The following is a 57488-nucleotide window of genomic DNA, read 5'->3' on the forward strand; positions in this document are numbered from 1 at the left end:
TGCCTGAGACGCGACGGTGCGTTTCTTTTTCATCGGCATATCCATGACCTTGATCCCTCATGATATGCCCCGCCCACGAAATTACGGATAGGTCCTGGGAAATGACGGGACGAAAACAGCTGCGCGCAAAAAAAACCGAGCACTCTGGCAAGCTGCCCATGCGGGAATCCGTCCACGACTCATTGAACACTTGGCATCGAAACGACCGAGGTTTTGCAGAACGACCGCGACGGCGCGCGCAGCGCCGCCGGAAGAATGAGCGCCTTGTCACGAACGCGGAAGGCGCGAGGGCATGGATTCCAGATGCGCCACTACCTCCTCCAAGCCAGAAGACCCGCTTACAGGCTGGCGGTGTGAAGCCGCTTTCTTTGCTTCCTTTCTTTGCGGCCGGCAAAGAAAGGAAGTGCCGCCCCGCACAGGGGCAACCCCAATAAACCACAAAGATTTCAAGGAAAGGCCCACATCGCAAGCAAACCAGACCTTGGTAACAGCAAGAAAAGCCCAACACCCCCCAAAAAAACAACCCACCGTGTAAAAGCAAAAAAGACAAAAAAACCTACAACCTAACAGCCTCCCCGCTCAACAAAGACTCCCGCAACGCCACCCCAATCCGCGTAGCCTCCAACGCATCAGCGAGTGAAGCCCCAGCCTGCGCAGCAGAAGACCCCACCCCATCCCGCACAGCCATAACAAACGCCCGCGCCTCAAACAAAAACGCATCCTCGAACCGGTCAAAAAAATTCGGCGTGCACTCATTCCGAATCCCGGTGGCGTCGTAAATCTCAACCCGATTCGCCCGCGGATTACGCCCGATAACCAGCGCTCCAGCCGTGCCAATCACCTCGCTATGCGTATCATTACCATGCGCCTGCGTCCGCGACGCATAAAACATCGCCAGCTTCCCGCCCTCGAACTCGCAGATCGCGACACCGTTATCCACATCGCCGAACTCACGCAAGCCTTCATGCATCACCGCCGCCCCCGCCGCGAACACGCGCTTCGCACGCGGCTTGCCGAGTAGCCACCGCGCGACATCGATATCGTGCACCGTGCAATCCAGAAAGATCCCGCCAGAGGTCGCTGCAAAACGCACGAAAAAACCATCGCTGTCGTTCTGATCCGCGGTCTGCGAGCGCACCAGAAACGGCCGGCCGATCTTGCCCGCTTCGATCTTGTCGAACGCGTCCTTATAGCTCGGGTCGAAGCGCCGCATGAACCCGATGGTGGCCTGCAAGTGCGGATAACGCGCGGCCTCCGCCAGCACCCTTTCGCACTCGGCGACATCCAGCGACAACGGCTTCTCGCAGAACACATGCTTGCCGGCCCTCAACGCATCGACAATCTGTTGCGCGTGCAACGAAGACGGCGTGACGAGCCACACCGCATCCACCTCACGGTCAGCCAGCAGTTCCGCATAATCCTCGTACAGACGCGGCGCGGGCAACGCTTCACGCGCCCAGGCCCGCTCTTCTTCCACCGGACTGCAGGCGGCCACGAGCGACGCGCGCGGCACGCGATACGCCAGATTCTCCGCGTGCCGCTTGCCAAGACGCCCGAGGCCGACTACGCCCACACGAACCCGCGCCGCCGCGGCCGTCATCACGACGCCTCACCGAGCTTGACCGCGCGCCCCTCGCGCCACGAACGGGCCGCGGCGTCGGCGAGTTCGAGCGCCTTCAAACCGTCGGCGACGGTCGTGCGAACCGGCTTGCCATGCGTCACCGCATCGAAGAAATGCGCGATTTCGTGAGCGTAAGCCGCGCGGTAGCGTTCGAGGAAAAACGCTTCGGGCACGTCGCTCGACACCTCGGTTTTCGAATAAGCCGTGACTTCCGTGGGACGCACATTGCCCGCTTGCAACATGCCGTGGCTGCCCAGTACTTCGAAACGCTGGTCGTAACCGTACGCGGCGCGACGCGCGGTATTGATCTGGCACAGGCGGCCGCGCTTCGTGCGGATCGTGACCGCGGTCGAATCGATATCGCCCGCCTCCGCGATCGAGGGGTCGCTCAAACAACTGCCGGTGGCGTGCAGCGTGTCGGCTTCGTCGTCGAGAATCCAGCGGAAGATGTCAAAGTCGTGAATCAGCATGTCCTTGAAAATACCGCCGGAATGCTTGATGTACTCGACCGGCGGCGCGCCCGGATCGCGACTCGTCACGACCAGCATTTCCGGCGTGCCGATCTCGCCGGCATCGAGTCGCGCTTTCAACGCGGAGAAGGTCGGATCGAAGCGGCGCTGAAAGCCGATCATGCACACCACGCCCGCGCGCTCCACCGCGGCCGCGCAGGCACGCGCACGCTCCAGCGTCAAATCGACCGGCTTCTCGCAGAACACATGCTTGTTCTGCGCGGCGGATTGCATGATCAGATCGGCATGCGTGTCGGTGCTCGAACAGATCACCGTCGCGCCGATCGACGCGTCGCCCATCGCGCCGTCGATATCGGCGACCTGCGCGCCGTGCTCCGCGGCGAGTGCCGCGGCGGCTTCACGATTCACGTCGACCACGTATTTGAGTCGCACGCCCGGCTGCCGCGCGAGATTCGCCGCATGAATCTTGCCGATGCGCCCCGCGCCAAACACCGCTACGTCGATCGTCTTTGCCCCATCAGTCATCGTATCCTCCAGTGTCTTTGGATTCTTCAACATTCAATTCGAGCTTGTACGCAAGCGCGATAAACAACGCCTGGCACAAACAGATCGTGCTGGTCAGCGAGCGGAACGCGAACGCGCTGCCCTCTTTCACATACAGTTGCGTGCTGGCATAACGCGCGAGCGGAGATAGTTGGCTATCCGTAATAACCAGCGTTTTGGCCTGGTGATGATGCGCGACCCGCAAGCAATACTGCGTCTCTTTGCCGTAGGGCGCGAAGCTGATCGCGATCACCACATCGCCCTTTTTCACACTGCGAATCTGTTCGCGATACATGCCGCCGAAACCGGACACGAGATGCACGCGCTTGGGCGTGTGCTGCAGCGCGTAGACGATATAGCTCGCCACCGGGAACGAGCGCCGCACGCCGATCACGTAGATGTTGTCGGCTTGCTGCAGCATCTTCACCGCGGCGTCGAACTCCTTGTCGTCGAGGCCCGCCTCCAGTTCTTCCAGCCCGCCGCGCGAGGCCGCGATGAATTCGCGCGCCACCGAACCGCCGGACAGCGCACCCGGCTTCTCGTCGATCAGCTTGCGAATGCGCTGCTGATAACTCGGCGACGAACTGCCCTGCCCCGTGTAAGCCTGCCGAAAAACCGCCTGCAGGTCGGAGAAGCCGGAAAAGCCGAAGCGCTGCGCGAAACGCACCACCGCGGATGGATGCACGCCGCAACTCGCGGCAATGTCGCTGGTGCGGTCCACCATCACGCTGGAGCGATGCTGCTCGATATACGTCGCGACGTTCTTCAACTGACGCGGCAATGCGTCGTAGTTTTCCGCGATGCGCTGCATCAATTCTTCGACGCTGGGCAATTCCTCGGTGCTCTCTTCCGCCATGGCTCTCTCTCGGGTGCTTTATTGCAGTGCCGCAGCGGCTTCCAACGCCCGCCACACGGCCTCCTGACGCTGCCGATTATAGGCAGCAGGCCAATCAAATGGAACGTATTTTCTATTTTTATTTTCAATGAAATTTTCATTGCAACACCTTGGAAGATCGCCTAATCTTGGTCGTGAGCGATGGTGCGTGGGTGGCTACTCCGGGTTTGTACGCGGATGGAACGCCGCCGCCAGACGCTCCCTTCAAAAACGACATACCGAGAAAGGTGGAGACAATGAGACTTTGCAAGGGCAAGGCTACGCTCAGGATTCTGGTGACGGCATTGACGTTGGCGACGGGATTCGGCGCGGCCTCGGCCGCCCGCGCGGCTGACGCGCACTTCGTGCTGATCAGCCACGCGCCGGATTCGGATTCGTGGTGGAACACCATCAAGAACGCCATCAAACAGGCCGACGAGGACTTCAACGTCGAGACCGACTACCGCAATCCGCCGAACGGCGACATCGCCGACATGTCGCGTCTGATCGAACAGGCGGCCGCTCGCAACTACGACGGCGTGATCGTCACCATCGCCGACTTCGACGTGCTGAAAAGCTCGATCAACAAAGTGACCGCGAAGAAGATTCCGCTCGTCACGATCAATTCCGGCACCGAGGAACAGAGCGCGCAACTCGGCGCGATCATGCATGTGGGTCAACCGGAATACGTCGCGGGCAAAGCGGCCGGCGAGAAGGCCAAGGCTGCGGGCGTGAAGTCGTTCCTGTGCGTGAACCACATTGCCACCAACACGGTGTCGTTCGACCGTTGCCGTGGTTTCGCCGAAGCGCTCGGCGTCGACTACAAGGCATCCACGATCGACTCCGGCCAGGACCCGACCGAAATCCAGTCGAAGGTCAGCGCGTATCTGCGCAACCATCCGAACACCGGCGCGATCCTGACGCTCGGACCGACCCCGGCTTCGGCCACGCTGAAAGCGGTCACGCAAATGGGTCTGGCCGGCAAGATCTATTTCTGCACGTTCGACTTCTCCGACGACATCGCCAAGGCGATCCAGAACGGCACGATCCAGTTCGCGATCGACCAGCAGCCGTACCTGCAGGGCTACATCCCTGTGGCCGTGCTGGCGATCGTGAAGAAAGAGCACACCACCGATCCCGCGAAGATCCGCCAGATTCTCGAAGCCAATCCGAAGTTCAAGGAACGGCTTGCAACCTATGGCCTCGCACCGTCGTACGGGCCGAAGAACATTCGCTCGGGCCCGGGTTTCATCACCAAGGAAAACCTCGACAAGGTCATCAAGTACGCAGGGCAGTATCGCTGATTCTTTTCTCTAGCTAGTCACGCGCACGGCGGGCACCGCTTCGATTCGGAGCGGGCCGCCCGCCGCCACCGCGCATTTCACCGGCTGTCGTTCTCGCCACGCATCCTCGCGTGCGAGCTGCACACGGCCGGGCTCCAAGGAGACATCATGGGTGTAGCCGGCAAGCACTTCCCACCGCACGTCAAGACGAATACCGGCGAGGCCGCGCCCTCGCTGCCCGATTCGGATGAACGGCTGCGCAAGGAATCCCGATTTGGCCACGTGCTGAATCGCCCCGAATTCGCCGCGATTTCCGGCGCGGTGCTGGTGTTTCTCGTTTTCGCGCTGACGGCCGGCGGTTCCGGCATGTTCAACCTCGACGGCGTGATGAACTGGTCGCAGGTCTCCGCATATCTCGGCATTCTCGCCGTGGGCGCCTGTCTGTTGATGATCGCCGGCGAGTTCGATCTGTCCATCGGCTCGATGATCGGTTTCGCCGGCATGATGGTCGCGATTCCCTCGGTGTATTTCCACTGGCCGATTTCGCTGGCCATTCTCTTCGCGTTCGCCGGCTCCATGCTGCTCGGCGCGCTGAACGGCTATCTGGTGATGCGCACGCGCCTGCCGTCGTTCATCGTCACGCTCGCGTTTCTGTTCATCCTGCGTGGCCTCACGCTCGCGCTCTCGATCATGTTCGCGGACCGCACGATCGTCTCCGGTGTCGGCGACCTCGCGCAGAACGACTGGTTCGCGAATACGCTGTTTCACGGGGTCGCGCTGAACGGTCTATTCACGATGCTTGCGCGCCACGGCATCGGCACCATGCTCGATAACGGCCACGCGCTCGTGCCTGGCATCCCGAAGGTAATTCTGTGGTGGCTCGGCCTCGCGGCGGTATGCGCGTTCGTGCTGGCAAAAACGCGCGCGGGCAACTGGATTCTCGCTGTGGGCGGCGACGCCAACGCGGCCAAGAACGTGGGGGTGCCGGTGCGTCGCGTGAAGATTTCGCTGTTCGTGCTGACCGCGTTCTGCTCGTGCCTGTTCGCTGTACTGCAAGTGTGCGACATCGGCTCGGCCGCGGCCGACCGCGGTCTGCAAAAGGAATTCGAAGCGATCATCGCCGCGGTGATCGGCGGCACGTTGCTGACGGGTGGTTACGGTTCGGTGGTCGGCGCGTGTTTCGGTGCGTTGATCTTCGGCGTGGTGCAGATCGGCATTACCTACACCAACGTCAGTTCCGACTGGTTCCGCGTGTTCCTCGGCGTGATGCTTTTGATCGCCGTGCTGTTCAATCACTATGTGCGCCGCCGCGTTTCGCAGGCGTAAAGAGGAGACGAACATGTCCGATATGAATACCGCGGCAAACGCCTTGCCTGAATCGAACGCAAACGCAAACGCGACCGCAGCCACGCCGCACGAAGACGTGATCCTCGCATTGGAAAACGTCAACAAATACTTCGGCAAGGTGATCGCATTGAGCGGCGTGACGTTGCGCCTGAAACGCGGCGAAGTGCACTGCCTGCTCGGCGACAACGGCGCGGGCAAGTCGACGCTGATCAAGACCCTCGCCGGCGTGCATCAGCCCTCTTCCGGCCAGTATCTGGTGGACGGCAAACCCGTGCTGTTCGAGTCGCCGAAAGATGCGCTCGATCTCGGCATCGCCACCGTGTATCAGGATCTCGCGCTGGTGCCGCTGCTCTCCGTGGCGCGCAACTTCTTCATGGGACGTGAGCCGCAAAAGAAACTGTTCGGCTTCCTGAGCGTGATGGACCTCGAAACCAGCGCCGCCACCGCGCGCGAGAAGCTCGCCGAAATGGGCATCAACGTGCGCGACGCGCATCAGCCGATCGGCACCATGTCCGGCGGCGAGAAACAGTGTCTCGCGATCGCGCGGGCGATTCACTTCGGCGCACGCGTGCTGATTCTCGACGAACCGACCGCCGCGCTCGGCGTGAAGCAGAGTTTCAACGTGCTGAAGCTGATTCACAAGGCGCGCGCCAAAGGCATTTCGGTGATCTTCATCACGCACAACGTGCACCACGCGTATCCGATCGGCGATTCGTTCACGGTGCTCAATCGGGGCAAATCGCTCGGTACGTTCACCAAGGAAACCATCAGCAAGGACGAGGTGCTCGACATGATGGCCGGCGGCGCCGAGATGCAGAAGATGATCGGCGAACTCGAAGGCGCGACGATCTGATTCATTCGCGCGATGGTTCGGCGCAGTCGCGCCGGCCGCCGCGCCCAGCTACTCAGGAAACTTCATGGATCATTCCAGCACATCCAGCGGCATCACGTCCGCTCCGGCGCCGGCCACCGGCAGCCGCTTTGCGCCGGGCCGCAGCCGCGATATTGTCTGCCTCGGTCGCCTCGCTGTCGATCTCTACGCGCAGCAAGTCGGCGCGCGGCTCGAAGACGTGTCGAGCTTCGCGAAGTATCTTGGCGGCTCGTCGGCCAATATTGCCTTCGGCTGCGCGCGGCTCGGCCTCGCGTCGTCGATGCTGGCGCGCGTCGGCAACGATCACATGGGCCGTTTTCTCACCGAGACGCTCACCAAGGAAGGCTGCGACGTCAGCCACGTGCGCATCGATCAGGAGCGCCTGACCGCTCTCGTGCTGCTCGGCCTCAAAGACCGCGATACTTTTCCGCTGATTTTCTATCGCGAGAACTGCGCGGACATGGCAGTCGACGAAGCGGATTTCGACGAGGCCTACATTGCGTCGTCGAAAGCGCTGTTGATTACCGGCACGCACTTCTCCACCGAGCAGGTGAACCGCACGAGCCGCCGCGCGCTGGACTATGCGCGCCGCAACCAGGTGCGCACCGTGCTCGATATCGACTATCGCCCTGTGCTGTGGGGCCTCACCGGCAAAGCAGACGGCGAAACCCGCTTCGTCGCGAGCGAGGGCGTCACCGCGCATTTGCAGCGCATTCTGCCGCTGTTCGATCTGGTGATCGGCACCGAAGAGGAATTCCGCATTGCCGGCGGCAAGACCGAGCTGGTCGACGCACTCGCGATGGTGCGCGCCGTCACGCCGGCCACGCTGGTGCTGAAACGCGGACCAATGGGCTGCCAGATCATCGACGGCGCGGTGCCCGCCTCGCTCGACGATCTGCCGATTCACGGCGGCGTGGAAGTCGAAGTGCTCAACGTGCTCGGCGCGGGCGATGCGTTCGCCTCGGGTTTTCTCTCCGGGTGGCTGCGCGATCAGCCGCTGGAAGCCTGCGCGCGCATCGCGAACGCGAGCGGCGCGCTGGTCGTCTCGCGTCACGGCTGCGCGCCGGCCATGCCAACGCCCGCCGAACTCGACTACTTCCTGCGCGAAGCGAAAGCCGATCCGCAGCGCATGCGCCGCCCGGATCGCGACGCAACGCTCGCACGGCTGCATCGCGTCTCGCCGGCCCGCAAACAATGGGACGAAGTGCTTGGTTTCGCCTTCGACCATCGCAACCAGTTCTTCGAACTCGCGCAGCAAACGCGCGCCGACGAAGCGCGCATCGCGCGTCTGAAGGGCCTGTTCGTCGAAGCCGTCGCGCAAACCGAAAGCGCGCTGGGGTTGCAGAACCACATTGGCGTGCTGATCGACGACCGTTATGGCCAGGACGCGCTGAACGCGGCCACCGGCCGCGGCTGGTGGATCGGCCGCCCGGTGGAATTGCCGGGCTCGGTGCCGCTCGTGTTCGATCATGGCCGTTCGATCGGCACCACGCTGATTCCGTGGCCGCAGGAACATATCGCCAAGTGCCTCGTGCAGTTCCATCCGGACGAGCCCATCGAGCAGCGTCTCGAACAGGAAGCGCAACTGCGCGCGCTCTTTGACGCGACGCAAGCAAGCGGCCATGAATTGCTGCTCGAAGTAATTCCGCCGAAACACGCGCAACTGCCGCAAGCGCCCGACACCGTGTATCGCGCGCTGAAGCGCCTGTACAACATCGGCATCTATCCCGAGTGGTGGAAGCTCGAACCCATGGACGCCGCGCAGTGGCGCAACGTCGACGCGTTGATCGCCGAGCGCGATCCGTATTGCCGCGGCGTGGTGCTGCTCGGTTTGTCGGCGGCCGTCGAGCAGTTGGACGAAGGCTTCCGCGCGGCCGCGCAATCGGCGACGTGCCGTGGCTTCACGGTCGGACGCACGATCTTCCACGAGCCGAGTCATGCGTGGCTCGCCGGAGAAATCGGCGACGACGAGTTGATCGCGCGTGTACGCCGCACCTTCGAAACACTGATTGCTTCGTGGCGTGCAACGCGTGGCGCATGCGCCGCGCAGCCCAGCGCGCCGAACCCTGTCCAACAGGAGCAAGCCGCATGAATCAGCGCGTATTGCATCACGACGCGGCGTCCGCCAACGATGCCAGCCACGCTGGCACGCGGCCAGGTGGCACGGTGCGCCTGACGACCGCGCAGGCCTTGGTCCGCTATCTCGCCGCGCAACGCGTCGCGACTGAAGACGGCGAAGGCACCGAACCGCTGTTCGGCGGCGTGTTCGCGATCTTCGGCCATGGCAACGTGGCGGGGATCGGCGAGGCGCTGTATCAGCACCGCGACGAACTGCCGACCCTGCGCGCCCACAACGAACAGGCGATGGCGCACAGCGCGATCGCCTATGCGAAGGCGCATTTCCGCCGCCGCATGATGGCCGTCACGACGTCGATCGGACCGGGCGCCACCAACCTCGTGACCGCGGCTGCCCTCGCTCATGTGAACCGTTTGCCGGTGCTGCTGTTGCCCGGCGACATCTTCATCTCGCGCGCGCCCGATCCGGTCTTGCAGCAGGTCGAAGACTTCCACGACGGCGGCGTCTCCGCCAATGACGCGCTCAAGCCCGTGTCGCGCTACTTCGACCGCATCGTGCATCCCGCGCAATTGCTGAATGCGTTGCCGCGCGCGCTGCGCGTGCTGACCGACGCCGCCTTGTGCGGGCCTGTGACGCTCGCGTTGCCGCAAGACGTGCAGGCGCAGGCATGGGATTTCCCGGTCGACTTCTTCAAGCCGCGCGTCGTCACGTTTTATTCGCCCGCACCGCGTGTCGATGAAATCGAAGCCGCTATCGCGCGTCTGCGTCATGCCAAGCGGCCGCTGATCGTCGCGGGCGGCGGCGTGCTCTATGGCCGCGCAAGCGACGCGCTGCACCGCTTCGCGACCGCGCACGGCGTTCCAGTAGCGGAAACCCAGGCTGGCAAAGGCTCGCTTGCGTGGAACGATCCGCTGAACGCGGGCGCGCTGGGCGTGACGGGCTCGCCCGCCGCGAACGCGCTCGCGCACGACGCCGATTGCGTGCTGGCCATCGGCACGCGCTTGCAGGACTTCACCACCGGCTCGAACACCTTGTTCACGCAAGCCGACGTGATCGCCATCAACGCCAATGCGTTCGACGGTCTCAAGCATCGCGCGCAAGTGGTCGAAGCCGACGCGCGTCTCGCGCTCGAAGCGCTCGTCGAACCGCTGCAAGGCTGGCACGCTGACCGCGCGTGGACCGCGCGCGCGCACAAACTCGCGGCAAGCTGGCGCGATACGGTGAGCACGATCACGCATGCGCCGCAGCGCGATACCGTGCTGCCTTACGAGGGCGATGTGATCGGCGCCGTGCAGCGTTCGAGCGCCAGTTCACCCGCGAACGATATCGTCGTCTGCGCGGCCGGCACCCTGCCCGCCGAATTGCACAAGCTGTGGCGCGCCGGCAAACCGGGCGCATATCACGTCGAGTACGGCTACTCGTGCATGGGCTACGAGATTGCCGGCGGACTCGGCGTGAAGCTCGCGCGGCCCGCGCGTGAAGTGATCGTGATGGTCGGCGACGGCAGCTATCTGATGATGAACAGCGAGATCGCCACCTCAGTGATGATCGGCGCGAAGCTGATCGTCGTAGTGCTCGACAATCGCGGCTATGGCTGCATCAACCGCTTGCAGCAGGCGTGCGGCGGTGCGCCGTTCAACAACCTGCTCGAGAACTGCATGCAAGGCCCGCTCGGCGCGCCGCAGATCGATTTCGCCGCGCATGCGCGTGCGCTCGGCGCGCAGGCCGAACATGCGGCGAATGTCGCTGAACTCGAAGCTGCTTTGGTACGCGCCCGCGCGGCGGATCGCACCTACGTCATCAGCATCGATACCGATCCCGCTCGCACCACCGACGACGGCGGCTGGTGGTGGGAAGTGGCCGTGCCGGAGGTCTCGCCGCGCCCGGCCGTGCGCGACGCGCGCGCGAAATACGAAACGCAACTCGCGGCCCGCGCCGAACCGGCCGGCTCCGCGCAAAACACCGGCTCCGCCGACAACGAATGAGGATGCCCGCATGACTGCTTTCGACGTACGTATCGGCATTAATCCGCTTTCGTGGATGAACGACGATCTGCCTTCGCTCGGCGGCGAAACGCCGCTCGAAGTGGCGCTGACGGAAGGCCGCCAGATCGGCTATCAAGGCTTCGAACTCGGCAACAAGTTTCCGCGCGAGCCTCAGGCGTTGAAGACGCTGCTTGCGCAGTACGATCTCGCGCTGGTTTCCGGCTGGTATTCCGGACGCCTCGCGCGACGCAGCGTCGAGGAAGAAATCGCGGAGGTCGGCCCGCATCTGGAATTGCTCGCGCAAAACGGCGCAACGGCGATGGTGTATGGCGAGGTCGCCGATTCGATTCAGGGCGCAGCGCGACCACTTTACCAACGCCCGCGTTTTTTCAGCGAGAATCAATGGGCCGAATATGCGGCCCGTGTCGATGAATTCGCACGTTATACACTGAGCCGCGGCGTGCGGCTCGCCTACCATCACCACATGGGCGCTTATGTCGAAACGCCGGCCGACGTCGATCAACTGATGGCACGCACCAGCGACGCTGTCGGCCTGCTGTTCGACGCGGGACACATCACGTTTGCCGGAGGCGATCCGCTCGCCGTGCTCGACAAACATATCGGGCGCGTTTGCCACGTGCACTGCAAGGACGTGCGCCCCGCCGTCATGAAGCTCGCGCGCAATCGCAACTGGAGTTTTCTGGACGCGGTCATCGCCGGCGCCTTCACGGTGCCGGGCGACGGCGCGGTGAATTTCCCCGCGATCATCGAGCGCCTGAAGCGGCACGGTTATTGCGGCTGGCTGGTGGTGGAAGCCGAACAGGATCCGGTCGTGGCGCCATCGTTCGACTACGCGCAGAAAGGCTACAAGACATTGCGCGCGCTGGTCGATGCGCCGCTCGACGGCACACAGCAGGAGGCAGCATGAGTTTATTGGTGAAGGCGCAGCGCGAAGGCCAGACTATCGCGCGAGTAACACCGGAGTCGGCGTGCTGGCGCTATGTCGGTTTTGCCGCTTACCGGCTGGGCGAGAACGAAGTCGTGCACGTGTTCGAACCGTCGCGTGAAGTGTGCATCGTCGTGCTCACGGGCGCAGTGGATATCGAAACCGCGGACACCAAATGGAGTTCGCTGGGTTCGCGCGACAGCGTGTTCGAAGACGCCGCGCCGTATGCGGTCTATTTGCCGCCGAATGTGCGGGTCACGGTACGCGCTTGCCGCGATGCCGAGATCGGCGTGGCGAGCGCACCGGCCAAAGGCGAATTACCGGCGCGGCTGATCGAGCCGGGTTCGATGAAACGCTCGACACGCGGCAAAGGGCTGAATACGCGATACGTATGCGACATTCTTCCGCAGACCGAGCCGGCGGAGTCGCTGCTGGTGGTGGAAGTCAGGACGCCTGGCGGACACGCTTCGAGCTACCCGCCGCACAAGCACGACACCGACAATGTCCCACACGAGAGCTCACTTGAAGAGACTTACTATCACCGGCTCGATCCGCCGCAAGGGTTTGCGTTTCAACGCGTGTACACCGACATGCGCGATATCGACGAGTCCATGGCCGTCGAAAATCACGACGTCGTGATGGTGCCGCGTGGCTATCATCCGGTGATCGTGCCGTACGGGTACGACTCGTACTATCTGAACGTGATGGCGGGCGGACAGCGAGTCTGGCATTTCCGCAACGACCCGGCGCACGAATGGATCATCAATAAGGACGCTTGACGTACAAGCCCGCGCGGCGCTTTCAAAAGCACCACGCGGGTTATTTTCTAATGGCCAGATCGACGTCCAGGCCGCCGTCTTCGCCCATCTTCACTGTTCCCTTCGACACGTCCTTGCGATAAGCGTACAGATCGAACTTCATCACGCCGGGGTTCGAACTGTCCTTGATGAAGGTGCGCGTATTCGTCACCAGCGAGTTGAACATCTTCACGTCGCCGGATTCGATCCAGACGAAGCTCTTGCCCGCGCCCGCAGGCGGCCTCGCGGCGGCGACGTTGCCGTCGCGCTTGAACTTCAGCACGAGACCTTCGTCGTTGACCGTCGCGCTGGCGAGACGCCCTTGCAAAACCGGCGGCGGAAACACGGTGTACTGATCGAACACCAGCTCGTTGCCCTTCAGCGCGACGCCCTTGCGCGTGAACGGCGTAAGCGAGGCGAGCGGAATATCCAACGCGCGCAGCAAGCCGGCCTGCGGCACGCCGAGCACCTTCACTGACGTCGGCTCATACACAAGATGCCGCTCATCTCTGGCGACAATCGTGCCGCTCATCGTGGTCGGCAGCCAGACACCGGGAAAGTGATTCCATAACTTGATGCCGCCGCTCACTTCCAGCTTGCCGTCCACCGGTTTCAACTGCAAATCGTTGAGCGAGCGCGGCTCGTAGTCGAGCAGATAGTCGTTGAAAAGCGCCGCCATCGCGGGCCACGGCTCCACGACCTCGCCGCCGATGATACGGATATCGTACTGATCGGGATCGTCCAGATCGACCGGTTGTCCTGGTTTTTTCGGCACCATCTGCGCGTCCAGCGTGCGCACGTGAAAACCGATGCGCCCCGACACGTAGAAGTCGACATTCTCGATGTGAATCAGCGGTGCGGGCCCCGACGAATGACGCTCGTCGCTCAAAGCCGAACCCGGTGTCGCCAGGCTCTGCCCCGCGAATGCCGCGCGCGTGCCGACCGGAATCGCGCGCGCCACCGACGCGGTCCGCACCGTCTGCGGCGCGTGTTGCCACACGAGCCGCGCCTGCGCGAGCGCGGCCTGCTGCGCGCGAATGAAGCTGTCGTTAAAGCGTGCGCTCGCGCTGCCTGTTTGCAGAGGCGTGTCTTTGTCCGCGCCGGCTAGCGTTGCATATGACGGCAGATGCACATTCAGTGCGCCCGCTTCGTCGAAGGTGAAATAGCCGGCCGCCATCTGCTCGCGATAGTGGTACAGGTCCAGCACGAACGGCGCTTTGCCGTCGACCGGCGTGAGCGCCATGTCGATGTTCATCGGCATGGCGCGCATGAATTTTACGTCGCCGCCCTGCACCAGCATGCCGCGTGCGGGCATCGTCGCGGGCCAGACGATGCCCCGCACGGTACGGTCGTCGAGCGTGAAGCGTACGCCTGCAGCACTCGTTTCAATCTGCGTGATCGTCATACGCAACGCGGGCGGCGGCGTCAGTCTGGCCACCTGCATCACGACGTCGTCGCCGTCCAGACGCGCGATCGGCGTGTCCACTTTCAGCAGGTCGGCCATCTTCACGTGCGCGGCCTGCATCAGCTTGTCGGCGCCGACACCGGCCACTTCGACGTGATCGGCGTGAAAGACGAGTTCGTCGGCATCGCGCATGGACAGCGATCCGCTCAGCACGATCGGCACCCACGTCTCACGATGCATCTCGCCGGTAATGCGCAGATTGCCGCCGTCCTGCGGCACGACGCGCATGTTGCGCAGCGGCGAGCCCTGATACTGGAACAGGTAACGGTTGAAGATTGCCGTGAGCTTCGCCGTGTCGAGCGTTACATGGCCGCGGTGGACGTTGATCGTCACGCTGGTCGGATCGTCGAATACGATCGGCTGGCCGGGCCGCGCCGGGCTCAGCGTCGCCGCCATGTCGTGAATCATGAAGCCGATATCGCCGGTCACGCGAAAGTCGACGTCGCGCGCGAACATCAGCGAGCCGTCGATGCCGGAATCGCGCAGCGTTAGCGGACGGCAGCGTTTCTCGCTCATCCCGCTCGCCGAGGGCACGCGCGCGGCGACGCTTTGCTCCGCGGCCAGTTGCCTGGCCTTGGCGAGTTCGAGTGCGGGGCGCGTCGACGAGGCAGGTCGAGCGGCGAGCGCGGCGTCCGGCGCTGCGGCGGCACTCGCGCTGCGGCCGGTGGTTCCGGCTTCGTTGCTCGACGCACCGGCTGTCGTGTTCGCGGGATTCGGCGTTGCGGAGGCCGCGTCGCCGGTTGTCGAGCTCGCGTCGGCGCAGGCGGACATCAGTAGCGCGGCCGTCAACAACGCCGTGCCCGCGCAGATCGGCGTATACCACCGCGCGTGCTTCGACTTCAGATCCTGCAGCGAGCACGTGGACTTCTGCGGATCGTTCGCCGACGCCACATGCAATGCGCGTCTCCGTCTCATGATGTCTCCTCCTGAAGCCGCGATGCGCCTCGCGCGCGCCGGGCACAACATGGTTCGTCGCGCATACAGTGGCTTTAAACAGCAAGCCGCCGTCACGCGTCTTTTACCCCATTGTCTTTATTTGTCGGCGCGCTGCCGACAAGATTTCTGGAGGACGCTCACCAAACGATCAAGCGTTTGAATCGCTGCGGCGGCCGAGCGGAGAACCGCGTGCACGTGGCGTGAGCGGCGTGTGGACAAATAGGATTCAAACGGCACGATTGGCGCGATCCGAGCGCTCTGCGCGGATCGCACGATTCGTTCGACGTGAGAGGCATTCGGCAAGGACAGCGCAACGGTCACTCATCACGGTGCGGCGCCGCAATAAAGCGCCGTCAGCGGACGTGGATCCATCAACCGACGCCGAGCCATTCCCGCATCACGTCCGCCCGCTGCAAGAACGACGCGAGCGCGCCGTCGAACACGATTTCGCCGTGCCCCATCACCGCGACGCGGCTGGCGATGTCCTGCGCAATCACGAGACGCTGCTCGATCAGCAGCATCGCCACGCCGCGATCACGCAAGGTCCGCAAGCATTGCGCGACCTGTTCCATCACGAGGCTCGCGAGACCCTCGCCGGGTTCGTCGATGACGAGCAAATCGGGGTCGCCGAGCAGCGCGCGGGCCAGCGTCAGCATCTGCTGCTCGCCGCCCGAGAGCGCGCCCGCGCGCGCGCGCTTTCGTTCGCGCAGCACGGGGAAAAGCGCGTAAGCGTCGTCGAAGGTGAAGCGCGGCGCGCGGCCGCGATCCCGTGGCGCGACGCCGAGTTGCAGATTCTCGTGCACGCTCAGCGTCGGGAAAACGTCACGATGTTCCGGTACGTAACCGAGCCCGAGACGCGCGATCTCGAAGGTGCGCAGACCGCCGAGCGGTCGGCCCGCGAAACGCAACTCGCCTTCGCTGCGCACGAGGCCCATGATCGCGCGTGCAAGCGTCGAGCGGCCCGAGCCGTTACGGCCGACCAGCGCCAACACTTCGCCCGCTTCAATGCTGAGCGTGACGCCGTGCAGCGCCTGGCTCGCGCCGTACCACGCGTTCAGCGCGCGAATCTCGAGCAAGGCGCTCATGTGCCGAACCCTTCGCCGAGATAGGCGGCGCGCACGGTCTCGTTGGCGCGGATCGCCGCCGGCGTGCCGCTCGCGATGATGCGCCCTTGCACGAGCACCGAAATGCGATCGGCGATCGCGAAGACCGCGTCCATGTCGTGCTCGACCATCAGCAGCGTGCGGCCCGCCGTGGTCTCGCGAATCAGTTCGACGGTGCGCGCCGCCTCCGCGCGATTCATGCCGGCAGTCGGTTCGTCGAGCAGCAAGGTATGCGCGCCGCCCGCAAGCGCGATGCCGAGATCGAGCGCGCGCTGCTCGGCATAGCTGAGCGTGCCGGCCTGAACGTGGCGGCGCTCGCTCAGGCCCACCGCGTCGAGCACGTGTGCGGCGCGCGCGTCGACCGTTGGCGAGCCGCTGAAACGCTGCCACCAGCGCGTGCGGTCGCGCTCAGCCAGCAGCGCCGCGCAGCGCAGGTTGTCGAACACGCTGAGCCGCGTGAACACGCTGGTGCTCTGGAAGCTGCGCGCAAGCCCGCGACGCGTGATCGCGGCTGGCGCGAGCCGCGTGATCTCGGCGCCGAACAGATCGATGCGCCCCGCGTTCGGCCGCGCGCCGCCGGCGATCAGATTGAAGAGCGTCGACTTGCCCGCGCCGTTAGGACCTATCAGCGCGTGGCGCTCGCCGGGTTGGATCGCGAGGTCGACGCCGCGCAGAATCCGTGTCGAGCCGAAGCGTTTTTCGATGCCGTAGAGCGCGAGCGCGGGGATCATCGCGAGGCTCCGGCGGTGGCCGTGGCGCTTGAGCGCGGGCTCATGAGCAACGCTTGAGCGCGCCTCGCGTAATGCGCGGCCAGTGCTCCCAGCGTGGCCAGCACAAAGATCATGGCGCCGAAGTAAAGCGGCGACGCGATGATCCACGACGGCACGCCCGGCACATCGAACGCCGCGCCGTCGCTTGCGCCGAATTGCGCCGCGTAGGCCCATTGCACGGCGAGCACGACGGCCACGGTCCACAACAATGCGGCGGCCGTGCCCCACCAATACGCAGCGGCGCAGCGGCGCCAGCCGTGCGCGGCCACCCGCGCCATGAAACGCTGCGCGAAGCCCGCCAATCCATCGGGCGACATCGCCACGACCACGATGAAGAACAGCCCCAGATAGAACAGCCAGGCTCGCGTGACGCTCGCCACCGCGACGCTGAAAAACGTCAGAACGACCGCGCCCGCGACCGGCCCGCAAAACGCCGCCGTGCCGCCGATCACCGTGGCGATCAACACCGCGCCCGAGCGCAGCATGCCGACGCTTTCCGTCGACACCAGCTCCACATTGATCAGCGCCAGCGTCCCCGCGATACCCGCGAAAAACGCTGACATCACCACGACGCCATGGCGAATGCGACGCGGATAGCAGCCGATGGCCGCCGCCCGCACGGGATTGTCACGCACGGCATTGGCAAGGCGCATGAGAGGCGTGCGCGAAAGCGCGAACATCGCCGCGCACGCGAGCAGGCACCACACGGCAATCAGCGCATACGCCTCGCGCGCCGGGCCGAAGCTCCAGCTTCCCAGCGGCACGCCGCTCGCGCGATCGATCGCCACGCCCGCCTCGCCGCCGAACCAGTCAGGCAGCGTCCACGCCGCGGCCGCGACGAGTTCGCCGAGACCGAGCGTGATCATCGCGAAGGCCGTGCCGGCGCGCCGCGTCGAAATGAAGCCGAACGGCACGCCGCACAGCACGCCGCCAATTCCACCGACCAGCGGCAGCAGCGCGAGCGGCACACCTATCCGGTTGAACACCTGCGCGGCCGCCAGCGCGCCCAATCCCGAGTAAGCGGCATGACCGAACGACAGCAGCCCCGTCTCGCCGAGCAGCAGGTTGTATGAAAGCGCGAACACAATCATCGTTGCGGTCTGCGCGAGATAGGCGAGCAGCCAGCTTTGCGGCCAGACGAAGGGCGGCACGGCAAGCAACAGAAGCAGCGCAAGCCACGGCGCGAGCACGCGCCACAGCGCACGCGGCGCGCTCGCGGACAGCGCCGATGATTCCTTGGCCTCACGCATGATCGTCGCGCCGTCCGAACAGGCCGCGCGGGCGCAGCGCCAGCATCGCCACCAGCAGCAGATACGGAATCAGCGGCGCGAGTTGCGCAAGCGTCAGCGCGTCCCATTCGACGGGGAGCGTTGCGTCGAAAATCGACAGGACGTCGCCCAGCGACACATTGCTCGCCACAGCCAGCGTCTGCACGCAACCGACCAGCAGCGACGCTGCCAGCGCGCCCGTCAGCGAACCCAGCCCGCCAATCACGACCACCACGAACACGATCGAGCCGAGCGACTCCGCCATCCCCGGCTCGACCACGAAGAGCGGCGCGCCGATCACGCCGGCCAGCGCGGCGAGCGCCGTGCCGGCCGCGAACACGCCGGTGAACACGCGTGGCACGTTGTGGCCGAGCGCTTCGACGGCGCTCGCGTGCGTGAGCGCGGCGCGCACGATCAGGCCCGCCTTCGACACGCGCAACACCGCGAACAGAACAGCGAGCATGGCGAGCGACACCGCCATCATGAACGCGCGATAGCGGGCGAACGCCGCGCCGTAGACGGTGAAAAGCGGCCCGTCGAGCACGACGGGCACGGTCGCGGACAGCGGACTCAAGCCCCAGCCGAGCTTGACCAGTTCGCCGAGCAGATACGCGGCGCCGAACGTCAGCTGCAACTCGGCTAAATGGCCCTGCACGCGCACGCGCCGCAACAGCCAACGCTCGAGAGCCGCGCCGATCAGCCCGACGACGAGCGGCGCGACGACCAGCGCGCTCCAGAAGCCCGCGCGCGCCGCCACCGAAAATCCAACATACGCGCCGAGCATGTAAAAACTCGCATGCGCGAAATTCAGCACGCCGAGCATGCTGAAGATCAGCGTCAGGCCCGCCGACAGCATGAACAGCAGCAGGCCGTAACTGACGCCGTTGAGCAGATTGATAACGAACGACTGCACGCGCCTAATCCGGCTGTTCCGCGACGCTCAACGGTTCGAGCGCCGCGCGCAATTGCGCGGGCAGATTCACCGGGCGCCGTGTGACACGATTCACATACACATGCACGAAGTGTCCTTGCGCGGCGGGTTGGTCCTCGCCTTCCTTGAAGAGACCGACCTGATAGCGCACGCTCGACGTGCCGAGCCGTATCACGCGCAGGCCCGCGTCGATCCGGTCGGGGAACGCCAGCGGCGCGAAATAATTGCATTGCGTCTCGACCACGAGGCCGATCGTCTCGCCCTGCTCGAAATCGAGCACGCCGGCGCGGATCAGATACTCGTTCACCACGGTGTCGAAATAGCTGTAGTAGACGACGTTGTTCACATGGCCGTAGACGTCGTTATCCATCCAGCGGGTCGGGATCGTCAGGAAGTGCGGGTAGGCGCCGCGCGGGGCGGATGCGGGTTTGTTCATGCTGGCGTGGTCGTCTCGGGCGTTATCGTGAACGTTGTGCGGCTGGTTGTTTTCGTCAATGCGATTCGGTCAGCATGCGCTGCGAGCGCCTTCGCTGACGGCGCGTGATCAGACAGGAGATATGAGCCGTGCTGCGCTACTCGCCCAGCACGGCTCATCGGCGAACCAGTCAACCGGCTCACTGCCCCGGTCTTTCGACGAACTCGAACGGCAGGCCGCGCCGCCGCATCCATTCGCCGAGCGCCTGGCCGGTGCCCGCGCGCCACGGCCGCAATTTGGCCGGCTCGACCAGCCGGTACTCCAGCAATTCCGGCGACAACGCGATCGTGCCGTACGCCTTCACGTGATACGCGATGATCAGTTCGTTCTTGCGCATGAATTCGTACACGCCGATCAGCTCGGCCGTCTCCGCGTGCAGCGAGGTTTCCTCGAACACTTCGCGGGCAATGCCCTCTTCCGGCGTCTCGCCGTTTTCGAGGAAGCCCGTGATCAGCGCGAACATGCCCTCCGGCCATGCGGCGTTGCGCGCAAGCAGAATCTTGCCTTCGTATTCGACGATCGCCGCCACCACCGGCAGCGAATTGTTCCAATGGACGTAGCCGCACGCCGTATCAGGACAGCTCTGACGGATGCGGCCGCCTTCGTGTGCGGCGTCGGCGCGCTCGGTCAAAGGCGTGGCGCAGCGTGGGCAAAATCGGTAATCGGTCATGGCGAGGAGGACGTCTTGTTGTCTTGTGTAATCGTGTTTGTCGTTAGCTTCTGGTTTTCACGCCGCGCACAACTCGCGCACCTCGGCGGCGAACCGCTCGACCGTTTCCGGCTGCGTATCCCACGCGCACATCAGCCGGCATCCGCCCGCGCCGATGAATTCGTAGAACTTCCAGCCACGCGCGCGCATGGCCTTGGCGGCTTGCGCGGGCAATTGCGCAAAGACCGCGTTCGATTCTCCGGGGAACATGATGCTCACGCCCGGAATTTCCCGCAACCGCGTTTGCAGCAGTTGCGCCATCGCGTTCGCGTGACGCGCGTTGCGCAGCCACACGTCGTTGTCGAGCAGGCCGAGCCACGGCGCGGAAATGAAGCGCATCTTCGACGCCAGTTGGCCGGCTTGCTTCAGGCGGTACGCGAAATCGTCGGCGAGCGCGCGGTCGAAGAACACCACCGCTTCACCCACCGGCAAGCCGTTCTTGGTGCCGCCGAAGCACAGCACGTCGACGCCCGCGCGCCACGTGATCTCCGACGGATGCACGTCCAGCGCGGCGACCGCGTTGGCAAAACGCGCGCCGTCCATATGCACCTTCAGATGACGCCGTTTGGCGATCGCCGCGATCGCCCGCACTTCCTCGACGCTGTAGACCGTGCCGACTTCCGTCGATTGGGTGAGCGTGACGACTTTCGGCTTCGGGTAATGGATGTCGGCGCGGCGCGTGACGACGGCTTCGATCGCATCCGGCGTGAGCTTGCCACCGATGCCCGGCGCGGTCAGCAACTTCGAGCCGCCCGAGAAGAACTCCGGGCCGCCGCATTCGTCGGTTTCGATGTGCGCGAGTTCGTGGCAGATCACCGAGTGATACGACTGGCACAGCGACGCGAGCGCCAGTGAATTGGCGGCCGTGCCGTTGAACACGAAAAACACTTCGCAGTCGGTCTGGAACAGGTCGCGCAGGCGGTCGCACACCTGGTTGGTCCAGGAATCGTCGCCGTAGGCTGGTTCGTGGCCGCTGTTGTTGGCGGCGATCAGCGCGTCGAGGGCTTCGGGACAGATGCCGGCGTAGTTGTCGGACGCGAAATGTTGCATGGCGGGCGGCGCGTCCGGCGATGGGCGCGCTGGAATGACGGAAAGCGGTCATTTTAGTGCGCGCTGCGGTTATTTGTTTTCCGCGGGCTGCAGCGTGGGCAGCAACGCCTTTATCGATGCGCGCTCAGTGGCATCCGCAATCGGGCATGCGGCCCCGGCCGCGCGGCATGCGCGCGACGACGAGTAGCCCGGTCGCGCCCAGCAACAACGCCCCCGCCGCCAGCCACAAGGCCGGTGAAAACGACCCGGTCTGCTCGGCGATCGGCGCGGCGACCAGTGGGCCGACGATCTGGCCGACGCCGTAGGCCGCCGTCGCGTAGCCCATCAGGCCGGCAGCGTCGTCGCCACGCAGGCGCCGCGCCTCGCGCATCGCGAATAGCGTGATCGCGGTGAACGGCAGGCCGATCAGGATGCTGCCGAACGAGAAGCCGGCCGCCGTCGGCCGCACGATGCCAAGGGCGATGCCGCACGCCTGCAGCACATAGCAGCCGGCCAGCAGCGTGCGGTTGTCCCAATGCACGGGCAAACGCGCCGCCAGCAATGCGCCGACGATCAGCGCCGCGCCGAACATTGGCCAGAACAGGTCGGGCCACGACGAGCCGGGCAATGCGTGACGTGCGATGACGGGCAGGAACGTCGCGGTGATGATGTAGCCGAACCCTGGGATGCCGTAGAGGAGGACGAGCCAGAGGGCGTCGGCGCGGTGGGTTGCGTGGGTGGTTGCACCCTGGACTGCGGCGCGTTCAGTCGCGCCGGCCTGGCCGCCGACACGCTGGCTCGTCTTGCCGGCACACGCCTGATCGCCACTACCGGAACCGACCATGCGAGCGCTTCGAGCCTTTTCTCCGCCGCTGGACGCAGTGCCGAACACCGGCCAAACCACGACCGACAGAATCGCCGCGATCAGCCCGAACCCGATCCATCCGGTGGCGGCCCCGTACCCGCCTGCCACACTGACCAGCAAGCCCGTGCCGACAATGCCCACGCCGGGCCCCGTATAGATCACCCCGCCCCACCCGTGCGCCCCGATTTCGGCGAGCCGCCGCAAGCCCCACTGGGACGCGAAGACGAACGTCCAGGCACTGATCGCGCCCGCGATAAACCGCACCGCCGCCCAGACCCAGAACTGGCTCGTCACGCCCATCGTCAACGTCAGCAGCACCGTCGCGGCGAGCCCCATGCGCACCATCCGCGCCGGCTCGATCCGCAGCGCCGCGCACGTGACCGCGCCGACGAAATACCCGGCGTAATTGAACGACGCCAGCCAGCCGCCATGCTGAATATCGAGCTGCGGCTGACCGGATCCGCCGCCGTGAAGCATCAGCGGCAAGAGCGGCGTGAATGCGAATCGCCCGATGCCGAGCGCGACGGCCAGCGTGACCATGCAGGCAAGCGCCGCGCGACGGGCGGCGTGGCGTTCGGCGAAGCTGCCGTGCGGGGTGGAGGCGAGGTCGTTCATGGGCGGCGGCAATGAATGCAGTCAACGGGTCGGATGGCGGATATCCATACTAGCTTGACCTTTCAATCACGAAAAATGAATAATTCGGATATCACCCATCGCCTAGAGAGAATCATGGACCTGGCCGCTTTGACCATTTTTCGCGCCGTCGTGCGGGAAAACGGCGTGACGCGCGCTGCCGCCAAGCTCAATCGTGTGCAATCGAACGTTACCACGCGTATCAAGCAGCTCGAGGAGCAATTGGGCACCGACCTGTTCATCCGCGACGGCCGCCGTCTCGTGCTGACGCCCGCCGGCGAGACGCTGCTGCCGTACGCCGAGCGCCTGCTCGCGCTCGCGGATGAAGCGCGTCACGCAGTGCGTGAGGATCGTCCAAGCGGACGGTTGCGTTTGGGCACGATGGAAAGTGTCGCGGCTACGCGTCTTCCCGCCCTGCTCGCACGTTATCACCAGCAGTGGCCCGCCGTCGCGCTGGAACTCGAGACCGGCACGACCGGCAAGCTGATCGAGCGGGTGCGTGAATTCGAAGTGGATGCGGCGTTGGTGGCGACGCCGTTGGATCCGGCCACGCTCGGCGATTTATTCGAGTCGGTACCGGTGTTTCGGGAAGAGCTGGTAATGCTGACGCCGCGCGGTCATCGGCCGATTCGCGACGTTAGGGACATTGCGTTGTCCACGCTGATCGCGTTCGAGCGCGGCTGTGCTTACCGGTCTTATATCGAGAAGTGGTATCTGGAGCACGGCGTGAGGCCGGCGCGCGTGCTGGAGCTGGGCTCTTATCACGCGATCGTGGCCTGCGTGGCCGCTGGCGCGGGGGTGGCGGTCGCGCCGCGGTCGGTGCTGAATTTACAGACCGACGCCAGCAATATCGCGGTGCATGAACTGCCCGATATCGGCGTGATCGAGACGCTGCTGGTGTGGCGGCGCGGACACTTTTCGTCCGCGCTGAACGCGTTGAAGCAGGCGTTGGTAATGCGGCAGGATGCGGTGAATTCAACTGGGATCGCGACCGCCGCAGAAGGCGCGATCTGATCTTTGGCGGCGGGACCGGCATCCGTCGAAACGAACACTGCGAGCAAAATCAACGCTCGGCGCGGCGCCCATTCGGAATCCGGCGCGCCAAACTCTGAAAAAAACTCGGGCCACGCGAGACGCTTGATCTTCCAGCGCCCCGCGTGGCCCAATCACATCAGAATCAAAGCTGGCCTTCGACCCAGCCCTTCACGCCAGCCAGCGCCGCCGGCAGATTCGCCGGCTCGGTGCCGCCAGCCTGAGCCATGTCCGGACGGCCGCCGCCCTTGCCGCCGACCTGCTGCGCCACGAAGTTGACCAGATCGCCTGCCTTGACCTTCTTGCTCGCGTCCGCCGTGACGCCGGCGATCAGGCTCACCTTGCCGCCTTCGACCGATGCCAGCACGATCGCCGCGCTCTTCAACTTGTCCTTCAGCTTGTCGACGGTTTCGCGCAGCGTCTTGACGTCCGCGCCTTCGAGCGTAGCCGCCAGCACATGCACACCGTCGACTTCGATCGCCTGACCGGCCAGCTCGTCGCCCTGGCTCGACGCCATCTTCGACTTCAGCGCGCTCAGTTCCTTCTCCAGCGACTTCACCTGGTCCTGGACCTGCGTGATCCGCTGCGTCAGTTCCGACGGTTGCGCCTTCAACACCGCCGCGGCCGCGTTGATACGCGCGTCGAGGTCCTGCACGAAGCGCACGGCGTTGTCGCCCGTGATCGCTTCCACGCGGCGGATGCCCGCCGCCACGCCGCCTTCCATGACGATCTTGAAGAGGCCGATGTCGCCGGTGCGATGCACGTGCGTACCGCCGCACAACTCACGCGAAAAGCCCAGGTCGAGCACGCGGACTTCGTCGCCGTACTTTTCGCCGAACAGCGCCATCGCGCCGCCCTTCACCGCTTCGTCGAACGGCATGACGCGCACGATGCCCGGCGCATTCGCCAGCACTTCGGCGTTGACGATTTCTTCTACGCGGCGGATCTGCTCGTCGGTCATCGGCGCGTTGTGCGCGAAGTCGAAACGGGTCTTGTCCGCGTCGACGAGCGAGCCCTTCTGCTGCACGTGCGAACCGAGGACTTCACGCAGCGCTTTATGCATCAGGTGAGTGGCCGAGTGGTTGCGTTGCGTGCGAGCGCGGCGCACCGCGTCGATTTCCGCCTTGACGACGTCGCCCACCTTCAGCGTGCCCTGTTCGAGCGTGCCGTGATGACCGACCACGTCGGCCTGCACCTTTAGCGTATCGCTCACCGCGAAGCGGACGCTCGCGTTGGCGAGCACGCCCTGGTCGCCGACCTGGCCGCCCGACTCCGCGTAGAACGGCGTGTGGTCCAGCACGACGACAGCCTGCTGGCCGTCATGGTCATGCACTTCCTGCACGGAGGCGCCATCTACATACAACGCGATAACCTTCGCGTCGTCGAAGACGATTTCTTCGTAGCCGTGGAACGTGGTCTTCGCGCCCGAGTATTCGAGGCCTTGCGCCATCTTGAACTTGCCCGCCGCGCGAGCCTGCTCGCGCTGACGCGCCATGGCTTCGTCGAAGGCGGCTTCGTCGACCGTCACTTCGCGCTCGCGGCACACGTCCGCCGTCAGGTCCAGCGGGAAGCCGTACGTGTCGTGCAGCTTGAATGCGAGTTCGCCGTCGAGCGTCTTGCCGCCCTTGGCTTCGAGGTCGGCCAGCGCGCTCTCGAGAATCGACATGCCGTGCTCGATGGTCTCGAAGAAGCGCTCTTCTTCCTGACGCAGCACGTCGGTCACGCGTTGTTCGGCTTCCTTCAGTTCCGGGTATGCGCCGCCCATTTGCGCGACGAGATCGCCCACCATGCGATGGAAAAACGAACCCTTCTTGCCCAGCTTGTAGCCGTGGCGGATCGCACGGCGCACGATCCGGCGCAGCACATAGCCACGGCCTTCGTTGCCCGGAATCACACCGTCGACGATCAGGAAGGAGCACGCGCGGATGTGGTCGGCGATCACCTTCAGCGAGTTGTTGGTCAGATCGCTCACGCCGGTTTCGCGGCCGGCGGCCTTGATCAGCGCCTGGAACAGGTCGATCTCGTAGTTGCTGTGCACGTGCTGCAGCACGGCGGCGATACGCTCCAGACCCATGCCGGTGTCGACGCACTGCTTGGGCAGCGGCGTCATGTTGCCTTGCGCGTCGCGGCTGAACTGCATGAACACGAGATTCCAGATCTCGATGTAGCGGTCACCGTCTTCCTCGGGCGATCCCGGCGGGCCGCCCCAGACTTCCGGGCCGTGGTCGTAAAAGATTTCCGAGCACGGGCCGCACGGACCGACGTCGGCCATCTGCCAGAAGTTGTCCGATGCGTAGCGCGCGCCCTTGTTGTCGCCGATGCGAATGATGCGCTCGACCGGCACGCCCACCTCTTTCGCCCAGATGTCGTGCGCTTCGTCGTCTTCGTGATAGACGGTGACCCAGAGCTTGTCTTTCGGCAACTGATACACGCCCGTCAACAACTCCCACGCGTAGTGGATCGCGTCGCGCTTGAAGTAGTCGCCGAACGAGAAGTTGCCCAGCATTTCGAAGAACGTGTGGTGACGCGCGGTGTAGCCGACGTTTTCCAGATCGTTATGCTTGCCGCCGGCGCGCACGCTGCGCTGCGCGGTCGTGGCGCGCGAGTAGGGGCGCGATTCCGCGCCCAGGAACACATCTTTGAACTGCACCATTCCCGAATTGGTGAAGAGCAGCGTCGGGTCGTTGCCGGGCACAAGGCTCGACGAGCGAACGATCGTATGGCCCTTCGATTCGAAGAACTTGAGGAATTTCTCGCGGATTTCGGCGGCTTTCATGGCGTGCGGGGGACGGGTTTGCCAGTTCCCTGGCTGTTACCGGCGGCATCGTGGGATGCGCCAACTGTTTGTTTCTTAAACGACTGATTATACGGGATCGGCGCCCGTGCGCGGCGGCGCGGGCTGCATGGCTGGCCGTTCGGCCAGGTTCGAGCGGGCGCCGTGGGACATGGCGGCACTTTGCGAGGCCCGTCATTCGTCCTATACCGTTCGGCCGACTGCGCCAGCGCGCGGGAATCGCTTAAGATTGCCTCCATCCCGCAGCGCCTCGCGCGCCGCCTTGGCTACGAAGAAGGAGACATCGAACAATATGGGCGCTCTCAGTCATATCCGCGTGCTGGATCTCACACGCGTACTCGCCGGCCCCTGGTGCGCGCAAACGCTCGCCGATTTCGGCGCCGACGTGATCAAGATCGAACGCCCCGAAGTCGGCGACGACACCCGCCACTGGGGGCCGCCGTACCTCAAGACACCCGCAGGCGAAGACACGCGCGAGGCCGCGTACTACCTTGCGGCGAACCGCAACAAGCGCTCGGTCACCGTGGATATCGCCTCGCCCGAAGGCCAGCGGATCATTCGCGAACTGGCCGCGCAGAGCGACGTGGTGCTGGAGAACTACAAGGTAGGTCAGCTACAGAAGTATGGCCTCGACTACGCATCGCTCAAAGAAGTGAAGCCCGACATCGTCTATTGCTCGGTGACCGGCTTCGGGCAAACCGGGCCGTATGCGCAGCGCGCCGGGTACGACTTCATCGTGCAAGGCATCGGCGGCTTCATGAGCATTACCGGCGAGCGTGACGGCCAGCCGGGCGGCGGTCCGCAGAAGGCCGGCGTCGCGATTGCCGACCTCATGACCGGCATGTATTCGACTATCGCCGTGCTCACCGCCCTCACCCACCGCGACCGGACGGGCGAAGGCCAGTACATCGACATGGCGCTGCTCGACGTGCAGGTCGCGATGCTCGCGAACATGAACTCGAACTACCTGGCGAGCGGCCAGCCTCCGGTGCGCTGGGGCAATGCGCATCCGAACATCGTGCCGTATCAGACCTTCCAGACGAGCGACGGGTGGATCATCGTCGCGGTCGGCAACGACGGTCAGTTCCGCAAGTTCGTCGAAGCGGGCGGCCGCCCGGAACTGGCGGACGACGGGCGCTTTGCCACCAACCCGGCGCGGGTGCGCAACCGCGACATCCTCGTGCCGATTCTCGCGGAGATGGTCCGCCTGCAGGGCAAGCAGCAATGGATCGCCGCGCTCGAGGCGGCGGGTGTGCCGTGCGGGCCGATCAACGATCTCGGCGAAGTGTTCGAGAACGAGCAGGTGCTGGCGCGTGGGCTCCAGGTGGACCTGCCGCATCCGTCGGGCGGAACGGTTAAGCTGGTGCGCAATCCGATCAATATGACCGGCACGCCGCCTGAAGCGCTTACGCATCCGCCCATGCTCGGGGAGCACACAGAGAGCATCTTGCGCGACGTGCTGGGCTATGACGAAGCGAGGATTGCGGCGTTGCGGAGCCAGTCCGTGATTTGAGTCCGCAATTTGAGTCCGCAGTCAGGCCGCCGCAAGCTCCGAAGATGCGAGGTGCGCCGCGGAGCGCAACGTCGCGATGAACCCAGCGCGGAAACGGACTCCCCAATCGACGGCGCGGGCGGCTAGCGCGGCCCGAACGACTCCAGCCACTTACGCCCTTCGTCCCAATCGCCGAGCCCGCTGTCCGCGTTGATATGGCCGCGCGAGCCGAGGTCGATCCAGCGGCTGCCCCACGCGTTCGCACAGGTCTGTGAAAACGCCACGCCGCCGTAGGGATCATCGCTGCTGGCTACGACAATGGTCGGAAACGGCAACCGTTCGAGCGGCACAGGCGCGAAACCGCGCGCGTCCCGCGGAAAATGCGCCTCGGCCGGATCGGGCAGCGCGACCAGAAACGCGCCCGCCACCTTCGCAAGCTGCGCGGCGCTCGCATATTGCGCCGCCCAGAAAGCCGTCGTCAGGCAGCCGAGGCTGTGCGCGGCGAAGACCACGGGCGCATCGGCGGCGGTCACCGCGGCGTCCAGCGTGCGGCACCAGGCGTCGCGCTCAGGGTGATCCCAGTCCGGCATCCGCACCCGCGCGAAGGCCGGATTCAGTTCTTCCCAACGCGTCTGCCAGTGGCCGGCGCCGGAGTTCTGGTAGCCCGGCAGCACCAGCGTGGTGGGTTGTTTTCGTTCGCTCATCCGCGTTCCCCGTGTCGGTTGTTAGTCGCAGTTTATTGTTTTTGGCCTGTGGTTTTTGCTCGCGCCGGCGCAAGCCCGCATCGCCGCGTCAATGCATTACGCGCCCCACGCCCACGCCGCGCGGATCCGCCGCCGGCACGGGAGTCGTGCCCTCGATGCGGATCATCTGGACGTCGCCATTGAACGACTGCCCTTCGAGCGTGTAGCCCTTGGCCTGCAACTGCTCGGCCAACTCACCCGTGATGGGACGATACGGCTCGAAATAGATCGTCTTCTGCGGCAGCAACTGGTGGTGAAAACGCATGGCGGCGAGCGCGTCGGTGGGCGACATGTTGAAGTCGTACAGGTCGGTCATCACCTGGAAAATCGACGTCAGGATGCGCGAACCGCCGGGCGTGCCGATCACGAGCGACACCTTGTTGTCCTTCAGCAGAATGGTCGGCGTCATCGACGACAGCGGACGGCGTCCCGGCGCCACGGTGTTCAGTTCGGCACTGTTCGCGCCGGCGGGTTTGGTCACGAAGTCGTCCATGGCGTCGTTCAGCAGAAAGCCGGCGCCGTCCACCACCACGCCCGAACCGAAGTCCCCGTTCAGCGTGTAAGTGTTCGACACGGCGTTGCCCCACTTGTCGACCACCGAGAAATGTGTGGTTTGCGCCTTCTCCGGAACAGCGTCGCCGAGTCCCGGCTTGACCGGCGTCGCGCCCGGCACTTCGTCGGGTTTGACTTCGTCGGCGCGCTGCGCGAGGTAGGCGTCGTCGAACAGTTTGGCGCTCGGCACCTTGTATGCATCCGGATCGCCCAGGTATTGCTGGCGATCGGCGAACACGCGGTCCTCGATCTGCGCGATCAGATGGATGTACGGCACGGAATTCAGTTCGAGGCCGTCGAACGCCTGCTTCAGGTCGGCCTTCATCTTCAGCATCTGGATCAGACCCACGCCGCCCGAACTCGGCGGCGGCGCGGTGACAACCTGGTAGCCGTTCCAGTCGGCGGTAAGCGGCTGACGCCACACGGCCTTGTACTGAAGCAGATCCTGTTTCGTGACCAGACCGTGGCCGTACATCTGCTGGGCGATCAGATCGCCGGTGCGGCCTTCGTAGAATTCGCGCCCGCCGTCGCTTGCAATGCGCGACAACGTCTGCGCCAGTTCAGGCTGGCGGTATGTCGCGCCCGCCTTGAGACTGGAGAAGTAGGCATCGAAATTGGTCTTGCCGGCAAAATTACTCGCGGCTGCGTCGTGGCGTTGCTGCAACCACGGTTCGACCTGGAAACCGTCGGTGGCGTAGCGGATCGCGGGCGCCAGCACTTGCTTCCACTTCAGTTTGCCGAAGCGCTGGTGTACTTCCCACATGCCCTCGACGGTGCCCGGCACGGCCACCGCGCGATGGCCCACGGCGCTCATGCCCGGCAGCAGATTGCCCTTGTCGTCGAGATACATGTCGCGGGTCGCCTGTCGCGGCGCGCTCTCGCGATAGTCGAGGAAATACGGCTTGCCGTCCATGAACACCGTCATGAACCCGCCGCCGCCGAGGTTGCCCGCATCCGGCGCGGTCACGGCCAGGGTGAAGGCGACGGCGACAGCGGCATCCACCGCGTTGCCGCCGACGGCAAAGATCTGCTGCGCCGTGTCCGCGCTATAGCGGTCCGGCACGGCCACCGCCGATGCGTCGAACACGGCCTTGGGCGGCGGCGTTTTCGCCAGCGCGACCGTGCCGCCCGCGAAGGAGGCGAGCACGGCCGACACGGTCAGGATCCGGGTCAGGGAAAGAAAAGTGAAAGGCGCGCGAGGCGCGCCGTGCGTCGGGACAGACATCCGAGAAACTCCGGCAACTGAGGGCGCCATGGTGCACGAACGGCAGGAATTCGTGCAAGGCGACAAGGGGCGGTGCGGCCTGCGAGGATCGCTGCGACGAGCGCGCGCGCTGCGCGTTGTGGGCAAGCTGCACTGCCCCGGGAAAAATCGGGGGCGGGCTTTGAGGCGCGGCGAGGCGGCTAATGCACCCCTGCTAATGCACCTCTCGATGCGCGCTGGTCGCCCGCCCGCGGACTCACGCCGCACGAAAGGCTGCCCGATGCAACGGGCCGAAAGCGGGCGCATACGGCCCATTGCGACGCCAGCACACTGACGCGGACAACCCGCGCAGCCAGCGTGGGCGAACCCGCGCCGCTCGCATCCTAAGTCGGCGCCGCTCGCGTGAACAAAACGTTTTACCTCCTGTTACAGCGCCGGCCTGGCCCTTCAATCACCGTCAAAATGGCTCAAACGTTGGCTGCGCGCCGCACTCGCCTGCCGCAACGGGGCTCGTCAGGTAGAATTGTCGGATAAGAGGACGCATTGCGCGCCCCCGACAGACTCTCACCTTCTCGCATGAATACCGAACGCAACGACGCGCCAGCGGCATCCAATTTCATCCGCAATATCATTGACGACGACAACCGCACCGGCAAGTGGGGCCAGCGCGTCGAAACGCGCTTCCCGCCCGAGCCGAACGGCTATCTGCATATCGGTCACGCCAAGAGCATCTGCCTGAATTTCGGCGTGGCGCGCAGCTACGGCGGCGTGTGCCATCTGCGCTTCGACGACACCAATCCGGAAAAGGAAAGCGTCGAATATGTCGACTCGATCATCGACGCCGTGCGCTGGCTCGGCTTCGAGTGGGAGAAAGACGGCAAGTCCGAGCTCTACTACGCGAGCGACTACTACGACAAGCTGTACGAATTCGCCGAACTGCTGATCGAGCGCGGCAAGGCGTACGTGGACAGCCAGTCGGCCGAAGAAATGCGCGCGAACCGCGGCTCGGCTACCGAAGTCGGCACGCCGTCGCGCTTCCGCGAGCGTTCGGTGGAGGAGAATCTCGACCTGTTCCGTCGCATGAAGGCCGGCGAGTTCCAGGAAGGCGAGCACGTGCTGCGCGCGAAAATCGACATGGCGTCGCCGAACTTCAACATGCGCGATCCGGTGATCTACCGGATTCGTTTCGCTCATCACTACCGTACCGGCGACAAGTGGTGCGTGTACCCGATGTACGACTACACGCACTGCATCTCGGACGCGCTGGAAAACATCACGCATTCGCTGTGCACGCTGGAGTTCGAGGACCATCGTCCGCTGTACGACTGGATTCTGAACGAGCTCGCCGAAGCCGGCATTTTCACGCGCCCGCTGCCGCAACAAATCGAGTTCTCGCGACTCAATCTGACCTACGCGATCACCAGCAAGCGCAAGCTGCTGCAACTCGTGACCGAGGGCCATGTGGACGGCTGGGACGATCCGCGTATGCCGACCATCGTCGGCGTGCGCCGGCGCGGCTTCACACCGGAAGCGATCCAGTTGTTCTGCGAGCGCATCGGCGTGACCAAGGTCGATTCGTGGATCGACATGAGCGTGTTCGAAGGCGCGCTGCGCGACGATCTGGATGAGAAGGCGCCGCGTACCGCCGCCGTGCTCGATCCGGTCAAGCTGATCATCGACAACTTCCCCGAAGGCGTGAGCGAGCCGTGCAATGCGCCGGTTCATCCGCATCATCCGGAAATGGGCGTGCGCGAGTTTCCGATTTCGCGCGAACTGTGGATCGAACGCGACGACTACAACGAAACGCCGCCGAAGGGCTACTTCCGCCTGTTCCCGGGCAACAAGGTGCGTCTGCGTTACGGCTACGTGATCGAATGCGTCGGTGCGGATAAAGACGAGAACGGCAACATCGTCGCGGTCCATTGCAACTACTTCCCGGACAGCAAGTCGGGCACCGAAGGCGCGAACAACTACAAGGTCAAGGGCAACATCCACTGGGTCAGCGCGGCAGCCGCGTGCCCGGCCGAAGTGCGCATCTACGACCGCCTCTTCAAGGAACCGCAACCGGACGCCGGCGGCCGCGATTTCCTCGAAGCGCTGAATCCGGATTCGAAGCGCGTGGTCAACGCCTACCTTGAGCCGGGCGCGCGCGAAGCGCTGCCGGAACAACGCTATCAATTCGAGCGTCACGGCTATTTCGTCGCCGACCGCGTCGATTCGAAGCCGGGTAAGCCCGTATTCAATCGCATCGTCAGTCTGCGCGACAGTTGGGGCAAGCCGGCGTAAGCTGGAACGCACCCTTTACCGCGCATCTGAGGTTGGTTACGGCGTGCGTCTTGATCGAAAGATGCACGCCGTTTTGTTGCACCATGTTTCCATCGACGGCGACGGCGCGGCATCCGCACACGCCAGTCCGGGAGGTCCGATGAAAGTTGCAGGCCGTCGCGGGGCCCGTACCCGGCACACGACGGGGCACACGGCATACGCCGCGCGTTTCGCCCATGGCGCGGGTTGCGCGCTCTTGGCGCTGATCACCTTCGGCGCGGCGTCGCTCAGTTGCGCTGCTGAGGCGGATGAACTCACCGGCACGCTGAGAAAAATCCACGACGACGGCGTGGTCGTGCTCGGCGTGCGTGAAGCTTCGATTCCTTTCTCTTACTTCGACGGCAAGGGCACGGTCGGCTACTCGCAGACCATCGCGCTGCAGATCGTCGAGGAGATCAAGAAGACACTTGGCATGCCGCAGCTGAAGGTGCACGAGATCACGGTGACCTCGTCGAACCGCACGCCGATGTTGCTGAACAACCAGATCGATCTGGAATGCGGCTCGACCACCCACACGGTGGAACGCGAAAACGTGGCCGCGTTCTCGAACAGTTTTTTCCAGTACGCGGTGCGCATGATCGCGCGCAAGAACGCCGGCATCACGGATTTTCAGGATCTGGCCGGCAAAGCGGTCGTGACAACCGCGGGCACCTCGGATGAACGCCTGCTACGCCGCCTGAACACCGACAAGCTCCTGAACATGCGCATCACCAGCGCGCGCGACCATTCCGAGGCCTTCAACGCGCTCAAGGACGGCCGCGCCGTGGCCTTCGTGATGGACGAGCCGATCGTGTACGGATTCAAATCGACCGATCCGCGTCCCGACGACTTCGTGGTGACCGGCACGCCGCTGGGCTACGAAGTCTACGCGTGCATGTTCCGCAAGGGCGACGAGCCGTTCCGCGCTCTCATCAACGGCGTGATCGCTCGCGGCCAGACATCCGGCGAAGCGGAGCGTCTGTACAAACAGTGGTTCACGCAACCCATTCCGCCGCGCGGCATCAATCTGAATTTTCCGCTGTCGGAGCAGAATCGCGCGCTGTTCGCGCATCCAAACGACCGCGCGCTCGACTGAAGCGTCACGCGGCCACGGCCTCGCCGCTATAGCGACCGATGCAGTTCCGCGAGCGACAGCGTGGTCTGAAAGAGCCGCGCGAGACTGCGGCTCGCGTACTTGTCCACTTCGTCGGGCGCGGCCCAGCGGTAGGCATCCATTTCGGGAATCAGCGTGCCGTCCGAGCGGCGCGGAAAGAGCGAGGTGCAGGTGCACACGCTCAGATCGAGTTCGTCGACGGTGGCACGCGCGCCGAACAGATGCAGATCCTTGTCGCGCCGATAAACGAACAGGCCGAGATCTTTCAGACGTTCGGGCACTATGGCGATACCGGTCTCCTCGACCATCTCGCGCAGCGCCGTGACATGCGGCGCCTCGCCTTCTTCGCCGTGTCCTTTCGGAATGTCCCAGTGCGACGTTTCGGTGGCGTGCGCAAGCAGCACGCGGCCGTCCGGGTCGAGCAAAACGATGCCGCACGAAATAATCCGTGTGCTCATCGCCGCACCATCTCAGACAAACGCGCGGATTCATCGACACGCACGCGCGTGGCCTCGGGCCGCGTCGGCTGCCAGGCGGCGCGCGCCGCCATCAAGGCCTGCACGCTCAGTGCTTTTTCTGCAATTGCCAGGTGCCGCTGCCCTGCTTGCAGAACTGCGGGCGCAGGTTCATGGATTGTCCCTTGGCGCTCAGCACGACGCCGAGGTCGCGGCAGGTGCGATCGCCCTCTTTGGCCGTGCTGGCCATCGTGATCGCGGCGTCGATCTTCACGCTATTGCCCGTGCCTTCGTTGACCCAGTTCGCGGTTTCGCCGTCCTGCTTGTCGTTCAATGCGGCGAACACCGCCTTTTTGACGGAGTCGATGTCGCGTTGCTTCATGTAGCTGATCGGCGTGTCGTTCAGAAAGCCAAGATTTGCCGCTTGCGCGCCGATCGCAGCACCCAGCAACAGGCTGCTGGCGGTCAGTTGAGACAGGACGCGGGTTCGCATCGACATGAAGGGTTCTCCTCGGAAGTGTTCGGCGGTCTCGAGCGCGCATGGCGTCTCGTGATCTGGACCCCAAAAGCATAGCATGTCCCCCTCGAACGGACCGCGAGAAACGACCGCCTGCCGAAGCGGATAAAACGAGCGCCAGCCTCGCACAGGACGTGCCTCATTTCCGGGGAGCGCGCGCCGCCGGCCCAGTGAGCGCCCCTAATTTTAGGACAGCTCCCATTCCTGCCACCAGGACGCTTTCTTAAGATTGATCGGTTGCGCCTCCGCGCCAATCCGAATCTGAAGAGGCCTCACCATGCACACCCTCTCCGTCCTCAAAACCATCGCTATCGCGCTTGCGCTGCTGTGCGCCGCGCTCGCGCCGGTTGCGATTGGCCACGATCCCGGACTTGCGCGGCGCGCCGTGCGGATGGACGCGCTGCCTCGCGCCCGCTGGCCCAATCTGCTGACGCGCGTCGGCATCGCCTGCCTGTTGCTGTCCTTCGCGTTGCTGCTCGCCGGTTGCTATTACATGCTGGCGAGCGCCGGCAATTAATCTCGACCCTCGCGACCGGCTAAGCCAGCCGTCATCGTGTCACCCGCCTCACTTCGCGGCCACTGAATCGGCCGCCCCGCTTCCCGCCTTATATCCGTCTGTCAGCGTATTCAGGAACGCGACCACGTCCTTGATTTCAGCCTCGTCGAGCGCCGGCTTGTCACCCGGCTTGCGGTCGAACGGTGGATCGGTATTCAGATTGGCCCAGTACTGCTGAGGCAGATCGTCGAATTTCCGCACTTTGCCTTTCGTCACCGGATAGAACTTCTCCGGGTTCGTGTCGCGCTCGGCATAGAAACGCACCACCTGATCAAGCGAATGGTAGATGCCGTTGTGGAAAAAGCTCTTCTTCAACGCCACATTGCGCAGCGTCGGCGTGCGGAAGATGCCGCAAAACTCGGCACGCCCCTTCAGATCGGTGCGCTCCGGGCCGCAAGCGCCGAGGTCGTAGAAACGCGGATCGCGATTCACGGACAGCGCGCGATTGCGCGGCACGCCGATCGCGATCAGACCAAAGTCGCTGAACTGCGGCGGCGCGCCGTCCAGGGTGCGCTGGCTGATGTGGCAGCTCGCGCAATTGCCTTTTTTCTCGTCGTTGAAGAGTTGCAGGCCACGCAGTTCGGCTTGCGTCAACTGCGCTTTGCCCGCCAGATACGCGTCGTACTTGCTGGTGTACGGATAGAAGGTTTCCGGCGTCTGCTCGAAGGTTTCGAGCGCTTGCAGCACCGCTTTGAAGGTGGCGTCGTCGCTATCGAAAATGTGTGCGCCGAATGCCGCGCGGAACGCGTCCGCGTATGGCGCGGCCTTGACGGCCGCGGTGACCTTGGCCGGCGTGCTGCCCATTTCGAACGACGACAGCAGCGGAATGCGCGCCTGGTCGCCGCCCCGGTCGACGCGGCCATCCCAGGTCAGGCCGCCGGTGGGTCCGGCATCCACGCTTTCGTCGCCTTCGTCATCCGACTCGTGATAGTGCTCGGCGAACGCCGGCACCGACTGCAGATACTTCAGCGTCGGCGCGGCGCGCATGCCGGTGCGGTGCATGTCGCTGCCGCCCAGTTGCACCGACAACGCATTGGCCGGCGAGAACCCATGGTCCGGACTGTGACACGACGCGCAAGCGAGCTTGCCCGAACCGGAGAGTGACGCGTCGAAGAATAGTTGCTTGCCGAGCGCCGTCATCTGCCGCACGGATTCGTAGACCTGGGCGCGGGACTGGCCCGCTTCATGGGCCGCCACCTGCACCGCCGACGCCGCCACCGGCGTGGCCGAAGCCGCTACGCCTGCACCGGTGCCCGCCGCGGCTGCCGTGCCTGGCGCACCCGCATCGCAGGCGGCAAGCGTCAAGGTCATGGCCGCCAGGGCGAACGCCGTCGCTTGCCGCACGCGCGTCGTTGCGAGCCCGGCGTCACGCCGTGCGTCGACCCGAGCCATTATTTTCCGAATCCCCGTCAGACCTGGCCGCATATGAAAGATGTGAGTTTGCGATGGTGAAGTCCGCGAGCGTATTTCATCTGCATGTCGTTTAAATGACATACAGCCGACGTTATTTTGCAATCAGAAGCAATTCGTAAATAGTTACATCTTTCTGTCAAATTGCCTTGCCAAACTTTCGCCCACGGTCATCCGTGCAAGGAGTTCAGATGGCCCGTCCCCAACGCGAGAGAGAGAAACCACATCAAATGAACAAGAAACTGATCTGCGCGACGCCTATCGCGATCGCAGCAGCGCTAAGCCTGTATGCGTGCGGCGGTGACAAAGTCAACGAACCGGACATCACGTCGATCAAGAATGTTGTGGTGATCTACGCGGAAAACCGCAGCTTCGACAACCTGTACGGCAACTTCCCGGGCGCCAACGGTCTGCAGAACGTGACGGCGGCGAGCGCCACGCAGGTGGATCGCAACGGCACCGTGCTCGCGACGCTGCCGCAGGTGTGGAACGGCTTGACGCAAACCGGCGTGACGCCGGTGGTCACGCAGGCCATGACGGCGAATCTGCCGAACAGCCCGTTCGCCATCGACGACCCGAAGGGTTTCAACACGCCGATCACGGCGACGACCCGCGACCTGTACCACCGCTTCTACGAGAACCAGATGCAGATCAACGGCGGCAAGAACGACAAGTTCGCCGCGTGGGCGGATTCGGGCGGCCTCGTGATGGGCCACTACACGCTCAACGCCGACAAGCTGCCGTTGTGGAAGATCGCCCAGCAGTACACGCTCGCCGACAACTTCTTCATGGGCGCGTTCGGCGGCTCGTTCCTGAACCACCAGTGGCTGATCTGCGCGTGCACGCCGACTTACCCGAACGCGGACAAGAGCGTGGCGGCCGGCTCGATCTCGTCGGTGGAGAGCGACGGTGTCACGCTGAAGCTCGCGTCCAACTCGCCGGCTTCGGCGCTGAGCGGTCCGCCCAAATACGTGAATTCGGGCAACCTCACGCCTGACTTCTACGCGATCAACACGATGCAGCCGCCGTATCAGCCGAGCGGCAACAAGCCGGCGAGCGGCGGCGACACGAATTTCGCCGATCCGACCCAGGCCACCACCCTGCCGGCGCAGTCGCAGCAGCACATCGGCGATCTGCTGAACAACGCGAAGGTGTCGTGGGCATGGTACGGCGGCGCGTGGGGCGCTGCGGTGTCGGCGGTGCAAAACGGCACGTCGAACGTGATTTACGGCGCGAATCTGACGGCGCCGAATTTCCAGCCGCATCACCAGCCGTTCAACTACTTCGCCGACCTGGCGCCGGGCACCGCAAACCGTTCGCAGCATTTGCTCGACGGCGGCCTGGCCGGCTCCGAGTTCATCAAGGCGATCGACAGCGGCACGCTGCCGCAAGTGTCGTTCTACAAGCCGCAGGGCAACCTGAACGAACATCCGGGCTACACGGACGTGGCGTCGGGCGACCAGCACATCGCGGACGTGATCTCGCATCTGCAGAAGAGCCCGCAGTGGAACAACATGGTGGTAGTCGTGACGTACGACGAGAACGGCGGCTTCTGGGATCACGTGTCGCCGCCGAAGGCCGACCGCTGGGGTCCGGGCACGCGTATTCCGGCGCTGATCATCTCGCCGTACGCGAAGAAGGGTTACGTCGATCACACGCAGTACGACACCACCTCGATCCTGCGCTTCATCACGCACCGCTTCTCGCTGCCGACGCTGCCGGGTATCGCGGCGCGCGACGCGGCGCTGGTCAGCAACGGTGGCAAGCCGATGGGCGACCTCACGGCTGCATTGAACATCAAGCAGTGAGCGAGAGGCGCAACTTGTCCGAGATTGGACGGAAAAGGTTAAGCGTTAAGCAACAGTCCGCCCGAGGGTGAGACTTTGACGGGGCAGCTTCGGCTGCCCTTTTTTATGGCCGTGCCGTGAACGCCGGGTCCGACGCGTTTTCATGAGCGGCGTATGCTTCGAACCAGGTTGCGATTGCCTCGTCGATCGCGGCTCGATACCTTCCGCAACACGTTGCAGGCTTGCCCACATTCAGGAGTTCAACAGCATGACTGAAAGAACCATCAAGGTGCCCGGTCCCGATCATCCGATCACGGTCGAGCCGTCCAACGCGCGCGTGGTCGTGACCGTCGCCGGCAAGGTGATCGCGGATACCCTCAAGGCGCTCGTGCTGCGCGAAGCGTCGTATCCGCCGGTGTATTACATTCCGCGCAACGACGTCGAGATGACGCTGCTGGAGCGCACCGATCACGCGACCTACTGTCCGTACAAGGGCGATTGCGCGTACTACAGCATTCCGTCGGGCGGTGAAAAGACAGTCAATGCGGTGTGGACTTATGAGTCGCCGTATGCGGCCGTGAAGGAGATCGCGCAACATCTGGCCTTCTATCCGAACCGCGTCGACTCGATCGATGTGAAACCGGCGCAGTAACAGTCGCGCGTGGCGCAGCCGGGCGAATGGGCTAGCGCCTGTCGCGCGTCATGAGTTAGCCCGAGTGTTAGCCCTTGTGTTAGCCCTTGTCCCGGGTTTCGATCAGTACCGCACAGGGCGACCGTTCGATGACTTCTCCGCTGGTCGAAGGGTTCGCCCAGCGGCGCAGCCGTGACAAATGGTGATGCCCCATCACAATGACCTCCGCGTTCAGCAGTCGGGCTTGTTCGACGACGACGTCGGCCGGACGATTTCCCGCGCACAGGTGCTGTTTCACCGTGAGATTCCGGTCGGCAAGCTGTGCGCCTGCGGCAGTCAGCACGGATTGTGCAAAAGATGTCTGCGCGTATGCGGACGGGTAGGTCTGGCCGTCGGGCGCGACATCGCTTTGGCTACCGGGCGGCAACAGATAGGAAGGGTCGACAACGCACAGAAGGTGTACGGTAGCCGTCCCTGGCGCCGCGACGCGACTGACCAGGTCGATGACGTGGACACTCTGGGGCGAGCCGTCCAGCGGAACGAGGAGGATATTGAACATGGCTGGAGATAAGGTCAGAAATGGTGATGCGACGCGTGTCACCTTCAGCCGCTCGCATGGCCTATCTAACAGTAGCCGAAAAGCCTCGAACTTTGACTTGATAAGTGACGGCTGAGCGAGACAGAACTCGAAGAAATCTGGCAGCTAGCCAAGTCGCGAATTACCTTGGTAACAGCTTGTGTTTGTTGGTACGGCAGGAGGGACTCGAACCCCCCACCCTCGGCTTAGAAGGCCGATGCTCTATCCAGCTGAGCTACTGCCGTATTGAACTGAGGCGATGCAGCCGCGTACAACGTGCATCGCCCGCAATGAGATCCTGCTCTCGGGTATTGGAACCTGTGGCTCTGCAAGCAACAGGGTTCGTGGGATACCGAAATTCTAACTGACCGTGCCGTAGACAGGAAATCCACTCCGGCGCGTGCGTGGCAGACAATCTGCGCGTCACACCGGCCGCCGCACGTCAGGAAACGGGCCACCAAACAAACAGGCCCGGCAAGCTGAGCCGGGCCCGGATTATAACCGATCGTCCCCTGCCCGCCAGCGCACGCTAGCGGACATGGTGAACGCCATCAGACCGTCTGCGGATGGAGCATGAACCAGCCGAGGAACACGATACCGGCGATCACGCAATATACGCCGAACGACGCCAGACGTCCGCGGCCTTCGAAATAGCGCATCAGGAACCGCACGCTGAGATAGGCCGCGATCGCCGTCAATACACCACCGAGCAACGCATCGGCGAGTTGGCCCGGCGCATGGAACAGCTTCGGCAACTCGAGCACGCCCGCCGCGAAAATAATCGGCGTGCCGAGAAGGAACGAGAATTCCGCCGATTTTTCCGCCGTGAGGCCAGCAGCGTTGCCGGCAATCATCGTCAGGCCGCTGCGGGAGAAACCTGGAATCAACGCGCCGATCTGCGCAAGACCGACGAAAAACGCCTGACCGAAACTCAGCTTCTCCGGCGCCTGATGCGCGCGCGAACGCTGCAGGCGATCGCCGAACCACAACAGCACGCCGTTGACGATCAGCGCGATTGCGACGATCCGCAAATCGTGAAAAAGCCGTTCGAGCCGCTTTTCCAGAATCAGTCCGACCAGACCCGCCGGAATGGTGCCGATGATGAGCGCCCACATCATGTGCGCGTCGTCGTTGCGACGGCCGCCGAACGACGCGAAGAAACCGCGCACCAGCGCGCACCAGCGTTTGCGGAAGTACCAAAGCAGCGCGAGCGCCGTGCCGAGATGCAACGCGACGAGGAACGGCAGCAATTGCGGCGCGTGTTTGTCGATATGCATGCCGAACAGGGCGGGCACGAGCAGCGTATGGCCGAGGCTGCTCACCGGAAACAGTTCGGTGACGCCTTGCAGCACGCTCAGGAAAATGAGAAACGACAGGTTCACGCGGGGCGTCCTTGTAAGGAAAATGTCGGGGACAAGCGCGCCGGATAAGGAATCCACGTGCGCCTCAAAGCGCACCGATTATGCCTGGCTGCAATGTCAGCGCCAAGCGTTTGAACCGCATTCGGGGAAATATTGTGCGTTGCGTCACAACTCGAAACCGTTGTTACGCCGCGGAAAAAGGAGGGGCGCCGCGAATGGCCGCCCTATGGGATCAGCGAAATGACGTGAAACGACCCGCGTGGTACACGGTAGAAGAAGCGTTGTCTAATAGCCCGACGCGTCTGACGAGCAAAGCCAGTAGGCGTGGACTGCCCGGATCAGCGTTCGAGCTTGTAAAAGAAGTAGACCGTGCTTGCCGCGAACATGCCGAACAACGTAACAGCCATTGCCATTGCGAGATCCATACAGCCTCCTGAGGCAGTCTCGCCCGGTCGTCGAAGTTACCGGGCAGTCAGACGAATTATCGGCAAGGATAGCCTTGCGGCGACACCCGCAATTTCCCCAGAAGGGTTTCCCCGTAGCGGAAAGCAGCGCAAAATCATTCTCTCGCGTGGCGCCGCGCGGCAAATTCCGACGCGCGTACGCCAGGATGGCGCCTCCTCCGGCCATCCTGGATCTGCCTTCAACCTCTTACTCATCAATCCATCGACCATGCCCCTCTCCCCGCAACAGGACATTCTCGAGATCGCCCAGGACGCCTCCGTGCTTCGTTTCGCGCCGCAAGCCGGCGGCAGACTGATGTCGTGGACGATCGGCGGCGAAGAAGTCATCCATTGGCCGGAGCACGCCGACTGGAGCCAGCCGGCGCGGATTCGCGGCGGCAATCCGCTGCTGTTTCCATTTCTCGGCCGGCATCGTGTCGACGGCAAGATCGGTTTCTGGCGTGACGCTCCGGGCACGGTGCGCGAACTGCCGATGCACGGCTTCGCCCGCGACTTGCCGTTCGAAGCCCACGCCGACGTGCACGGCGCCGGTCTGCGCATGATCCTCACCGACAGCGAGGCGACCCGCGGCGGCTATCCATTCGGCTTCCGTTTCGAGGCCGCCTACGACCTCGTGGATGCGCATACGCTCGACGTCACGTTCACCACCACCAATACCGGCGATACGCGCCTGCCCTACTACGCCGGCCATCACTTCTACTTCACGCTGCCGCACACGCAGCGTGGCGAGACCTCGCTCGAGCTGCCGCGCACGCAACGGTGCTTTCAGCAGGAAGACGGCTCGATCAGCGCCGCCGAGCCGGGCGACGCGCGCTATACGCTCGACGAGGCGCGCATCCATGACCGCTTCCATTGCCTCGTCGGCACACCGGACCAGCCGGTGCGGCTCGTCGCGCCAGGTCTCGACCGGCTCATCACCATCGACCTGCAACGGCCGGGCTCGGTGCCCTGGTACGCCGTGACCACGTGGACCGAAGCGCCGGAGTCGGACTTCTACTGTGTCGAACCGTGGCTCGGACTGCCGGACGCGATTCACAACGGCATGGGTCTGCGCTGGCTCGAAGCGGGGCAGACAGAGGTCGCCGCGCTGCGCATCAGCGTGGCCAGGCTGGGTTGATTGCGGGGATTCCAGACAGCGCGGCGTAGTCGGCTTTGAGGCAAATTTCGCTGCATTTCGCCGCAGCCTACGCCGCGCGCTCCTGCCTCGCAGCCCGCTTTTCGCGTGCTGCAGCGCAAAACCGTTAGAATCGAGCGCTTTGTATCTACCTGCCGCGTGATCGGGATCGGCGCGCGGCAGCGCTTTGCGAGGTCCAATGCTTAGCACAACAAGAATGATGAAACGGCTCGCCTGCGCGTCGTTGGTGGCACTGCTCGCCGCGTGCGGGTCGGCGCCGGTGGGGCCGGGCTTTTATCGGGTGGAACGGGGCGATACGCTGTCGAAGATCGCGCGCAGTAGTCGGCAATCGGTGCAAAGCATCGTGCGCTGGAACAATCTGACCAATCCGGACAGCATCGAGGTCGGCCAGGTGCTGCGCGTCGCGCCGCCGGGCGGCGCGGCATCGACCAGTGGCGCGGTGCGCAGCAGCGGAAGCGGCAGCGCTCCGGCCACGCCACGTCCGGCGCCCGTCGATAGCGCACCGTCCGCGCCGCCGGCTTCGACGATCTCGCTGGTATGGCCGGCCGACGGCACAGTCATCCGGCGTTTCGACGGCGGCAGTTCGAAGGGCATCGATATCTCGTCGGCAGCGGGCACGCCCGTCGTCGCTGCGGCGCCCGGCACGGTGGTGTACGCCGGCAACGGCTTGCGCGGCTATGGCAATCTGCTGATTCTCAAACACAACGCCGAGTATCTGACCGCCTATGCCCACAACCGCGTGCTGCTGGTGAAGGAAGGCGAGTCGGTCACGCGCGGCGAGAAAATTGCCGAGATGGGCGACACCGATACAGACCGCGTGATGCTGCACTTCGAACTGCGCTATCAGGGCCGCTCAATCGATCCGTCGCGGGCTCTGCCGCCACGCTAGAAGCTGGCTGGGGGTTGGCATGGGCTTCCCCGCCAGCGGGCGCTCCCAACCCGGCTGTGCCACCCGCGAGCTGTCGCGCCGCCTGCGCCGCCTATTGCCGGGCATGCGTTCTGCAACGGCGGCCGAGGGAACCCGGCGTGTTATAAAACGCTCAATCAGGACACGACGTGGCTTCGCGTCACGTCTTTCTCCGTCTATCTGTAAGGAATCTGTATGAAGAGCGCATTTGCGTCCGTCGCGACGGCCGCGGCGATCGGTCTCGGCGTGCTGACGCTCGGCAGCCTCGGCGGCTGCTCCAGCACCACCACCATGACCTACCTGCCGAGCGGCGACACCGGCTTTGCAATCAACTGCAGCGGCAGCGACGCAAGTTCGAGCTGGGCCGAGTGCTACAAGCAGGCGGGCCAGGTCTGCGGCAACTACGGCTACGACGTCGTTTCGAAAGATGTCGACAACGGTGCGACGGCTGGTGGCACGGTGGGCGGTATTTTCGGAGCGAACGTAAAGAACCGCTCGATGGTGGTTCGCTGCAAGCAATAACGACGACGCCACGCGCGCCGCAGCCGAGCTAGCGGCGGCGCCAGCGTCCTGAGCGCGGATCGATGCGCGCGGCGAACGCCACCAGGACGCCAAGCGCGAGCGGGCAGATGCCGAGAAAAATGATGAGCGCGGTCATGCTCGTGAAAGGAAATGTGAGCTTTCATGATCCACTGCACATGTGAATCAGTGGTGACTCGGACGTAGCGCGGCAAGAAAAAAAGCCCGGCACGAGGCCGGGCTAACGGGGGTTCGGCGCATATCGGCAAAGGACCGGTTCACCATGCGCCAGAACGAAATCTAACAATCCCCTTTTACAAGCGCAATATATTAATTTCGCAGTCAGTGTGATGCGGCGTACGGATTCCGCGTTATGTGAACGGGAAAAGTCGGAATCATACAGGCTAAATGCGCCCGCCGTTTCAACATGAAACGTTTTAAAGGGCGCGACTCGAAACCCGATATTGCCCGCAGAACCGGGCACGGCAAGGGATCCGCCCGAAAACGGCCGAAAAAGCCTGAGGAAAGGCCACTGGCGGATTTCTGCTAACCCATCCAGCATGATTCGGACGCTTTACGTACTGCGTAGCTTTAGTGCGCCACCGCACTCTTTCGCATTATTATCCGATATTGACCGACTTAATCAAAGTAGCCGGCTTCTTCATAGCAATTCGCAAACAGCGTAAATATCAAGAGATTAAATCCGCCGACAATTTACAGCAGTGAAAATGGACCGGCTTAATTGATTCGACCATTCGAATGATAAGCATCGGTATCCAATCGCTCAAGCAGGCCGAATGGCTAAATTCGGCCAACTTGAGAGCACGCTCACATGACCCGCAAACCCAGCTCGGTGACGAGCACGGCCGCTTGGGCATGCGAGATCGTCGCGCCCTTGAAGAGTGCGGCGTCCACCAGCCGCACGCCGCTGAGGTCAGCTTCGCGCAGGTCCGCGCCGTCGAAGCGGGCGCCCTTCAAATGGGCGTCCTTCAGGCTGCCGCCGTCGAAGACCGCTTCCCGGAAGTCGACGCCGGCCAGGTCGGCATCGGAGAAATCCAGTTGTTGCAGGGTGGCTTTGCGAAACGACAGGCCGCGCAGGTGCGCGCCGACCAGCAGCGTTTCGACGAAGCTCAAACCCAGCGCCGTGCACGCTTCGAAATTGGCGCCGGTCAGCTTGCAGCTATGAAACGACGCCGAAGCCAGCTTGGCGCGTCGCCAGCCGGTATTGTTGAGATCGCTCGACTGAAACGCCGCGTCGACCAGATCGGCCGACGCGAAATCCGCCTCGCGGCCACGGCAACGGACCCAGCGAGTATGCGAGAGCGTCGCGCCGAAAAACGACGTCTCGACGATCGTGCAGCGGTGAAACTCGGCGCCGCGCAGATCGAGACGCGACAGGTCGACGCCTTCGAAATCGCAGTCCGCGAAATGAAGCGGCGCTTTATTGCCGGCAAGGCTTGCCGCGATGAGCCGTTCCACCTCCGCGCGCGTGAGCGCGGCGTCGGTCACGACGTGAGCTTGCGCGGCCGCAGCCGGCGCCGTTGAATCCAGTGACATGAAGGTTCAGAATGAATTTCGCAGGACCCATAGCCTACCGGAACGCGCGCCCCGCTGGCGACCCGCGCCGATGGTTTATAGTAACGGCCCCGCCGGAACCCCCTTACGATGACTTCCAACGACGCCACCCATAGCCCGCTGTACGCCAAGTTGCTCGCCGAAACCGCCAAGATCGGCTGGATCGAACTCGAACGCTTCTTTGCGCGCGGCATTCTGCTGCGCGTCGCGCGCGACCTCGATCTGGTGAGCGTTGCCGAAGCCATCGCCAGCGACGACACCACGCAGGTCACGCAATGGCTGTCCGCCGGGCTCGTCGAGCGCGTGCAGGCGGAGACCGCCGCGGACTTCGCCGAGCGCGACCCGGATCTCTGGGCCGTCGTCGTCTCCCCCTGGGTGTGCGTGCAGGAACGCAGTTGAGCGAAGCCGCGCGCGACGCTGACACGTCGGCAGCGGCACCCGCTGTTCCCGTGCACTGGCACCGCCGGGTGCTGGCGCTGGCGTTTCCCATCGTTCTCGCCAATCTGACGCAGCCGATTCTCGGCGCGGTCGACACCGCTGTGGCGGGCCATCTGGACGGCGCATCGTATCTCGGCGGCGTGGCGCTCGGCGGCCTGTTCTTCAACTTCGTATTCTGGGGCTTCGGCTTTTTGCGCATGGGCACGACCGGTCTGGTCGCGCAATCGCACGGTGCGGATAACCACGTCGAGCTACGCAACAACGTCGTCCGCGCGCTGTTGCTGGCGGCCGCGATCGGCGCCGTGGTGCTGGCGCTGCAAATGCCGCTGATCGATTACGGACTGCGCGTGATCGGCGGCAGCGACGCGGTGCAGCGCAACGCACGGCTGTACTGTCACGCGCGCATCTGGGCCGCGCCGCTCGCCCTCGGCAATTACGTCGTGCTCGGCTGGCTGCTCGGCACGCAGCAGGTACGGCTCGCGCTGCTCTCGCAGGTGTTCATCAACAGCGTGAACATCGTGGCCGTGCTCCTGTATGTGCACGGCTTCGACTGGGGCGTGGCCGGGATCGGCGCGGCCACGGCCACCGCCGACGCGCTCGGCTTCGTGCTCGGCGCCGCCCTGCTCTGGCACGGCAGGCCGCGCGGCCTGCCTGGGCTGAACCGCGCCGCCTTGTTCGACGCGGCGGCGCTCAAGCGGCTCGTGGTGCTCAATCGCGATATCTTCGTGCGCACCTTGTGCCTGCTTTCATCGTTTGGCTGGTTTGCGCACCTCGGCGCGAAGCAAGGCGATGCCACGCTCGCGGCCAACGCGCTGCTGCTCAATTTTCAGACGTTCATGGCCTACGGACTCGACGGTTTCGCGCACGCCGCCGAAGCGCTGGTCGGCGCAGCGATCGGCGCGCGCGACCGGCACGCGTTCACGCAAGCGATCAAGGTGACGGCGTTGTGGTCCACGCTTGGCGCGCTGGGGTTTTCGCTGGTGTACTGGGGCACGGGCTCGTGGATCGTCGAACGTCTGACGGATCAGGCCGCCGTGCGCGCCACCGCCGAACTGTATCTGCCGTGGGCCGCGCTCTCGCCAGTGGTGTCCGTGTGGGGCTTTCTGCTGGACGGCGTGTTCATCGGCGCGACTCGCACGCGCGAACTCATGATGTCAATGGTGGTGTCGTTCGCGCTGTTCGTGGCGGCGTCGTGGGCCTTGCTGGCGCTGTACGGCAATCACGGCTTGTGGGCCGCGATGCTCCTTTTCATGGCCCTGCGCGGGCTCACGCTCGCGCGTTATTTGCCGGGCGTCGTGCGCGGCATGGCGGGCGCGGCGGCTTGAGCCGGCAGGGTTGCCCATTTCGCATCGCGGCACCCGGTTACGGCTTGAAACAAGCGCACACAAGTCACGCGCGACGCTCGCCCTAGAATGACTTCAGCCCGCGCTCTCCGCGCGAACAGTCTGCGCGGGTCAGAAGCGCCGGCGTGCCCGCGCCGGTGCTTCGCCTCTGCTTTTCGTCACCGTTGCCGGAGCCGTTATCAGCCGCTGCTCAGGGCGAGACCGGTGCAGGCACCATGGTGGGCGGACGGCTGTCGGTGGGCACGCCGTGGTAGTCGGCCGGATCTTGGGGCGGCGGGCCGCCGTGATGGCCCGACGGACCATTCGCACAACCGGCAACGCCGGCGACCAGCAGCAACGCAATCATCGAAACGCGGATCATAAAAGAGTCTCTCGAAACAGAATGAAAGAGCGGCTTACCCGCGGTGAGCGGGCAAGCGCGAGCGCCCGGAGTCTAACCGCAAAGCGCATTCCGCGCCGCCGCGCCGACCCGCGTAACCCCTCCCCCATTTGGTTGCGCGTGACCTACTATAAAGTCACGGTCGCATCTGATAGGAGGCTGCCATGGATGCTGAAACGATCGCGGGTCTGGTTGGACTTGCAATAGGTCTGCTCGTGTTGCTCGTGTTGTCGATCTACGAATCGAGAACCTATCGGCGCGAACACGATGGCGAAGGCATGGTGCACCATTGGCTGACTCATCAGCACATGCCGCATTGGATGCGTCGCCGGCACTGAACGGAAATGCAGGTGCCAACGGCGCCTGCGCACATTCCGAGTAGTTGAAGGATTGATGCGCCGTATTTCACGTGCGAGTCCGCGCTCGCACATCGACTCCTTGCGCGGTGACGCCTACGGCTGTCCACTGTAGCCGCGCAAGTTTCTCCTGGCTCCCCTTTTCCTGACGCGTCGCTGGTCGCGACCGAAGCATCCAGTCGCCCGCCATTTCCCTATCCAGCCCAAGTTTGCTTTAGGCACATGCCTTGCTGCTCGTAGGCGTGCAGGAAGCGCGCGGCTTGCGCGTCGAGCGTCCCGGCGCGTATGCGCCGAACCAACCAGACTAACTGGCTCAGGCCAGACAGGGAGAACTCGAATGACCATTGGAACCATACTGCTTATCGTGCTCATTCTTCTGCTGATCGGCGCATTGCCAAGCTGGCCGTACAGCAGCGGCTGGGGCTATCGGCCGACCGGCGTCGTGGGCGTCGTGCTGATCATCGTGATCGTGTTGCTGCTGATGGGCCGTATATAACGCCGCCGACTCGCGCATTCGACCGTCCGTTTTGCTCCGGTGCAATTCGTGATTGACTCTGGCACCCAATGCCACGTAGAATCTCGGATTCGTCGGAGCGTAGCGCAGCCTGGTAGCGCATCTGATTTGGGATCAGAGGGTCGAAGGTTCGAATCCTTTCGCTCCGACCATAGGAATCAAAGGGTTACAAGCTTCGGCCTGTAACCCTTTTTCTTTTCCCTATCGCCGTTACCGGCGCGTTACCGGAAAACTTCCCGAACGACATCGCGCGTCAATGGTTGTCTACGCATCGTAACGAACGACACGCACGAACACATCAAGCCAGCCGTCACAGTACAGATTAGTGGATTTCAGCCATCCCGCCTACTTCCTGTTCCCTGTTTGAAAGGGCGAGGGCATAATCAGTCACTCGCCAACAACGCGTCGGAGATGGCATGGCACTCACCCAATTCAAGCTCGATAACGGTAGCACCGTCCTCGTCGAAATTGACGAAAATCTGATACAGGGCGGCGAAGCGCCAGCAGGTGTCGGTGCCCCCTGGATCAAGGCGAAGACTGCGTTCAGTCAAGCGATGCAAACAATCGCCCCAGTGCTGGACGAGGTCGCAGCCTGTTTTGATGCAATCGCGACGAAACCCGAAGAGTACGAAGTTGAGTTCGGAATAAAGCTATCGGCATCGTTAGACGCGATTATCGCCAAAGGCGAAGGCGAAGGCGAAGCGAACTTTAAGGTTAAGATGAAATGGAAAGCCAGTGAATAACACCTCCGACACGCTTTTGGCCTCGTTAGTGCAGTTTCGTAACGACGAGGCGGCGGCTGTCGGTGTGGGCTTTTTTGTCACTGATTGCTTGGTGGTAACGTGCGCTCACGTCATAAATGAAGCGCAGGGTCGAGACCATAACTGGAAAGATGAGCCGACTTCGGTCATCTCTTTTTGGGGCACTGAGTCACAAAAATTCACTGGGAAAATCATTGGCTGGCTCCCACTGATTGAAGGCGATGATGGTTTGGGCGGGGACATCGCGATCTTAGAGGTACCGGGCCGCTCGAATAAAAAAGGGGTGGCGCTTTGGGATGACGCGGGGATCGAGGGAAAATCGTTTGTTTCCTACGGGTTCCCCCTCGACTCACGGAGACAAGGCCGATCATCGCGTGGAGTCGTCGGACTAGCCACTTTCAGCGGGCGACGCGAATTACTTCAGGCGGCAACTGCCGCGCCTCTCGATCTACCGGTGGCAGGATTCAGTGGGGCTCCAGTTCTTGTAGACGGGACAGTTGTTGGCATGATCGCCGCCACTCATACGAAAAGCACGGCTGGCAGCGGGATCGCGTACATGATTCCACTTTTGTTGATCGCCAAGGCCCTGTCGAGCAGCGAGGCACTCAGTAGCCGAATTTCGCATCGCAGCGATCCGGCATTCGCTCACGTTGATCGGCTGCTCGTACATCTCGAACGATTCTCGAAAAAACCACTCAGTAATGTCGAGTTTGAACTACGGCTGCGCAAAGCGAACGAGTTCAGCGATATCTCGCGCATTACGCTCGAAGATGACGAGAGGATTTATCGTGACACCGACCTTCTCCCCGAAGATTTAGTGGTCGGGGAACCGCAGCCGCCGGTAGTGCTCTTGGCACCAGGTGGATCGGGTAAAAGTACATTTCTCGCAAGAGTCATCCGAGCGGCTCGAGCGAACAACGTTTCCACTTACCTCCTTGATCTTTCAGAAACAAATCGGAGCAAGCTCGAATCAGCGTCGGACACAGTACCGAAAGATTTCGGAAATTTTTTTGAGCGTTTCCGCACTTATTCTGACTATCAAAATCTTACTCAGCAGATCAAAGACCGAAAAGATATTTTGCTAGTTATCGACGGCTTAAACGAACGTCCTGCCTCGCCGGATGGCAGCGATTTCGCCGCAATAGAAGAGTTTTGCCGCGTCAATCCTTCCGTTCGGGTCATCGTCGCTGATCGCGTTCGTAGCCGATCGATGATGGTTGTGTATGACCTTGCGACTATTGTCCCGATTCCGAAAGAAGAAGTCCTCTCCGTCCTAGGCAGTACGGGTCTGTCCGATCAGACACAACAATTGTTGGCATCACCGTTTTTTCTCGATCTCTATCTGTCAATACTGTCGGCGGGAGGCGGAACCGGTGAACGGACTCGCATACAGATGTTCGAGGAATATTTCAATAGGCATGTTGGGATAGATGCGGCCTTGCTCAAGTCCCTCGCCCACCTCGCGTGGGAAGCATTTCGCGTCGGTGCCGGCCCAACGCTTAGCAAAACCTCGTGGGAGGAATTAGCAAGGCACCAGCATCTTCCCGAGGGAATTTTGGCGCGCCTGATCAGCTCAGGAGTGCTGGTGTCCCGTGGCAGCGACGAAGAGATGCTTCAGTTCCGCCATCAGTTGCTTCACGACTTTTTGAATGCCCGATCTCTCGTAAACGAGGGGCCAAGCGCATGGCAGCCTGCAAATTTTGATATTTGCACGTTAAACGCTGCGTCTCACGAAGTGATTGAACTAGCCGCAGAGATTCTTGGCAACACGAGCGACCAACTGCTCCGTCAAGTCTACGATTGGAATTATGGTGCAGTACTAGACTGTGTCCGAAATTTGGAGACGAAAAAGCATGGAGGCGAGTATGGAGTGCCACCAGAATTTCGAGACGCTGTATATGTCTTGAACGCAGAGAAGGCATTCGATCGATTCGCACACACGGCAAAGCGCGCTCGCTCCAGCCTGAAAGCGATAGGAAAGACACTCGGAGTGAACGGCGACATTCAGGGCCTCGAGGCACTGGTTGGTGCTGTCCGAAATTACTGCCCCAGCACTCACCAGACGGACTCGTGGTTTTCGTGGCAAAAACTTTATGCCAAATGCACTCCTGTGACTGCTCAAGACCTTGGCCTCCTTTGGGCGGAGCCTGTCACTGCGTGGACCGCAGCAAACGTATATCGCAGATCGCCTTTATCGAACGAACTGTGCGTTATTGTTCGCGCGGTCTACCAAGCTCTCTTGGCAACGGATAACGCCACTGGCCGGACCGTCGGTGCCCGTTGGCGCATCGCTCATGTTCTCGGGGTATCGATTGACGATGAAGATCGATCATTCCTATTGCAGATTGTTCAGAATATGAAGGAAGACAAGTGGGTGAGGTATGGTGCCGTACGAAGCCTCGCGGAGTCATTGAGCTTGACATTTGACGATGCGGGACGCGCGACTCGTACCGACTATCTTGCGCGACTTGCGGATGCGCTGCCGACGATAGATGACTGGCAAGTACGCAATGAGATTCGAAGAGTATCGTTGTTGTCTGACTGGGTCCCTGGCTCGGGAGCTTGGTACGCTGACTATCTACCAGTTCTGCAAGCTGGACTAAAATTCGCGAATACGTTTGGCGAGAAAGAGAAGGAAGAATGGAGGTTGGCTATCAAGCAAGTGGAAGAAATGCTGGAACGGATATCACGCGAAACTGGGGAAACGTCAAATGACTGAATGGGATGCCAAATTCCTCAGACTTGCAGGCCATGTTGCGGGCTGGAGTAAAGATCGAAGCACAAAGGTAGGTTGCGTCATAGTAGATGGTCACAACATTGTTCGATCAGTCGGCTACAACGGCTTTCCTCGTGGAGTCGTCGATGAGATCGAGGCTAGACACGAACGGCCAGCGAAGTACCAATGGACCGAGCATGCAGAGAGAAATGCTATCTACAACGCGGCAAGGACCGGTGTTCCGCTTGAGGGATGCAAGATGTATCTCCCTTGGTTTCCGTGCGTCGACTGCGCAAGAGCGATCGTGCAAGCGGGCATCACTGAGTTGATTGCTTTCCGCCCCAATCTAAGGGATGAGAGATGGGGTCCCGACTTTGTCGTTGGACTGCAAATGCTGGAAGAGGCGGGCGTGGCCGTTCGATTCGTAGACGAACGCGCGCTAGCTGACGAGGAATCTTGACTGGGTAGATAAAGCTTACATGCTGTACGCTTCGTGCCAGCGTGTAAGCTGGACTCGCCCCACCAAATGCTGATTTCCTAGTGAAGCGCGATGGTTGTAATGAATTGCCGGCCAAGCTCGAACCTTCATCACCCACCTCCTCGTCCAAAACCACAATCGCACTTGAACAGCAATGCCAAAGCTGTCCGCCAGATTTGCTTCGCATGAGAAAACGGATGCTAAAGCGCTCGGTAAAAAAACGTTCGGTTGATTACCATTAATCGGGCACGGTTTGGGGTGGTAAGAAAGTGCTTGTAAACCAATTGATTTCCTGGCATCCTGGTTACCAAGTTTAATTACCGGCGGTTCGCAATGTCCCGAACGTTCCTGTATGCACGCGTGTCCACCGCCGAGCAAACCACAGACAATCAACTGCTGGAAGCACGCAGTGCTGGGTTTACGATCCTGCCGCGTCACACCGTCGAAGAAACCATCTCGGGAAGCGTCCCTGCCGCAGAGCGACCCGGATTTTCAAAGCTGCTAGATCGGCTAGACGAGGGTGACAAGCTCATCGTGACCAAGCTGGACCGACTAGGACGCAACACCACCGATGTACTCACAACTGTCGAGCGGTTGGCCGCGCTTGGGGCGCATGTCCATTGTCTGGCGCTTAAAGGGGTCGATCTCACTAGTGCCTCCGGCAAGCTACATATGACAGTGCTTGCGGCCGTGTCGCAATTCGAACGCGATTTGCTTATCGAGCGCACGCATGCGGGACTTGCTCGAGCGAAAGCTGAGGGCAAGAAGCTTGGGCGTCGAGAGGCGCTGAATGATGAACAAAAGGAAGCTATCAAAAGGAGGATAGCTGGGGGCGAAACGGCACGCTCTGTTGCGAAAGTATACGGGGTGTCCCATCCGACAATACTCAAGCTCGGCAAGTCAAAAAACTAAGTTGTCGTCCAAGCCCGCGATCGGAGATTACCGAGACTGCGCCCTGTATCGGGCGATATCCATCGCCGTAAAGGTCGACATTTTACATTTGTTCTGGTACCCTCCTGCGCGATAAGCGGGACGGGCCGCGTCCTATGCTGCAAGCATATTTTCTAATTGATAACGAATGAATAAAACGAAGCCTTCCGTTATAGATTTGTTTTGCGGCTGTGGCGGCTTTTCGCTTGGAGCAGAATTGGCCGGATTTCGATCTCTTGTAGCGATCGACATTGAGCCAACGCTACAATCCAGCTTTGGAAAGAACTTCCCTTCTTCCAAGCCTCTCGAGGCTGATGTTTCGGGCATCAATCGCGCAGACTGGAGCTTACTCATTGGCGACAAACGGCCAGATGGAATAATAGGCGGGCCGCCCTGCCAAGGCTTTAGCCGAATTGGAAAGCGCAGTAAAGACGATCCGAGAAATACGCTTATTCATCATTTTTACCGCCACGTTAATTTGTTGCAGCCCAAATTCTTCGTAATGGAGAACGTGGAAGGTTTGCTTGATGAGGAAAATATTGGGGTCTTGCAGACCGCAATCGAATCGGTATCGCATAAATACACCGTGTTGGGTCCATTCGTAATAAATGCGGCTGATTTCGGAGCCGCGACCAACCGCCGTCGAGCCCTTGTAGTTGGTTACGATCCAACCGAGCTAACGCTCGAACAACGCCTTTTCGATCAAGTTGCGATTGAAAGGAAAGCAACTGTCAGAGACGCGATTAGCGATCTGCCAGCTCCAGTCCCTCGGAATCCCCGCGACAAGAGTGATTTCGGCTGGGCGAATTACAAGCTCGACCCTATTTCTTCAGTATTGGAATATGCGAAAAGCCTGCGCCAGCCACCACCGGACGGTCTAGGTTGGTCCCATGCAATAGAGCGTCTGTCATCCGGTACCGTGTCAGGAATGTTCGAAACCCGACATACGGCGGAAGTGGCAAATCGATATCGATCGATTCCAAACGGGACCAGTGATCGGGTCAGCAAATCGTACCGTCTTAGCTGGGATGGGCAGTGTCCGACCATTCGCGCAGGTACCGGGTCGGAAAAGGGTTCATTCCAAGCTGTACGTCCGCTTCACCCGTCCGAACCTCGTGTTATTACAGTCCGAGAAGCAGCGCGGATGCAGGCTTTCCCAGACTGGTTCATTTTTCATCCTACTGTGTGGCATAGCTTTCGAATGATTGGGAACAGCGTCTCGCCGAGTGTTTCGTTTGGGATTCTGTCGACCATACTCAAGAGTTTAGGTCACAACGAATCAACTACAGATCAGTTGGTACGCAGAGCCGCGTAGGCTAGAAATTCGGGGAGTCGAGCATGGCCACAAAAAAATCTACGGCGTTCAAGATCGACACAACGCCCAGCAAGAAAGTAATAGTAGAGAGCCTGACGCGTGATATATCAATCGATGCTTGCGTATTCGATTTGATAGATAACGCGGTGGATGCTGCAAGAAATTCTATCTTTTCAAAACGAAGAGACAGCGGTAACGTTGCCGAACTTCCCATCTCATACAAAGGTTATGAGATAAAGATTCAGTTCAGCGCCGAAACCTTTTCTATACAAGATAATTGCGGCGGAATTTCAATCACAGACCTTAAGACTTCAGTCCTTCGGTTTGGCGAACGCTCGGCTCATCAACTTGGAATTGGAGTTTTTGGCGTCGGGTTAAATCGGGCATTGTTCAAGATCGGCCATATCAGTGAGATTTTCACCGACACGGGTACCGAGCGCGCAGAACTTAGCCTAGATACCGAAAAATATCTTAAAGCGGCCGGATGGGCGCTTCCAGCAGTTGAGGCCCCGTCCACGGGTAAGGCAAGCACCACCATAAAGATTAGCGGGCTTTCGACGGAAACCGCCCGACGATTTGCCGATAAAAATGAAATTGAAAATCTCGGAAATGAGATTGGGCGAATCTACAGTCGCTTCATTGAAAAAGGGTTGAAGATTCTGGTCAACCGAAGGGCAGTTGAATCCCACGCCATCGAGATTCGAGAAAATGGACCCTACGCTTCCGACAGAAAGCTATACAAAACGGAGGATGGGATTTCTATATTCCTCCACGCGGGTCAACACTCAAAACATCGCTTTGTCGCCGAGCCGGACTACGATAAAGAGATTAACAGTCAAATAACGAACGAATTTGGCTGGACCATCTTTTGTAACGATCGCGCGGTGGTGAGCCACGATCGATCTGCGAAAACTGGCTGGTTTGCAAAATTTCACAGCGAATTCTACGGATTCGTTGGAGAGGTGAATTTCGTTGGCGATCCAGCAAAACTTCCGTGGACTACCACGAAAGAAGACGTCGATCTCAATAATCGAGCCTATCAAACTGCTCTCGATGACATGCGGCGCTTCGCAGAAAACTGGCGAAGCAACGCGACGGACGCTAAAAAGAAGAAAAAACAACATATACCTCTGAACCCACCCCCGTCACCACCTAAAGGCAAGCCGGTGAAAAAGGAGTTGCCTGCTAGCAACCCCAAGCCGACTATTAAGAAAAAGGTGGTCGAGAAGATTGATCACCATCAAGTGGCAACGATCTTGCCCGCGGATATCGACGAAAAGCATTGCAACGACAAGCATCTTGCCTTGGTGCACGAAGCTAAGCAGTTAGTTCTGGGAAATTTCGTCTATTCCGGTCTTGTTTTGATGAGAATACTGTTCGAGACGACTGTCGTTACCTATCTCATTCGCCACAATGCCTTTGATGCTTTTAGCGAGGCCATCAAAATAGAACGCGAAAAGGAGAAAAAACATAGTGCACCTTCCGCAAATTCGAGTATTTTACCGAGCTTAGATGAGGCACTAACTTATCTCAGCAAGAATCCTGATGTCTTCGGAGCTGGTAAGGATCAGTATTTGAAGCATAGCTTAACCAGAATGCAGCATCATAAAAAGATGCTCAATAGTGCAGCGCATAACGCTTATCAACCGATCAATAGGTCGGAAGCGCTTCAGATACGCGACGAAATTCTTCCGATTCTGCGCCACCTAATAGAACACTAATGCAAGTGGGTCGGAGCTTTGCTCTACAGCAGGAAAGTTTCGATCTTCATTTGAAGCAACGATAAATCTCCGACCTCGCACTGCCATATCACCAATACGCGCCACCCGGCCAACTCGAGCTCCCGAATCGCTCTCGAGTCACGCTCTACGTTGGCCTGCAATTTTGGTCGCCAGAAATCTAGATTGGATTTTGGCGGTTGTCCTTTCTTGCATCCGTGCGCATGCCAAAAGCAACCGTGCACAAAGATTGCCCTTCTACTCTGCCTGAACACAATATCTGGACGACCCGGTAAATCTTTTGCATGTAGGCGATAGCGAAAACCTAGCGAATAAATGAGCTTTCTTACACGTAGCTCTACGGTTGTGTCCTTGGAGCGTACCCGCCGCATAATTTCGCTTCGCCGGACTGG

General features: G+C 62.3%; 50 protein-coding genes and 2 tRNA genes (1 of these 52 running past the window's edge). 28 read left to right on the forward strand and 24 right to left on the reverse strand.

Annotated elements, in window-relative coordinates; all coding sequences use genetic code 11:
- Positions 1–556: 556 nt before the first annotated feature.
- Genes B0G73_RS23545 through B0G73_RS23555 form a run of 3 tightly spaced genes read right to left on the reverse strand, consistent with a single transcriptional unit; the run spans position 557 to position 3490 of the window.
- Positions 557–1600, reverse strand: a complete 1044-nt coding sequence (locus B0G73_RS23545) for a Gfo/Idh/MocA family oxidoreductase (protein WP_106283660.1) — start codon at positions 1598–1600, stop codon at positions 557–559.
- Positions 1600–2616: an inositol 2-dehydrogenase gene (iolG, locus tag B0G73_RS23550; protein ID WP_106283661.1), complete on the reverse strand. Its 1017-nt coding sequence runs from the start codon at positions 2614–2616 to the stop codon at positions 1600–1602. Before iolG ends, B0G73_RS23545 begins: the two co-directional genes overlap by 1 nt.
- Positions 2609–3490 carry a MurR/RpiR family transcriptional regulator gene (locus tag B0G73_RS23555; protein WP_106283662.1) on the reverse strand — a complete coding sequence of 294 codons (882 nt, stop codon included), beginning with the start codon at positions 3488–3490 and terminating at the stop codon, positions 2609–2611. The genes iolG and B0G73_RS23555 overlap by 8 nt, the downstream gene beginning before the upstream one ends.
- Positions 3491–3765: 275 nt before the next feature.
- Here B0G73_RS23555 and B0G73_RS23560 point away from each other — a divergent pair, with 275 nt between their 5' ends.
- The 7 genes from B0G73_RS23560 to iolB all read left to right on the forward strand — a co-directional run bounded on the left by B0G73_RS23560 (position 3766) and on the right by iolB (position 12796).
- Positions 3766–4812 (forward strand): sugar ABC transporter substrate-binding protein, encoded by a 1047-nt coding sequence (locus B0G73_RS23560; RefSeq protein WP_106283663.1) that lies wholly within the window; start codon positions 3766–3768, stop codon positions 4810–4812.
- A gap of 147 nt (positions 4813–4959) precedes the next feature.
- Positions 4960–6117, forward strand: coding sequence for an ABC transporter permease (locus tag B0G73_RS23565; protein WP_106283664.1), 1158 nt, complete (start codon positions 4960–4962; stop codon positions 6115–6117).
- 13 nt (positions 6118–6130) lie between these two features.
- On the forward strand, positions 6131–6991 hold the full coding sequence (locus tag B0G73_RS23570; RefSeq protein WP_258193422.1) for an ATP-binding cassette domain-containing protein: 861 nt from the start codon (positions 6131–6133) through the stop codon (positions 6989–6991).
- A 64-nt stretch (positions 6992–7055) separates the two neighbouring features.
- Positions 7056–9101, forward strand: a complete 2046-nt coding sequence (gene iolC, locus B0G73_RS23575; RefSeq protein ID WP_106283665.1) for a 5-dehydro-2-deoxygluconokinase — start codon at positions 7056–7058, stop codon at positions 9099–9101.
- On the forward strand, positions 9098–11071 hold the full coding sequence (gene iolD, locus B0G73_RS23580; RefSeq protein WP_106283666.1) for a 3D-(3,5/4)-trihydroxycyclohexane-1,2-dione acylhydrolase (decyclizing): 1974 nt from the start codon (positions 9098–9100) through the stop codon (positions 11069–11071). The genes iolC and iolD overlap by 4 nt, the downstream gene beginning before the upstream one ends.
- Positions 11072–11081: 10 nt before the next feature.
- The gene (gene iolE, locus B0G73_RS23585; protein WP_106283667.1) at positions 11082–11999 is read left to right on the forward strand and encodes a myo-inosose-2 dehydratase; all 918 of its coding nucleotides are present in this window, start codon (positions 11082–11084) and stop codon (positions 11997–11999) included.
- A complete protein-coding gene (iolB, locus tag B0G73_RS23590; protein WP_106283668.1) occupies positions 11996–12796 on the forward strand; it encodes a 5-deoxy-glucuronate isomerase in 801 nt (266 codons plus the stop codon). The genes iolE and iolB overlap by 4 nt, the downstream gene beginning before the upstream one ends.
- A 40-nt stretch (positions 12797–12836) precedes the next feature.
- On the opposite strand, the gene B0G73_RS23595 is transcribed toward iolB, so the two are convergent.
- The 9 genes from B0G73_RS23595 to B0G73_RS23635 form a co-directional block, all read right to left on the reverse strand.
- Complete coding sequence (locus B0G73_RS23595) at positions 12837–15194, reverse strand: hypothetical protein (protein ID WP_106283669.1); 2358 nt, start codon at positions 15192–15194, stop codon at positions 12837–12839.
- A gap of 392 nt (positions 15195–15586) precedes the next feature.
- Positions 15587–16300, reverse strand: a complete 714-nt coding sequence (locus B0G73_RS23600; RefSeq protein ID WP_106283670.1) for an ABC transporter ATP-binding protein — start codon at positions 16298–16300, stop codon at positions 15587–15589.
- On the reverse strand, positions 16297–17049 hold the full coding sequence (locus B0G73_RS23605; RefSeq protein ID WP_106283671.1) for an ABC transporter ATP-binding protein: 753 nt from the start codon (positions 17047–17049) through the stop codon (positions 16297–16299). Before B0G73_RS23605 ends, B0G73_RS23600 begins: the two co-directional genes overlap by 4 nt.
- Positions 17046–18338, reverse strand: coding sequence for a branched-chain amino acid ABC transporter permease (locus B0G73_RS23610; RefSeq protein WP_106283672.1), 1293 nt, complete (start codon positions 18336–18338; stop codon positions 17046–17048). Before B0G73_RS23610 ends, B0G73_RS23605 begins: the two co-directional genes overlap by 4 nt.
- The gene (locus tag B0G73_RS23615) at positions 18331–19269 is read right to left on the reverse strand and encodes a branched-chain amino acid ABC transporter permease (RefSeq protein WP_106283673.1); all 939 of its coding nucleotides are present in this window, start codon (positions 19267–19269) and stop codon (positions 18331–18333) included. The genes B0G73_RS23610 and B0G73_RS23615 overlap by 8 nt, the downstream gene beginning before the upstream one ends.
- A gap of 4 nt (positions 19270–19273) precedes the next feature.
- Positions 19274–19723 carry a thioesterase family protein gene (locus B0G73_RS23620; protein ID WP_106283674.1) on the reverse strand — a complete coding sequence of 150 codons (450 nt, stop codon included), beginning with the start codon at positions 19721–19723 and terminating at the stop codon, positions 19274–19276.
- 178 nt (positions 19724–19901) lie between these two features.
- Positions 19902–20432, reverse strand: a complete 531-nt coding sequence (locus tag B0G73_RS23625; RefSeq protein ID WP_106283675.1) for an NUDIX domain-containing protein — start codon at positions 20430–20432, stop codon at positions 19902–19904.
- A 57-nt stretch (positions 20433–20489) separates the two neighbouring features.
- Complete coding sequence (locus B0G73_RS23630; protein ID WP_106283676.1) at positions 20490–21521, reverse strand: low specificity L-threonine aldolase; 1032 nt, start codon at positions 21519–21521, stop codon at positions 20490–20492.
- A 124-nt stretch (positions 21522–21645) separates the two neighbouring features.
- Positions 21646–22980 carry a YbfB/YjiJ family MFS transporter gene (locus tag B0G73_RS23635; protein ID WP_106283677.1) on the reverse strand — a complete coding sequence of 445 codons (1335 nt, stop codon included), beginning with the start codon at positions 22978–22980 and terminating at the stop codon, positions 21646–21648.
- Positions 22981–23094: 114 nt separating this feature from the next.
- Between B0G73_RS23635 and B0G73_RS23640 the strand changes: the two genes are divergently transcribed.
- Positions 23095–24012, forward strand: a complete 918-nt coding sequence (locus tag B0G73_RS23640; protein ID WP_106283678.1) for a LysR family transcriptional regulator — start codon at positions 23095–23097, stop codon at positions 24010–24012.
- A gap of 163 nt (positions 24013–24175) precedes the next feature.
- Here B0G73_RS23640 and alaS read toward each other — a convergent pair whose 3' ends face one another.
- Positions 24176–26806, reverse strand: a complete 2631-nt coding sequence (gene alaS, locus B0G73_RS23645) for an alanine--tRNA ligase (protein ID WP_106283679.1) — start codon at positions 26804–26806, stop codon at positions 24176–24178.
- 310 nt (positions 26807–27116) lie between these two features.
- On the opposite strand from alaS, the gene B0G73_RS23650 reads away from it, so the two are divergent.
- Positions 27117–28337, forward strand: coding sequence for a CaiB/BaiF CoA-transferase family protein (locus B0G73_RS23650; RefSeq protein ID WP_106283680.1), 1221 nt, complete (start codon positions 27117–27119; stop codon positions 28335–28337).
- Between the two features lie 122 nt (positions 28338–28459).
- On the opposite strand, the gene B0G73_RS23655 is transcribed toward B0G73_RS23650, so the two are convergent.
- On the reverse strand, positions 28460–29020 hold the full coding sequence (locus tag B0G73_RS23655; RefSeq protein ID WP_106283681.1) for an alpha/beta hydrolase: 561 nt from the start codon (positions 29018–29020) through the stop codon (positions 28460–28462).
- 88 nt (positions 29021–29108) lie between these two features.
- Positions 29109–30836: a gamma-glutamyltransferase gene (gene ggt / locus B0G73_RS23660; protein ID WP_106283682.1), complete on the reverse strand. Its 1728-nt coding sequence runs from the start codon at positions 30834–30836 to the stop codon at positions 29109–29111.
- A gap of 555 nt (positions 30837–31391) precedes the next feature.
- Between ggt and B0G73_RS23665 the strand changes: the two genes are divergently transcribed.
- Complete coding sequence (locus tag B0G73_RS23665) at positions 31392–33101, forward strand: glutamine--tRNA ligase/YqeY domain fusion protein (protein ID WP_106283683.1); 1710 nt, start codon at positions 31392–31394, stop codon at positions 33099–33101.
- 139 nt (positions 33102–33240) lie between these two features.
- A complete protein-coding gene (locus tag B0G73_RS23670; RefSeq protein ID WP_106283824.1) occupies positions 33241–34215 on the forward strand; it encodes a transporter substrate-binding domain-containing protein in 975 nt (324 codons plus the stop codon).
- Positions 34216–34241: 26 nt separating this feature from the next.
- On the opposite strand, the gene B0G73_RS23675 is transcribed toward B0G73_RS23670, so the two are convergent.
- Positions 34242–34691 (reverse strand): NUDIX hydrolase, encoded by a 450-nt coding sequence (locus B0G73_RS23675; RefSeq protein WP_106283684.1) that lies wholly within the window; start codon positions 34689–34691, stop codon positions 34242–34244.
- 106 nt (positions 34692–34797) lie between these two features.
- The gene (locus tag B0G73_RS23680) at positions 34798–35187 is read right to left on the reverse strand and encodes an RT0821/Lpp0805 family surface protein (protein ID WP_106283685.1); all 390 of its coding nucleotides are present in this window, start codon (positions 35185–35187) and stop codon (positions 34798–34800) included.
- Positions 35188–35482: 295 nt separating this feature from the next.
- Between B0G73_RS23680 and B0G73_RS23685 the strand changes: the two genes are divergently transcribed.
- Positions 35483–35722, forward strand: a complete 240-nt coding sequence (locus tag B0G73_RS23685) for a hypothetical protein (RefSeq protein WP_106283686.1) — start codon at positions 35483–35485, stop codon at positions 35720–35722.
- A gap of 48 nt (positions 35723–35770) precedes the next feature.
- On the opposite strand, the gene B0G73_RS23690 is transcribed toward B0G73_RS23685, so the two are convergent.
- Complete coding sequence (locus tag B0G73_RS23690; RefSeq protein ID WP_181196631.1) at positions 35771–37153, reverse strand: cytochrome-c peroxidase; 1383 nt, start codon at positions 37151–37153, stop codon at positions 35771–35773.
- A gap of 248 nt (positions 37154–37401) precedes the next feature.
- On the opposite strand from B0G73_RS23690, the gene B0G73_RS23695 reads away from it, so the two are divergent.
- Together B0G73_RS23695 and B0G73_RS23700 are read left to right on the forward strand one after the other, a co-directional pair.
- Positions 37402–38979, forward strand: coding sequence for an acid phosphatase (locus B0G73_RS23695; protein ID WP_106283687.1), 1578 nt, complete (start codon positions 37402–37404; stop codon positions 38977–38979).
- Positions 38980–39226: 247 nt separating this feature from the next.
- Complete coding sequence (locus B0G73_RS23700; protein WP_106283688.1) at positions 39227–39610, forward strand: DUF427 domain-containing protein; 384 nt, start codon at positions 39227–39229, stop codon at positions 39608–39610.
- A 79-nt stretch (positions 39611–39689) separates the two neighbouring features.
- Here the strand turns inward: B0G73_RS23700 and B0G73_RS23705 are convergent, their stop codons facing one another.
- The 3 genes from B0G73_RS23705 to B0G73_RS23715 all read right to left on the reverse strand — a co-directional run bounded on the left by B0G73_RS23705 (position 39690) and on the right by B0G73_RS23715 (position 41548).
- Positions 39690–40148 carry a universal stress protein gene (locus B0G73_RS23705; RefSeq protein ID WP_106283689.1) on the reverse strand — a complete coding sequence of 153 codons (459 nt, stop codon included), beginning with the start codon at positions 40146–40148 and terminating at the stop codon, positions 39690–39692.
- 186 nt (positions 40149–40334) lie between these two features.
- A tRNA-Arg gene (locus B0G73_RS23710) sits at positions 40335–40411 on the reverse strand.
- A 306-nt stretch (positions 40412–40717) separates the two neighbouring features.
- Positions 40718–41548, reverse strand: a complete 831-nt coding sequence (locus tag B0G73_RS23715; protein WP_106283690.1) for an undecaprenyl-diphosphate phosphatase — start codon at positions 41546–41548, stop codon at positions 40718–40720.
- 651 nt (positions 41549–42199) lie between these two features.
- Between B0G73_RS23715 and B0G73_RS23720 the strand changes: the two genes are divergently transcribed.
- The 3 genes from B0G73_RS23720 to B0G73_RS23730 all read left to right on the forward strand — a co-directional run bounded on the left by B0G73_RS23720 (position 42200) and on the right by B0G73_RS23730 (position 44555).
- On the forward strand, positions 42200–43108 hold the full coding sequence (locus B0G73_RS23720) for an aldose epimerase (RefSeq protein ID WP_106283691.1): 909 nt from the start codon (positions 42200–42202) through the stop codon (positions 43106–43108).
- A gap of 196 nt (positions 43109–43304) precedes the next feature.
- Positions 43305–44015: a peptidoglycan DD-metalloendopeptidase family protein gene (locus tag B0G73_RS23725; RefSeq protein WP_106283692.1), complete on the forward strand. Its 711-nt coding sequence runs from the start codon at positions 43305–43307 to the stop codon at positions 44013–44015.
- Positions 44016–44228: 213 nt separating this feature from the next.
- A complete protein-coding gene (locus B0G73_RS23730; protein WP_106283693.1) occupies positions 44229–44555 on the forward strand; it encodes a hypothetical protein in 327 nt (108 codons plus the stop codon).
- A gap of 825 nt (positions 44556–45380) precedes the next feature.
- Here the strand turns inward: B0G73_RS23730 and B0G73_RS23735 are convergent.
- A complete protein-coding gene (locus tag B0G73_RS23735; RefSeq protein ID WP_106283694.1) occupies positions 45381–46109 on the reverse strand; it encodes a pentapeptide repeat-containing protein in 729 nt (242 codons plus the stop codon).
- Positions 46110–46217: 108 nt separating this feature from the next.
- Between B0G73_RS23735 and B0G73_RS23740 the strand changes: the two genes are divergently transcribed.
- Together B0G73_RS23740 and B0G73_RS23745 are read left to right on the forward strand one after the other, a co-directional pair.
- Positions 46218–46526, forward strand: a complete 309-nt coding sequence (locus B0G73_RS23740; protein ID WP_106283695.1) for a DUF2288 domain-containing protein — start codon at positions 46218–46220, stop codon at positions 46524–46526.
- Complete coding sequence (locus B0G73_RS23745) at positions 46523–47890, forward strand: MATE family efflux transporter (protein WP_106283696.1); 1368 nt, start codon at positions 46523–46525, stop codon at positions 47888–47890. Before B0G73_RS23740 ends, B0G73_RS23745 begins: the two co-directional genes overlap by 4 nt.
- A gap of 208 nt (positions 47891–48098) precedes the next feature.
- Here the strand turns inward: B0G73_RS23745 and B0G73_RS40620 are convergent, their stop codons facing one another.
- Positions 48099–48269: a hypothetical protein gene (locus B0G73_RS40620; RefSeq protein ID WP_181196632.1), complete on the reverse strand. Its 171-nt coding sequence runs from the start codon at positions 48267–48269 to the stop codon at positions 48099–48101.
- A 182-nt stretch (positions 48270–48451) separates the two neighbouring features.
- Between B0G73_RS40620 and B0G73_RS40625 the strand changes: the two genes are divergently transcribed.
- From B0G73_RS40625 to B0G73_RS23785, 9 genes are all read left to right on the forward strand, one after another.
- The gene (locus B0G73_RS40625) at positions 48452–48625 is read left to right on the forward strand and encodes a hypothetical protein (protein WP_166679042.1); all 174 of its coding nucleotides are present in this window, start codon (positions 48452–48454) and stop codon (positions 48623–48625) included.
- A 355-nt stretch (positions 48626–48980) separates the two neighbouring features.
- Positions 48981–49139: a DUF3309 family protein gene (locus tag B0G73_RS23750; RefSeq protein WP_106283697.1), complete on the forward strand. Its 159-nt coding sequence runs from the start codon at positions 48981–48983 to the stop codon at positions 49137–49139.
- A 93-nt stretch (positions 49140–49232) separates the two neighbouring features.
- A tRNA-Pro gene (locus tag B0G73_RS23755) sits at positions 49233–49309 on the forward strand.
- A gap of 264 nt (positions 49310–49573) precedes the next feature.
- A complete protein-coding gene (locus tag B0G73_RS23760; RefSeq protein WP_106283698.1) occupies positions 49574–49900 on the forward strand; it encodes a CU044_2847 family protein in 327 nt (108 codons plus the stop codon).
- Positions 49893–52637, forward strand: coding sequence for a trypsin-like peptidase domain-containing protein (locus tag B0G73_RS23765; RefSeq protein WP_106283699.1), 2745 nt, complete (start codon positions 49893–49895; stop codon positions 52635–52637). Before B0G73_RS23760 ends, B0G73_RS23765 begins: the two co-directional genes overlap by 8 nt.
- On the forward strand, positions 52630–53094 hold the full coding sequence (locus tag B0G73_RS23770; protein ID WP_106283700.1) for a cytidine/deoxycytidylate deaminase family protein: 465 nt from the start codon (positions 52630–52632) through the stop codon (positions 53092–53094). The genes B0G73_RS23765 and B0G73_RS23770 overlap by 8 nt, the downstream gene beginning before the upstream one ends.
- A 351-nt stretch (positions 53095–53445) precedes the next feature.
- Entirely contained in the window at positions 53446–54024 is a 579-nt protein-coding gene (locus B0G73_RS23775; RefSeq protein ID WP_106283701.1) for a recombinase family protein, read from the forward strand.
- A gap of 166 nt (positions 54025–54190) precedes the next feature.
- Positions 54191–55357 carry a DNA cytosine methyltransferase gene (locus tag B0G73_RS23780; protein WP_106283702.1) on the forward strand — a complete coding sequence of 389 codons (1167 nt, stop codon included), beginning with the start codon at positions 54191–54193 and terminating at the stop codon, positions 55355–55357.
- A 23-nt stretch (positions 55358–55380) separates the two neighbouring features.
- Positions 55381–57078, forward strand: coding sequence for an ATP-binding protein (locus B0G73_RS23785; RefSeq protein WP_106283703.1), 1698 nt, complete (start codon positions 55381–55383; stop codon positions 57076–57078).
- A 23-nt stretch (positions 57079–57101) separates the two neighbouring features.
- Here the strand turns inward: B0G73_RS23785 and B0G73_RS23790 are convergent, their stop codons facing one another.
- Positions 57102–57488 carry the 3' portion of a very short patch repair endonuclease gene (locus tag B0G73_RS23790; protein WP_106283704.1) on the reverse strand. The gene runs 15 nt beyond the window's last position, so 387 of the gene's 402 nt are visible here — the last part of the coding sequence; its start codon lies beyond the right edge, outside the window; its stop codon occupies positions 57102–57104.

It is taken from the genome of Paraburkholderia sp. BL25I1N1 (assembly GCF_003002025.1).
In the GTDB taxonomy this organism is placed as follows: domain Bacteria; phylum Pseudomonadota; class Gammaproteobacteria; order Burkholderiales; family Burkholderiaceae; genus Paraburkholderia.

Coding starts and splice junctions, on each gene's coding strand:
- B0G73_RS40620 (WP_181196632.1), bottom strand. CDS start 48,269: ATGATCCGCGTTTCGATGATTGCGTTGCTGCTGGTCGCCGGCGTTGCC.
- iolD (WP_106283666.1), top strand. CDS start 9,098: ATGAATCAGCGCGTATTGCATCACGACGCGGCGTCCGCCAACGATGCC.
- B0G73_RS23595 (WP_106283669.1), bottom strand. CDS start 15,194: ATGAGACGGAGACGCGCATTGCATGTGGCGTCGGCGAACGATCCGCAG.
- B0G73_RS23555 (WP_106283662.1), bottom strand. CDS start 3,490: ATGGCGGAAGAGAGCACCGAGGAATTGCCCAGCGTCGAAGAATTGATG.
- B0G73_RS23750 (WP_106283697.1), top strand. CDS start 48,981: ATGACCATTGGAACCATACTGCTTATCGTGCTCATTCTTCTGCTGATC.
- B0G73_RS23720 (WP_106283691.1), top strand. CDS start 42,200: ATGCCCCTCTCCCCGCAACAGGACATTCTCGAGATCGCCCAGGACGCC.
- iolE (WP_106283667.1), top strand. CDS start 11,082: ATGACTGCTTTCGACGTACGTATCGGCATTAATCCGCTTTCGTGGATG.
- ggt (WP_106283682.1), bottom strand. CDS start 30,836: ATGTCTGTCCCGACGCACGGCGCGCCTCGCGCGCCTTTCACTTTTCTT.
- B0G73_RS23570 (WP_258193422.1), top strand. CDS start 6,131: ATGTCCGATATGAATACCGCGGCAAACGCCTTGCCTGAATCGAACGCA.
- B0G73_RS23725 (WP_106283692.1), top strand. CDS start 43,305: ATGCTTAGCACAACAAGAATGATGAAACGGCTCGCCTGCGCGTCGTTG.
- iolC (WP_106283665.1), top strand. CDS start 7,056: ATGGATCATTCCAGCACATCCAGCGGCATCACGTCCGCTCCGGCGCCG.
- B0G73_RS23760 (WP_106283698.1), top strand. CDS start 49,574: ATGGCACTCACCCAATTCAAGCTCGATAACGGTAGCACCGTCCTCGTC.
- B0G73_RS23680 (WP_106283685.1), bottom strand. CDS start 35,187: ATGTCGATGCGAACCCGCGTCCTGTCTCAACTGACCGCCAGCAGCCTG.
- B0G73_RS23650 (WP_106283680.1), top strand. CDS start 27,117: ATGGGCGCTCTCAGTCATATCCGCGTGCTGGATCTCACACGCGTACTC.
- B0G73_RS23670 (WP_106283824.1), top strand. CDS start 33,241: ATGAAAGTTGCAGGCCGTCGCGGGGCCCGTACCCGGCACACGACGGGG.
- B0G73_RS23675 (WP_106283684.1), bottom strand. CDS start 34,691: ATGAGCACACGGATTATTTCGTGCGGCATCGTTTTGCTCGACCCGGAC.
- B0G73_RS23685 (WP_106283686.1), top strand. CDS start 35,483: ATGCACACCCTCTCCGTCCTCAAAACCATCGCTATCGCGCTTGCGCTG.
- B0G73_RS23620 (WP_106283674.1), bottom strand. CDS start 19,723: ATGAACAAACCCGCATCCGCCCCGCGCGGCGCCTACCCGCACTTCCTG.
- B0G73_RS23545 (WP_106283660.1), bottom strand. CDS start 1,600: ATGACGGCCGCGGCGGCGCGGGTTCGTGTGGGCGTAGTCGGCCTCGGG.
- B0G73_RS23635 (WP_106283677.1), bottom strand. CDS start 22,980: ATGAACGACCTCGCCTCCACCCCGCACGGCAGCTTCGCCGAACGCCAC.
- B0G73_RS23730 (WP_106283693.1), top strand. CDS start 44,229: ATGAAGAGCGCATTTGCGTCCGTCGCGACGGCCGCGGCGATCGGTCTC.
- B0G73_RS23610 (WP_106283672.1), bottom strand. CDS start 18,338: ATGCGTGAGGCCAAGGAATCATCGGCGCTGTCCGCGAGCGCGCCGCGT.
- B0G73_RS23690 (WP_181196631.1), bottom strand. CDS start 37,153: ATGGCTCGGGTCGACGCACGGCGTGACGCCGGGCTCGCAACGACGCGC.
- B0G73_RS23705 (WP_106283689.1), bottom strand. CDS start 40,148: ATGTTCAATATCCTCCTCGTTCCGCTGGACGGCTCGCCCCAGAGTGTC.
- iolB (WP_106283668.1), top strand. CDS start 11,996: ATGAGTTTATTGGTGAAGGCGCAGCGCGAAGGCCAGACTATCGCGCGA.
- B0G73_RS23625 (WP_106283675.1), bottom strand. CDS start 20,432: ATGACCGATTACCGATTTTGCCCACGCTGCGCCACGCCTTTGACCGAG.
- B0G73_RS23600 (WP_106283670.1), bottom strand. CDS start 16,300: ATGAGCGCCTTGCTCGAGATTCGCGCGCTGAACGCGTGGTACGGCGCG.
- B0G73_RS23695 (WP_106283687.1), top strand. CDS start 37,402: ATGAACAAGAAACTGATCTGCGCGACGCCTATCGCGATCGCAGCAGCG.
- B0G73_RS23565 (WP_106283664.1), top strand. CDS start 4,960: ATGGGTGTAGCCGGCAAGCACTTCCCACCGCACGTCAAGACGAATACC.
- B0G73_RS23655 (WP_106283681.1), bottom strand. CDS start 29,020: ATGAGCGAACGAAAACAACCCACCACGCTGGTGCTGCCGGGCTACCAG.
- B0G73_RS23700 (WP_106283688.1), top strand. CDS start 39,227: ATGACTGAAAGAACCATCAAGGTGCCCGGTCCCGATCATCCGATCACG.
- B0G73_RS23735 (WP_106283694.1), bottom strand. CDS start 46,109: ATGTCACTGGATTCAACGGCGCCGGCTGCGGCCGCGCAAGCTCACGTC.
- iolG (WP_106283661.1), bottom strand. CDS start 2,616: ATGACTGATGGGGCAAAGACGATCGACGTAGCGGTGTTTGGCGCGGGG.
- B0G73_RS23665 (WP_106283683.1), top strand. CDS start 31,392: ATGAATACCGAACGCAACGACGCGCCAGCGGCATCCAATTTCATCCGC.
- B0G73_RS23630 (WP_106283676.1), bottom strand. CDS start 21,521: ATGCAACATTTCGCGTCCGACAACTACGCCGGCATCTGTCCCGAAGCC.
- B0G73_RS23775 (WP_106283701.1), top strand. CDS start 53,446: ATGTCCCGAACGTTCCTGTATGCACGCGTGTCCACCGCCGAGCAAACC.
- B0G73_RS40625 (WP_166679042.1), top strand. CDS start 48,452: ATGGATGCTGAAACGATCGCGGGTCTGGTTGGACTTGCAATAGGTCTG.
- B0G73_RS23770 (WP_106283700.1), top strand. CDS start 52,630: ATGACTGAATGGGATGCCAAATTCCTCAGACTTGCAGGCCATGTTGCG.
- B0G73_RS23780 (WP_106283702.1), top strand. CDS start 54,191: ATGAATAAAACGAAGCCTTCCGTTATAGATTTGTTTTGCGGCTGTGGC.
- B0G73_RS23785 (WP_106283703.1), top strand. CDS start 55,381: ATGGCCACAAAAAAATCTACGGCGTTCAAGATCGACACAACGCCCAGC.
- B0G73_RS23640 (WP_106283678.1), top strand. CDS start 23,095: ATGGACCTGGCCGCTTTGACCATTTTTCGCGCCGTCGTGCGGGAAAAC.
- B0G73_RS23560 (WP_106283663.1), top strand. CDS start 3,766: ATGAGACTTTGCAAGGGCAAGGCTACGCTCAGGATTCTGGTGACGGCA.
- alaS (WP_106283679.1), bottom strand. CDS start 26,806: ATGAAAGCCGCCGAAATCCGCGAGAAATTCCTCAAGTTCTTCGAATCG.
- B0G73_RS23740 (WP_106283695.1), top strand. CDS start 46,218: ATGACTTCCAACGACGCCACCCATAGCCCGCTGTACGCCAAGTTGCTC.
- B0G73_RS23605 (WP_106283671.1), bottom strand. CDS start 17,049: ATGATCCCCGCGCTCGCGCTCTACGGCATCGAAAAACGCTTCGGCTCG.